Below are 57,671 nucleotides of genomic sequence, written 5' to 3'. Positions count from 1 at the left end.
CTCGCGACCAAAGCCTGATTTCTTGTAGCCACCAAACGGCGCGTGGGCCGGATACTGGTGGTAGCAGTTCACCCACACGCGTCCCGCTTCGATCTGACGGGGGATCTGATACAGTTCGTGCGCGTCCCGCGACCAGAAGCCGGCGCCCAAGCCATATAACGTATCGTTGGCCAGTGAGAGGGCTTCGTTCGCATCCTTGAAGGTCGTTACGGACACGACTGGCCCAAAGATCTCCTCCTGGAACACCCGCATTTTGTTGTTGCCCTTCAGAATCGTAGGCTTGATGTAGTAGCCCGAATCCAGGCTATCGCCAACCAGCCCCGCCGGACCGCCACCCGTCAGCACTTCGGCCCCTTCCTGCTTTCCAATGTCGATGTACGACAGGATTTTTTCGTACTGGTCATTGCTGGCCTGCGCCCCCATCATCGTATCGGGATCTAATGGATGGCCCAGCTTGATGGCTTCGGTCCGTTGGATCACCCGCTCGATAAAGCGATCGTACACGCGTTCATGAATCAGCAGGCGCGATGGGCAGGTGCATACCTCGCCCTGGTTTAGGGCAAACATAACCGCCCCCTCGACGCATTTGTCAAAGAAATCATCATCGGCGTCGGCAATCGACTCCATAAAGATGTTCGGCGATTTGCCGCCCAGTTCCATCGTAACCGGGATCAGGTTTTCCGACGCGTACTGCATGATCAGGCGCCCCGTGGTTGTTTCACCCGTAAACGCCACTTTCGCGACGCGTTTGGACTGCGCCAGCGGTTTGCCAGCTTCTGGGCCAAAGCCATTGACAATGTTGACAACCCCATCCGGAATCAGCCCTTCCAGGATTTCCATCAACACCAGAATGGAGGTTGGCGTCTGCTCGGCGGGTTTCATCACCACGCAACAGCCTGCGGCCAGGGCCGGGGCCAGTTTCCAGGTAGCCATTAGTAGCGGGAAATTCCAGGGAATGATCTGGCCCACTACGCCGATAGGCTCCTTGATGATCATGGATACCGTGTCTTTGTCCAGTTCGGCGACCGAACCCTCTTCGGCACGGATTACCCCGGCGAAGTAGCGGAAGTGGTCAACGCAGAGGGGAAGATCGGCCGCCAGGGTTTCGCGAACCGCTTTTCCATTATCGACGGTTTCGACTCGGGCCAGGAACTCCAGGTTCTGCTCGATCCGATCCGCAATTTTCAGTAAGATGTTGCTCCGTTCGGTCGCCGAGGTTTTCGACCAGGTTTTAAATGCTTTATGAGCGGAATCGAGCGCTAACTCAATATCAGCCGCCTTCGACCGCGGTACCCGAGAAATAACCGAGTTGTCGACGGGGGAGTAGTTCGTGAAATAGTCACCATCAACGGGGGCTACCCATTTACCGCCAATGTAATTCTCGTACTGAGATTTGAATTCGGGCCGGGGTAATACCTTGCTGGGCGCTTCTAACGTTTGCATGTTGAAAAGGGATTTTAGAATGGTCAATTGATTTATTCACAAATTTTGCTGTAATTGTTCAAGTATTGTTGCGTCAGGGTCTCATAAACTTGCGCAAAGGTCTCATGTTGACGTAGCCATGAAAAAGAAGCCAGAAGGGTCAGGACAGGCGGTCAGCGCCTGGGGAAATCAGATTTCAACGCTGGTGGAAAACAAACTCACGCTCCACCATGACGCTGCGGAATTGCACATGTACGAGACATTCCAGATGGCGGACCTGGTGAAGCTACGGTTCAATGCGCCCGTGATGACCACCATGCTGACCGGACGTAAAGTGATGCATTTGCCTGACATGGATCCGTTTAATTACCGGCCGGGAGAATCATTACTGATGCCGTCGGACCGACTCATGGAAATTGATTTTCCAGACGCTACCACCGACGAGCCAACCCGCTGTCTGGCCCTGACCATATCGGACGAATTGATTCGGGAAACTGTGGCGGAGCTGAACGAAGAGGTACCGCGCGTCGAAACTTCGGACCAGTGGTTATTGAACACGGACAACTACCTGATGCAGAACGATCCCGAAATCAGCTCGCTGATCGACCGGCTGATCCGGCTGTTTCGGGAGAACAATCCCTTCAAACGGTTCTTCATCAAGAATACGCTGCGGGAACTGATTATCCGCCTGTCCCAAACCCAGGTACGATTGGGCCTACTGCACCAAACGAATCAGTACGTAACCACGAACCGGCTGGCATACGTCGTGGCCTTCATTCGCGAAAATCTCAGCCGGGACCTGTCGACCAAAGAACTGTGCGATAAAGCCTGCCTGTCCAAGGCGCATTTCTTCCGTTTGTTCAAAAGTGAGCTTGGCGTATCACCGGCGCAGTTCATTCTAACCGAGCGCATCCAGCGGGCTAAGGTTATTTTAAGCGATCCCGCCAAGAGTGTAACCGACGCCTGTTACGAATCAGGATTCAATAGCATTACCCACTTTAGCAGCGCCTTCCGCTCGGTCGAGCAGGTGGGACCCCGTCAGTTCAAACAACAACTTTTTCGGTCAAACTAAGCGAGCGCTACGTCAGGACTGCGCCTGATTACGTATCTTTGATTAGTTATGACAACGAAATCGGGTTCCAAGTCTGCCTTAACCGCAGCTACTCTTGACTTCCTTCGGGATCTTGTTGACAACAATCACCGCGAGTGGTTTCACGCAAACCGAAGCCGTTACGATGCGGCCAAGACAGAATTATATGTGGTGGTAGAACGCGTGCTGGCGGGAGTGAGTACGTTTGAACCGGTGCACAATACCGCCGTAAAAGATTGTATTTTTCGCATTAACCGGGATATTCGTTTTTCGAAGGATAAAGCCCCGTATAAGTCAAATCTGGCCTTCGCCATCGGACCTGGTGGCCGTCACTCCGGCCGCATTGATTACTTTGTTCAGATTCAACCCGGTAACAAGTCATTTCTGGGGGCGGGGATGTGGCAACCAACGCCCGCTCAGCTTGCTAAGTTTCGGCAGGAAGTTGACTATAACGTAACGGAACTCAAAGAGATCATTGAAGCGGAAGACTTTCGTGCGTATTTTCCCGAAGCAGCCGGCGAAACGATGAAAACAACGCCGAAAGGCTATTCCGCCGACCATCCGGAAATTGAGCTGTTACGTCGGAAAGAGCTATTTTTTCTGCATCGATACACCGATAAGGAAGTACTAAAGCCCAATTTTGCCGATGAAATCGTACGGGGATGCCAGATTATTAAGCCGTATTGCGACCTGTTAAACTATCTGTTCTTCGATGAGCAGGACGAACCTGTTACGCTCTAATCTTTCTGTTCTTATGAAATATTGCTTTAGTTTTCTACTCCTGATGGGACTGACGGTTTCGCTGGCGCAGGCACAAACTGCCGAAAAGCCAGCGCCGGGTTACACCTACAAAGTTGATGGTGGATCGGCCGGGAAGACGGTATACGTTTGTGGACAGCGCCCATTTGATGCCGATGGAAATGTCGTCGGTGAAGGTAATCTGCTGGCGCAGACGGAGCAGGCGTTTACGAACATCAAAACGGCACTAGCACAGGTAGGCATGACTCTGGACGATGTCAAACAGGTAACCTACCACCTCCGGGGTGTCACGGGGCAGGTGAGTACGCAGGACGCCCAGCAGGTAAACAGCGTAGGCGGCAAGTACCTAACCCAGAATAGCCCGCGTCTGACGACACTCAAAAACATTCCGAAGATTGTGCAGGACAACGTTCTGGTCGAGGTCGAGGTGATAGCGATCAAATAAAAAATCCCCGCCGAGATCCGGCGGGGATTTTTTATGTCTTGTCAACAGGTAAACAACTTACGCTACTTCCAGCATCGAGATTGCTTTGGCTTCCAGCTGGGTTTCGCCCATCAGGTAACAATCGGCTGCGCGCGCGGCTTCGCGCCCTTCGGAGATTGCCCAAACGACCAGTGATTGGCCCCGACGCAGATCACCGGCGGCAAACACCTTCGGGTTCGTCGTTGTCTGATAATCTTTCGTTTTTACGTTACCCCGCTCGTCGTATTCCAGATTAAGGTCGTCCAACAGTCCGTTATGCTGCGGATGAAGGAAACCAGCGGCCAGCAGCGCCAGGTCGCAGGGGACGTCGCGTTCCGAGCCCGGAATTTCAACCATCTGCATCCGACCGTTTTCGGATTTCCAATCCAGGTTTACTAGCCGCAACGCTTTCAGATTTCCGTTCTCGTCGCCAATAAAGGCTTTCGTATTGATGGACCACTCCCGTTCGCAACCTTCCTCGTGAGAGGAGCTGGTCCGGAGCATCATCGGCCAGCTTGGCCAGGGGGTATTTGACGCCCGTTCGGTTGGTGGCATTGGCATCAGTTCAATCTGGGTGATGCTGGCCGCACCATGCCGGTTCGACGTACCCACGCAGTCGGAGCCCGTATCGCCACCACCGATGACAAAAACGTGCTTGTCCGTTGCAAGTAGCTCGCCGTCAGCATAAGGCATTCCCTGATGGTCAGCCTCAACGGGACGGTTGGCGTTCCGCTTGTTCTGCTGGCTCAGAAACTCCATAGCTGGGTAGATACCTTTCAGATCACGACCCGGAATCGGTAGGTCGCGGGGCACGGTTGATCCACCCGTCAGCATAACGAGGTCAAACTGTTCGAGCAGGTGTTTTGCTTTAAGGTCAACGCCAACGTTAACGCCTGTCTTGAACGTAATACCTTCGGCTTCCATAACGGCAAGACGCCGGTCAATGGTCCATTTTTCCAGTTTAAAGTCGGGGATACCATACCGAAGTAAGCCGCCAATCTGATCGGCCCGCTCGAATACCGTTACGCTGTGACCCGCTTTGTTCAACTGCGAGGCAGCCGCGAGTCCGGCTGGTCCTGAGCCAACAACCGCCACACGTTTACCCGTCCGGGTTTTGGGCGGCTTAGGAACCACATAGCCTTTCTCGAAAGCGGCTTCAATGATTGATTTTTCGATGAACTCAATCGCTACCGGCGGTTTGTTGATACCCAGTACGCAGGACGCTTCGCAGGGAGCCGGACAAATGCGACCCGTAAACTCCGGGAAGTTATTAGTCGAGCTCAGAATTTCGTACGCATACGCCCAGTTCTGTTCGTAGACCGCATCGTTGAACTCGGGAATAATGTTTCCCAGTGGGCAGCCGCTGTGACAGAACGGTGTACCGCAGTCCATGCAACGAGAAGCCTGCCGCTGCGAGTCCTGTTCCGAGAACGGCATTTCAATCTCTTTGTAATCATGAATCCGCTCCTGCGGATCGCGCTTTTTGGGTAGCTCGCGCGTGAATTCTAAAAATCCGGTAGGTTTTCCCATTGTAAGCTAATAGTCTGCTTCCAGTGTTCTTTTACTCAATAGTGGTTCCAGGTTCACTGGCTACCCCTGTGTCACATCAACCGTAATATCCTGATAGACAATATTCTTGTCGCGGATCTGGTCGGCCAGTGAAATACCGCGACCCGCCAGCGCCTGCTTGAAATCGGCCGGCATGACCTTCACGAATTTGCCAAGCTGCTCCTTCCAGTTCTGGATCAGTGCTAGTGCCACGTTACTGGTCGTGTACTGAAAATGCTTGTCGACGTATTCCCGGACGATGAGCTGATCTTCGTCGGTCAATGTTTCCAGCGTCACCATTTCAGGATTGACTTTCGAGGCAAATGTGCCGTCCTGGTCGTAGACGTAGGCAACTCCACCCGACATGCCGGCCGCGAAATTACGGCCCGTAGCGCCCAGAATGATGGCGAGACCACCCGTCATGTATTCGAGACCGTGATCGCCGATACCTTCGACAACAACCTTGGCTCCGGAATTCCGAACGCAGAACCGCTCGCCGGCCATACCGCGAATGAACGCTTCGCCCGACGTAGCGCCGTAGAACGACACGTTACCGACGATGCTGTTTTCTTCCGGCTTGAACGTAGCGACCCGGTCAGGGTACACGATCAGCTGCGATCCACACAAACCTTTGCCGAAGTAATCATTGGCGTCACCTTCGAGTTCGAGTTTGATACCGCTCGTGCTGAACGCACCAAAGCTCTGACCGGCTGTTCCGCGCAGTTTGATATGAATCGTGCTGTCGGGCAGACCTGGACCACCATACCGCTTCGAAATCTCGTTCGACAGCATCGTGCCAATGCTGCGGTCAATATTCTGCACCCGGAATTCGGCATAAACCGACTCGGCTGAATTCAGTGCGGGTTGCGCTACGTCGATCAGCTTGCGATCCAGTACGTCGTCCAGGTAGTGATTTTGTTCTTCCTGTTTGAACAGGGCGACATCCAGGTTGGTTGGACCTTTGTAGAGCAGCGCATCCAGGTTGAGGTTCTTATGTTTCCAGTGCGTCAGGTTCGAACGGAGTTCGAGCATCTGCGCCTGCCCAACCATTTCGTTAATCGTGCGGAACCCGAGTTCGGCCATGATCTCACGGAGTTCCATGGCGATGAACGTGAACATGTTCACAACGTGCTCCGGCTTACCGGTAAACAGTGCCCGCAGTTCTTTATTCTGCGTGGCTACTCCAACCGGACAGGTATTCAGGTGACACTTCCGCATCATGATACAGCCCGCAGCAACTAGCGCTGCCGTAGCCACGCCGAATTCTTCGGCACCCAGCAGGGCGGCAATCGCCAGGTCGCGCCCGGTACGCATCTGACCATCGGCCTGCACCGTTACGCGGCCTCGTAGTTTGTTACGGACCAACGTCTGGTGGGCTTCGGCGAGACCCAGCTCCCAGGGCAGACCCGCGTGGCGGATCGACGACAGGGGAGAAGCTCCCGTACCGCCGTCATGTCCCGAGATCAGGATGTGGTCAGCGTGAGCTTTCGCTACCCCGGCCGCAATCGTACCCACGCCTGCTTCTGATACCAGCTTCACGCTGATACGGGCATCGCGGTTAGCGTTCTTCAGATCAGAGATCAGCTGCGCTAGATCTTCGATCGAATAAATGTCGTGGTGGGGCGGGGGCGAAATCAGACCCACGCCTGGGGTCGAGTGCCGCGTCCGACCAATCCAATCGTCGACTTTAAAGCCTGGAAGCTGACCTCCCTCACCGGGCTTAGCGCCCTGTGCCATTTTGATCTGTAACTCCTGCGCGTTGGTCAGATAATAGCTCGTTACGCCGAAACGACCCGAAGCTACCTGTTTGATGGCTGAATTCAGGCTGTCGCCGTTTTCCAGCGGCTTGTACCGCAGTTCATCTTCGCCACCTTCACCCGAGTTGCTTTTGCCGCCGATGCGGTTCATGGCAATGGCCAGGGTCGTGTGCGCTTCCCACGAGATCGAACCGAAGGACATTGCGCCCGTCGCGAACCGTTTGAAGATACTTTCAATAGGCTCAACTTCGTCGATCGGAACGGGTGTGGCCGTTTTAAACTTCAGAAGTCCCCGTAACGTAATCGCTTTCTGATCCTGGTTGTTGATCAGCTGCGAATACTTTTTGAAGATGTTGTAATCGTTCCGCTGGGTAGCCTGTTGCAGCAGGTGGATGGTGTCGGGATTGAAAATGTGTTTTTCGCCCCGTTGCTTCCACTGATAAATACCGCCAACTTCCAGGCGAGGTGCTGCCGCCGGCGAATCCGGGAAGGCAACGCTGTGGCGGATCAGGATTTCCCGCGCGATTTCGTCCAGCCCCATGCCGCCGATGCGTGATACCGTACCGGTAAAGTACCGGCTTACCACATCTTCGTTAAGACCCAGACACTCAAAAATCATAGCGCCCTGGTACGACTGTAGGGTCGAGATACCCATCTTCGAGAAGATCTTGAGCAACTCGCCGTTAACCGCTTTGATATAGTTCTTGTACAGCTTGTCGAGATCGTAATCAACCTGCAGCAAGCCTTTTTCTTTCATGTTGGCGATCGTCTCGAACGCCATGTAAGGGTTTACTCCCGATGCGCCGTAACCGATCAGCGTCGCTACGTGGTGGGTTTCCCAAACATCGCCCGCTTCAACGACGATACCAATTTTGCCGCGCAGCCCCTGCCGAATCAGGTAGTGGTGAATGGCTGACGTGGCCAGCAGCGACGGGATTGGTGCGTGGTTCGAGTCAATCGCCCGATCCGACAGCACCAGAATCGAATAGCCGTCCTGGATCGCGTCTTCGGCGTACCGGCAAATCCGGGCCAGGGCGCGTTCCAGCGATTTACCATCACCATCAGCCGTGAACAGGCAGTTAATGGTTTTGGCCTGGAATCTCGGCTTGTCGATAAACCGCAGCTTATCAAACTCCTGCGTTGTCAGCACGGGTTGCTCTAGCTCGACCTGACGGCAGTGTTCCGGCGATTCGCTGAGGAGGTTGTACGTTGCTCCGACAAACGAAATCAGCGACATGATTGACCGCTCCCGAATCGAGTCGATCGGGGGGTTGGTTACCTGCGCGAATAGCTGCTTGAAGTAATGGCTCATGTGCTGAGCCTGTTCCGACAAAACCGCCAGCGGTACGTCGGTGCCCATCGAGCCAAGGGCTTCTTTCCCTGTTTCGACCATCGGCCCAATGATCATGCGCAGGTCTTCGGACGTAAAGCCGAACGCCTGTTGCATCCGGAGCAACTTGGCCGGTTCGTATTTGTGGTAGGCCCGGACGGGCGCTTCCAGGTCCGAAATCCGAATTTTATTCTCGTCCAGCCACTGCTGATACGGTTTTCGGGTGCTGATGCTGGCTTTGATTTCCTCGTCCGAAACGATGCGCCCCTGCTCCATATCGACCAGAAACATCTTGCCGGGCTGCAGACGACCTTTCGAGACAACCTTAGCCGGATCGATATCGAGGACGCCTACTTCAGAGGCCATAATGACAATGTCATCATTAGTTACCCAGAAGCGCGATGGACGCAGGCCGTTCCGGTCAAGGGTAGCGCCGACTATACGACCGTCAGTGAACGAGATCGACGCCGGGCCGTCCCAGGGCTCGATTAGACCCGCGTGGAATTCGTAGAACGCTCTCCGGATAGGGTCCATGTGCTCGTTGCCATCCCAGGCTTCGGGAATGAGCATCATCATGACGTGCGGCAGCGAACGGCCGCTCATCACCAGCAACTCAATGGCGTTGTCGAGGTTGGCCGAGTCAGACTGACGGGGGTCGCAGATGGGCAACAGCATGTCCATCTCCTCCTTGGTAAACTTGCTGGATTCGAGTAGACCTTCGGCCGCCTTCATCCAGTTGACGTTACCCCGCACCGTATTGATCTCACCGTTGTGGGCGATATACCGGAACGGCTGGGCCAGTTTCCAGGATGGGAACGTATTGGTTGAAAAGCGCGAGTGAACAACACCTAGTGCCGACACAACGTCTTCCTGCTGGAGATCCGGAAAATAAGGCTCCAACTGCAACGTTGTCAGTTGTCCTTTATACGTAATGGTCCGGCAAGACAGTGATGAGAAGTAAAAGTGATCAACGCCGTTAACCGTCTCGTTAATGATACGGGTACTATAGTTGCGCAGAATGTACAGCTTGCGTTCAAAATCATCGGCATTCGTAACCGTGGCTGGGCGTTTGATGAACACTTGCTCCATCTGTGGTTCGGCCGAGCGCGATCCGTTGCCCAGATCACTGTTATTGACCGGAACGACGCGGTAGCAGAGCAGTTCAAGCCCCAGCTTCTTCATGTTCCGGTTCAGTATGGCCCGGCATTCTTCGCGCAGCCAAACGTCTTTTGGGAAGTAAACCATACCCACGCCATACTCCAGCGCTGGAGGCAGGTGAACGCCAAGTTTACGGGTTTCGTCAACAAAAAACTCGTGCGGAAGCTGAATCAGTAATCCGGCCCCATCGCCCGAATTAGGTTCTGAACCAACAGCGCCACGGTGCTCCATGCGACGGAGCATCTGTAGAGCATCCGAGACAATCTGGTGCGATTTGCGCCCCTTGATGTGGGCAACAAAGCCAATGCCGCAGTTGTCATGTTCAAACTCGGGCCGGTAAAGACCCAATTGACTCGTGTCCTGCTGGGGAAAGCCCTGAAGATGCTGGTTTGTTGTACCGGTTACTTGATCAACCTGATCAGACATAGTCGTAACAGTGTTGGGTGAGGCTCTTGCTTTAAGCGATCTATTGACAGATTCGCAAAAAACAATAGCGTTTTTTGATAAAAGCTAAATTAATGAACAGCCCTGGCGGATACTCAGATCAGAAGATGATGGCCAGTTAACGAGCGTTTGTGATAAAGTCATGCAATATACTACTAAAAAAATTTGGTAAATGCAGGCATTATTAGAATTTAATAGCAAGTAGCACGAATTGTGAATTTGATTATATTTGTTCTTGGAAATGTAACAAAGAATAAATTGGCTTTATATAGCCTGAGTACGGAAATACCTGAGAATGCTCTTCTTGACGGGGGAGGAGAAATACCTAAATGCAGAAAAGGCCAAAAGCCGCTCTCAAGAGCGGCTTTTGGCCTTTTTGTGATCCGGCTGGGATTCGAACCCAGGACCCATACATTAAAAGTGTATTGCTCTACCAGCTGAGCTACCAGATCTTTTTCCGTCGCGAAAACGAGTCGTTGTCGTTTGGGATTGCAAAACTAGGAGTTCGTTTTTGTAAACGCAAGCGTTGATCTAAAAAAAAGTTAGTTGCTGCGTTAATTTGACTGCTTCTGCGGCTTCGAGGACATCGTGAACGCGCAGAATTGCTGCCCCTTTCAGCAGAGCTGCTGTGTTGAGAACGGTCGTGCCATTCAGGGCCTGATCAGCGGTGATTCCCAGTGTTTTCCAGATGGTTGCTTTGCGGGAAAGACCTACCAGGAGTGGCTCGTCAAATACCTGAAATTCGTCGAGGTGACTGAGTAGTTCAAAATTTTGTGCCGGTGTCTTGGCAAAACCGAATCCTGGGTCCAGAATGATATCTTTCTGGCCCATCGCCCGCAGTTCAGCGAGCCGGATCGCCAGTTCATCAATAACGTCGAGCGTTACGTTCTGGTAGGTCGTCATCGTCTGCATGGTCTGGGGGGTGCCGCGCATGTGCATGAGTACGTACGGAACGCCCAGTCCTGCGACGGTTTCGAACATCGCCGGGTCGAGCGTACCACCGGCGACATCGTTGACCAGGCAGGCGCCCGCCTTCACGGCCTGCCGGGCCACATCAGCCCGGAACGTATCGATGGACAGGAGCGCGTCCGGAAATTCGGCGAGAATGGCTTCGATGACGGGAAGAACCCGATCGGCTTCTTCGCCCGCTTCGACCGGTGCTGCCCCCGGTCGGGTTGAATACCCGCCAATGTCCAGAAACGTAGCGCCGTCGGCCAGCATCCGGGCGGCTGTTTCCAGACTAGTTTCGGTGGCGACCCGGCTCGTGGCAAAAAAAGAATCGGGCGTTACGTTCAGAATGCCCATGACGGCCGGCGCGGTATCCCCGTTCGCTAATTCGATGAGTCGCCCCCGGCAGTTCAGGGTTTTCTTCGTAGTTTTGTTCATCCATTTAATTTTATTATCCGTCAGCGGTGGTCATGCGAGACCGGTTATCCTGGTTGGAACAATCCGTGATACGCCATGACAATTTGGGTCAATCAATGACAGTAGCAAAAACGGAAACCGAATATCGGGACATCGTCCAGCGTTGCAAAAGTTTATTCCTTAAAAAAAATCAGGACTACGGCACGGCCTGGCGTATTCTTCGTCTGCCCAGCATTACCGATCAGCTGTTCATTAAAGCCCAGCGAATCCGGACGCTTCAGGAAACCGGAGTTAGCAAGGTTGGCGAGGGCGTAGAGCCTGAATTCGTGGGTATCGTTAATTACTGCGTAATGGCCCTGATTCAGCTTCAACTGCGGGAGGATACACGGACAGATATACCTACGAATGAGCTGGAAGCGCTCTACGACCAGCAGGTAGAACAGGTGATGAATTTGTTATTCGCTAAGAACCACGATTATGGCGAAGCCTGGCGATCGATGCGAATCAGCTCCATGACGGATATTATCCTGATGAAGCTGTTACGGACGAAGCAGATTGAAGACAACCAGGGGAACACGCTGGTGTCAGAAGGTGTTGACGCTAATTATATGGATATGATCAACTACGCCGTTTTCTGCTTAATTAAGATGCAGGCGGAGTCGTAGCGGTTGAGTGAACCGGCCCGTTGTTTGCCGCCCGCTGACCAGCCACCATAACAGTTCCTTTCGTCTGTTTCTTCGTACCCTTATTCATGCAAACTGCTGCTCCTGCTCCTAAAATCAAGACCGGTACCCAGCCGATGCTTATTGCCGCCCAGATCGCCCGAGTGCTGGTTGGCGTTGTGTTTATTTTCTCGGGTTTGATCAAACTGAACGATCCCGTTGGAACGCAGATCAAATTCGAAGAATACTTCGAAGTATTTGCGCAGGACCTGCCATTACTGCATGATTTTTTCATGGGGCTGGTGCCGTTCACGCTGGCGATGTCGGTCCTGTTCTGCGCGGCCGAAGTTATTCTGGGCGTAGCTTTGTTGGTGGGGTATAAACCTAAATTGACCGTCTGGCTGCTGTTCTTTCTGATCGCCTTTTTTACGTTCCTGACGTTTTATTCGGCCTATTTCAACCGGGTGACCGACTGCGGCTGTTTCGGGGACGCCATCAAGCTCAAGCCCTGGACGTCGTTTTATAAGGACGTGGTCCTGTCAGTGCTGATTCTGTTTATCATTGGCCACCGCAATCGACTTAAACCCCGGAAGACGGGTTGGGTCGTGGCGATTACCACCTTGCTAACGCTCGGGCTAGGTGTTTATGCCATTATGTTCCTGCCACCGGTTGACATGCTCCCTTATGCTGTTGGCAAAAGCATTCCGGCGGAGATGCAACCCTCTGAACCACTGCGGTACGAGTACATCATGGAGAAAGACGGCAAGACAGTAACGATGGATAAATACCCGACGGAGGCTGGCTATACGTTTAAAGAAATGGTGCTGGTTAATGAAAACGCCCGGCCTAAAATCACGGATTACCGAATCTGGACCGACGGGAGCGATCAGGAAAGTGACTTTACTCAGTCGTCTTTCCAGGGTAACAAGCTGTTCATTATCGTCAAAAACACCAATGATATTGATGCGGGGAGCATTCCCGCGATCCGGTCGCTGGTGGAAGGCCTCAAAGGGTATAGGGTGGCTACGTACATCCTGACGTCGACTAGTGACGCTGAGATACAGTCCTTCCGGAAGGAGTTTCAACTGGAGAACGTTCCCTATTACAAAGCTGACGCGACCGTGCTAAAAACGATAATGCGTTCGAACCCCGGTACCTGGCTGCTGAGTGACGGCGTCGTTCGCGGTAAATGGCATTACAACACAACCCCCGACGCGGAGGAGGTCAAGAAAATTGTGAATGAGTGAATGAGCGAATGACCGGGCCGCCGGTGCGGTGAATAGCTGGCGCAAGCTTATTATGCCGAATGGCTATTCACCGCACCGGCGGCCCGGTCATTCGCTCAATCGCTCATTCACTCATTGTGAATGAAAAACATCTTTCTGATTGGAATGCCGTCATCCGGCAAGAGTACGCTGGGGAAACGGATTGCGGATAGTCTACAGTGCCGATTTGTGGATACCGACAAGCTCATTGTGCGGGAGGAAGGTCGGTCCATTGCCGATATTTTTGCGCAATCCGGCGAAGCGTATTTCCGGGAGGCCGAACGTACTATACTGCGCACCATCCAGGCGGGCAACAGTCTGGTTATATCGACGGGTGGGGGAATGCCCTGCTTTCACGATAATATGACCTATATCAATGCCACAGGCGTTTCCGTCTTTCTGGATGTGCCGGTGGAGGTGCTGGCGCAGCGAATCGTTGATCACGCGCAGGGCGACCGGCCACACTATAATCATGCTGATCCCGAGCTGATAGACAGTCTCCGGAAGCGGTACGTCGATCGGCTTCCGTTCTACAGTCAGGCCAATGTAATTATAACGGGTGAAATCCAGGAAGACGAAATTTTACGTCGGATCGGGGAGTGGCTATAGTGGCTGATTTTCGGGAAGGAATTCGACATGACTTACTGCCTAGTAAAACAGACAAGGCCACCCAGTCAGGTGGCCTTGTCTGTTTTGACGTATAAACGCTACTAAAAGAATGTACCAACTGACAGACTTACGTTGGTGTTGCGATTGTTGGTCAACACCGTTGGGGTGTCACTATCAGCAGGAAGCGAGTAGGGCGTAAAGCCTGATTTGTAGGTCAGGTAGGCCCCCGACAGATCGGCGAAGAAGCGCTCGTTCCGAATACCAAGACCGGCGGTGATCAGCAGCTTGGCGCGGTCTGATGCCGGTACCCGGTCCAGGTTGAATTTATAGGCAGTGGGCAGGTAACCAACTCCGGCACGTAACCGCAGAATGCCTGCTCTGACTTCGGCACCGGCCCGCAGGTTGACAACGCTCTGGTACGTATCCTGCACCGCCTGACGAACGTCGTTCCGGAAAGCGGTGTTGTCGCCGGCCGACGAGAAGACCGACGTACGGACCCGCATGCCACCATACCCTACGTATTCGGCCGTGGCCGTAATGAAGCCGGATTTACCCAGAAAGAACGTAGCGCCCCCCGAAGCCCGCAGGGGTGTTTGCAACGTATAATCAAAGTTATCAGAAGGTGTTACCACATCGACGCTGCTGGGGGGCCTTCTGTTTATAAGGTTCGGATCGGAAGGCTGGGCAAAAATGGTTTGCGCGAAGGTTTCCCGCACACTGGTGAAGCTTGGCGTCGTTAACGCTGCGCCCAGTTGCAGCTCCGGCGCTACTTTATAAATCAGGCCCAGCGTAGCGTTGATACCCGTACCCGTGACCGTAAAGCGGTTGTTCTGGCCGTAGTTAAAGAATGTGTTGCCGCCAATCGGTAACTCCGTGAAAACGTATTCGGACGAGTAGCGCAGCCGCGTAATACCGATCGATCCACCGATGTAGAGTTTATCGTCCAGATTGCCCGCGTAGGCCAGTGTCCACTGCGAGTGAGCTCCTGACCGATTAAGGGTGGCCCGCTGCTCTTTTTGCGTGTTCGCATCACCCCGGGCGAAAGGGGCTGCGTAGATATCGTTTCCTTGGTTGTCTTTGCCAACGAATCGGGTTGGATCGATTATATAAAGCTGGTAGGCCGCAGCGGCAGCGGACCCTGCCTGGTTCAGATCAAAGTTATATAAATTGTCGATGCCCGGCCCCGTGTAGCCATTGGGGTAATCTGCATCGCCCGCGTTAGCAGCATTAACATACGTTTGAGCAATGGACGAGTTTGGGTTATTATTAACTCCCCGAGCACTCGTGTAGTCGTTAAAATTGAGCGATTGGGAATACGTAATGCCGAACGTTGATCGACGCCATCGTTGACCGCCATTGTCGCGCCCGGCCAGGATTAGGCCAAACTGACCAACGCTGAATTTGTCTTTTTGCCCGATCGTTTGCGTACCCAGAAAATTGCTCTGGTTGTTGATGCTATTCAACGTAGGAGTAATACTGAACTCCGACCGGTTGTAGAAACCCAGACCAGCGGGGTTACCCGCTACGTTACTGGCATCAGCGCCCAGGGCCGCGTGGTTCCCTCCAAGGGCCCGAAAACGAGCTGTACCGCTCAAAGTGAAGTCAGAATACCGGAACGCGTCATCGGCGTAATCCGTAGCGACCCCCTGCCCAAATGTTGCCTGGGCCATTAACAGCAAAAATGCTGTCGATAGAAAATGGTTTTTCATAAAGTTTGCCTAGTTCAGGGACGTATGTGTACTGCTTAGAGTAGTAGAAGGCTCATTCGTTTAATCGTGAGTCATCCCTTCGTTTTAGAAAACGAAAAACCCCGTCAATTGTAAGACATTGACGGGGTTTTTTTGTTTAAATCAGTTTAGGACTAGCGTGGACCACGGCCACCACCACCGCCCCCGCCAACTGAACCACCTCCACCACCGCGGCTACCGCCCCCGCTGAAGCCACCCGATGAGGGGGCACTGAAGCTAGGTTGGCTGTAGCTACGACTCTGGTTTTGATACGATGGCTGCTGGTACGTCTGCTGAGGAGACTGGTACGTGCGCTGGGGCTGTTGATACGTTTGCTGACTCTGGCTATATCCTGAACGAGCACCGCTACCGCTGTAGCCGCTGTTGTTCGACCGGCCACCGCGTGGTGATGAGTAGTAGGTATTGCCTGTTGCATTAGCGCCACTGCTATAAGCCGGTGCGCTGCTACCCGCCGTGTTATTGTCGTAGTAGTAATTACCACCCCGACTGCCTCCGCGTGGCGACGAATAGTTGCCGTTGGCACCCCGAACAACCGTCGCGCCTGAACCATTGGTGTACGTTGAGTTGCCCGCGGCACGACGCGCGCCTGAATTGTAGGTCCGGTTCGAGTTGTCGAAATCGTTGTTGTATCGACCCGAGCTCCGATTTGCCGTACCGTTGTACGTACGCGCATTCCGATAGGGATCGGCACCTACGATGGTTGGGTTGTTTACGTAAACGGGATTGCCGTAGTAGCCACCTCCATAATAACCGCCGTAGCCGAAGGGTGAGTAGAATGGGCTATACAGACCGCCGAGCGCATAGGAGCTGTAGAATGGATCATACAGACCGCCGTAGCCATAACCGAAGGGCGAGTTAAACGGACTGTACGCGTACGCACCATAACCAAATGGCGAGTAAAAAGAATTGTAGAACGGATTGCCGAAGCCAACGTTGAATCCGGTATAGCCTAGGCCAAGTCCCAGTCCTAGACTTGGGCCAAATCCGTTGTAGAAATTCCCCCAACGGTTCCAGCTAGACGCCGATGCAAGGCCCGAGTTATAGCCATTGCTGTACCCTGAGTTGTAATAGTCAGCGTCGTTCCAGCCTGGATCCGGCGATAACCCCCGTTTTAGTTTCCGGGTGCTCAAGTCTGAGTAATACTCATCCGTATTGCGGTCGTAACCCTGCTGATCTTCAATGTAGTCAGGGTTGGCGTTGCGATACGAGCGATTCTGGCGTTCGTACCGGTTGGCACGTGGCGCTACCGAGGCCACATCGGATGAGTTGCTGGCGTACACTTCAGCCGTGGCTGACGTGCCGTACAGGTCATCCGTTTCACCCGCGCTCTGCGCCGTCTTGAGACTGGAACTACAGCTCCAGAAACTCAAAAGGGCCGCCAGCGTCAGATAACGATATAGGGGCTGTTTATTCATCTGGTAAAGGATTTACACTATGTAAACGGTAGAGTATGTGCTCTTTGTCGGTTTCCTACTTATAAACACAGATTGGGAGCGATTGATTACAAAAATAAGAGAAAAACCTATCTTTGCAAGTCCTTATTCATTAGATTCCAATTAAGCCCGGAAGGTTTAAACGCAAGCAGGAAAAAAGTTAATATCTCTTAAAAAAAGCAGCCCGGTTTGCTGCTATAGTCCCGTTGCGTTTCCGCTGGCTCGCTTCTTTCTCTCTGTACCCATGGCCAAAGCAATTCCATCCCGTAGCGAAAACTACTCCGAATGGTATAACGAACTCATCAAACGCGCCGATCTGGCCGAAAACTCTGCCGTACGCGGTTGTATGGTAATCAAGCCGTATGGCTTCTCTATCTGGGAAAAAATGCAGCGCGCCCTGGACGATATGTTCAAGGAAACAGGCCACTCCAACGCCTATTTCCCGCTGTTTATCCCCAAATCATACCTCAGCAAAGAAGCGTCGCATGTGGAAGGCTTTGCGAAAGAATGCGCCGTGGTAACTCACTACCGGCTGAAGAATGCCGAGGATGGCTCCGGCGTCATTGTGGATCCGGAAGCCAAGCTCGAAGAGGAATTAATTGTCCGCCCCACATCGGAAACAGTCATCTGGAGTACGTATAAAAACTGGATTCAGTCGTACCGTGATCTGCCCCTGTTAATTAATCAGTGGGCCAACGTTGTGCGCTGGGAAATGCGCACGCGGATATTCCTGCGCACATCGGAATTCCTGTGGCAGGAAGGCCATACTGCCCACGCTACTTCGGAAGAAGCGCAGGCCGAAACCCGCCAGATGCTGGACATTTACGCCCGTTTTGCCGAAGAATGGATGGCCGTTCCGGTAGTAAGGGGCACGAAAACGGCGAATGAGCGCTTTGCCGGTGCCGATGATACGTTGTGCATTGAAGCCATGATGCAGGACGGGAAAGCACTCCAGGCAGGGACCTCGCACTTCCTGGGGCAGAACTTTGCCAAAGCGTTTGATGTGCAGTTCCTCAACAAACAGAATCAACTGGATTACGTCTGGGGAACTTCCTGGGGCGTTAGCACCCGGTTGATGGGCGCGCTGATTATGGCGCACTCGGACGACGACGGGCTGGTACTGCCGCCAAAACTGGCTCCAATCCAAGTGGTCATCGTACCCATCTACCGGACCGACGAACAACTGGACGCTATTTCGGCGAAAGTGAAACCGCTGATTCAGGAATTGCGGAAATCGGGCATTTCGGTGAAATATGACGATTCGGATGCGAACAAGCCCGGCTGGAAGTTTGCCGAGTATGAATTACGCGGTGTACCCGTTCGATTGGCAATGGGAGCTCGTGATCTGGAAAACGGTACGGTTGAAATTGCCCGGCGCGACCTGAAAACGAAGGAAACAGTTGCGTTCGACGGCCTGACGGAACGTATTCTGGCGCTGCTCGACGATATTCAACGGACGATCTACGAAAAAGCCTTTGCCTTTCGGCAGGAGAACACCTTCAAGGTCGACACGCGGGAACAGTTCGAGGAGCAGATCGAAAAAGGCGGCTTTCTGCTGGCGCACTGGGATGGTACGTCCGAAACAGAAGAGGCCATCAAAGAAGCGACCAAAGCGACCATCCGCTGTATTCCTTTCGATCAGGAACCCGAAGAAGGCATTGACTTCTTCTCGGGGAAACCATCGAAGGGTCGGGTTGTCTTTGCCCGCGCTTACTAACGCGCGGCTACTAAATAATTAGGAAACGGAGTCAGTCGGGGGAGTGGTGCTTGCTGGTGCCATTCCCCCGACTGGTTTAGGACGAACGGGCTTTCCCTCAGCAGGCCTCACGAGCGTTTGAAGACTGTTGAGGGAAAGTCCGGTTTACGTCTTACGTCGTTGGGCCGGTTTTCTGGCTATCGACGCGAACAAAAGACCGGCCGCATCCTGTTGTCGTGATGAATACAAACGCATCCTCATGACAGTACCTTCTCCGCTCATTACGTCCGATCTCATTACGTCGGCGCTTACCTACGAACAGTACGTCGCCCTGTCGACCGAGCGGTTGGCGCAGGGCCGGACAACCTCCGACGAAGCGAATTATAATACGCCCGATATCCTGGGGTACGCGAAGTTAAATCTGGCGCGTATGAGTCGGCTTGACCGGCAGGTAACCCTGCTGCCCGAGGTGACGGCTGCGCTGGCGCAGGTTCCAGAATCGTGGATCTGGCTGGTGCTGACCGAATCGTGGTGTGGGGATGCCGCCCAGAGCGTACCCGTGCTCCACCAGATGGCTTTGGCCTCGTCCCAGATTGAGATTCGGTTCCTACTGCGGGACAAAAACCCGGCGGTGATGAACGCCTACCTAACGAACGGCGGAAAATCGATTCCCAAACTGATCTGCTTACGTAAGGCGAACCTGTCGCGGGAACTGGGAACCTGGGGGCCACGTCCGGCCGAGTTGCAGTCGCTGATGAATGACTGGAAGGTCGAACAGGTTCCGTTTCAGGAGGTTGTTGAACGGGCGCAACGCTGGTACAATACCGATCGGACGATGTCCATTCAGCGTGAACTTTTGACCCTTGTTACAAGTTGGTCAGAAGTTAGCGTGTAGTCTGGTTTTAGCCGGAGTTTCCGGTACTTTTGAGCCACGCTAACCAAACCAACGAACTTATGGCACAAGCAAAATCCGGTGACACCGTTCAGGTGCACTACACCGGTACCCTAACCGATGGGACTATCTTCGATTCGTCCGTGGGACGTACTCCGCTGGAATTTACGGTAGGTAGCGGACAAGTCATCAAAGGCTTCGACGATGGTGTGGCCGGTATGAACCAGGGGGAGAAAAAAACGATAAACATTCCCGTTGAGGATGCATATGGTCCGGCTAATGAAGAGATGATCTTTACGCTAAACCGCTCGGACATTCCGGCCGATATTCCGCTGGAAGTAGGGGGTACGCTGAATATGCACGAAGATGGAAATCCCCGTCCCATTCCGGTCATCGTCCGGGATCTGACGGAGACAACCGTAACCCTCGACGCAAACCACCCGCTGGCGGGCCAGGAGCTTATCTTTGAGGTAGAACTGGTTGGCGTTAAATAGTCCGTTTACTGAAGGGCGAAAGCTAGAAAGAGCGAACGTGCGTTTTGCAGTGATCACTGTCAAGTTCGCACGTTCACTCTTTCTAGCTTTCGCTTTTTAGTTTTCATCCTGTCCCGCCAGCAGGTCGTTCAGCTCGCGGAGCACGGTTTCGATACCGCGCAGGTTGGCGCGCGCCACGTAGGAGGCCAACGCTACCGTAATAGCACCGATGTTGAGCGCCGTGTTGATTGTCTGAAGATGTTTCAGGCTGGTCTGCGCCTGCTCCATCGCTTGCTGAAGCCGGGCGATGATGTCAGCGGCATCCTTAAACGCCGGGCGAACGGCGGATGTATGTAAGTCCTGCGCCCGGTTCAGCAGACTACTCTGGTAGGCATTAAGATCGAGGTGCTGCTCGACCGAAAGATCGGGCCAGTGGCTAACCTGAAACTCGTTTAGCGCCCGGGCAATGCTCAGGTAACCATTGGCTAACACCACCAGCTGTTCAGGGGTAAAGTCTTCCATAAACCGGTTTAAGTTGTTCCAGATCGGCCTGGAGTTGATTCAGGTTAGCTACGTAGGTAGTTAAGGCAAGTAGGACATCCCGACGTTTTAGCTCGCGACGCTGGCGGTATAACTCGTCGTACCCCATCTGCAGCGTACGTAAACCCTTCACGTACGTGAGCACAGATTGCTGAGTCTGGTTGATGGTCGTCAAGGTGCGAAGCCATTGCTGGGCCAGCTCATACTTTTCGGAATAACCCAGTTTCGGATCGCGAATCAGCCGATTCTTGTACGAATTGTATTGCTGCTCCCGACTGATCGCAACTACGTCGGCCAGTCGGTTGTAGGCAAAGAGTTCAACCGCCAGCAGGCGCTGCATATCAGGGTAGCTGTTTTCCAGGAAGGCCACTAGTTTCTGCCGTCGGTACGTGCTGGTGGCTGCTGCCGCGATCTGATTGACAATCCGATTAAACGCCAGCACCTCATCGGCGGTGAGTTGGACCCGTGAGTTTTTGAGGTAACTCTCGAAACTCGGTGACCGAAGCTGAATGGGGACAAAATCCTTACCGGTCGTTGACAGATTATGCAATGTCTGAAAATACGCCTGCATCAGTTCGCGGCCGCTCTGGGTGAGACTATCGGCCAGCCGGTAGGAGCGAAGCGAATCCTGCCGGACCCGGTCCACAAAATCGATCCCAATAACCGGGGTTTTCGCGAAGGGGTGACGATCAAGGGAGTCGGTCTGCGTTCGGTTGCGATACACGGACGAGAACGTCGCGGGGAGGGAAGATCCCTGCTGAACGGTCTTGACGGCCGAGGAACTGAACGTATCAACTGATCTGAGATTGACGCAGCCAGTCAGCCAACTACTGCCGAGGGTAATAAACAACAGGACGTAGTTTCGCATAAGTCAGCAGGGAATCGTCGGAAGTTAAGCGACGGTTGGGTCAAATCGTGCTTCTGGTTGGGATATTGACCCAACGGTTATTTACCAAACCGCAAGCCAGGGTTTATGGTTAACCAACCATGATACTGACGCCAAGTAACGTAGGGTATGCCTGCATCAATCTAAGCCTGCAGGCGCAAAAAATCACGACCAGCCGGGGAATGATCAAAAAGACATTCGCCGAGAAGGGAGTGGGGTATGCGTCAGAGCTGGCGCTGAAAAACGTGCAGGATCTGCTAAAAATCATCGACTGGAACCTGGAGCACGGCATTGGGTTATTCCGGATTTCGTCGGAATTATTTCCGTGGGCGTCAGAGTACCGGATTTCGGACATGCCTGATTTTACGGAAATTCGGGCAACGCTGGAGGAGGTTGGAAGCCGCCCCATTCGCCTGACGACGCATCCCGGTCCGTTCAATCACTTGGCGGGACAGGGTAACGTGCTGAACAATACCATCAAGGACCTGGAGTACCAATCCGAGCTGTTTGACCTGATGGGGCTAAAGCCGTCGCACTGGAATAAGATTAATATCCACGCGGGGGGGACCTACGGCGACAAATCGGCAACGCTGGCCCGTTTTGCCAAAAACTTTGGTTTACTATCCGAGAATTTGCGCGCCCGGCTGACCGTCGAGAACGATGATCGACCTAGTCTCTATACCGTTACCGATCTGCTATCGCTGCATGAGGTCATTGGGATTCCCATTGTGTTCGATTACTTTCATCACTCGCTGAATCCCGGCTTCCAGACTGAAGAAGAAGCATTTTTAACGGCTTACAACACGTGGGACGTCCGGCCGGTATTTCACTATTCCGATTCGCGGCAGGAACGGGAAGACCCCCGCGCCCGTCGCGAAGCCCATGCCGATTGGCTGTACTCGCCCGTCAATACGTACGGCAAGGAAGTCGACATTGTGTTTGAATCCAAGATGAAGGAATTATCGCTGTTGCGGTTGCGCGGGGATAACCCCGATATCCCACCTGCCGTGCAGAAGCTACTCAAATCATCCCCGGCGGAATCAGTACATGGTACAAGCGAGTAGCAGTTGGTGGCGCTAGCGCAACGTCCTGATCCATCAGGACAAAAAAAAACGCCTGCTACGTTTGGGAACGCAGCAGGCGGGAATGGGGGATTAAGTTGGGTGTCGGTGACCGACGCAACTATATCTTCAGTTGGATAATACGGAATCAGCCCGAAGGCTTAATGCAGAGAAGCGGTTATTCCGCAACCGTTACGCGTGATGAGAAGTGCTTCTGCTCGAGGCCAACTACGAACGTGTACGTACCCGTTGGCAGCGTCGAAAGATCAAACCGTTGTGCTCCACCCTTATAGGCTTCGCTGAATACCAGCTCATTTTTAGCGTCGTAGATCGACACGCTGGCGTCGTCCAGATTTTTACCGGGAACCGTTACCTCGATTTTGTTTTTCGCGTAGGTCGTCAGCGTAGGCTGAGCCATTTGCTGTAAATTACGCTCATCGATTGTAACCACGTTACCACGGATCGTGATGCCCTGCGACATCCACCATTCATTGTTACCGGCGGTGATAAAGTAACGTCCGTCGGGTAGGTTGTTTAGGTTGAAAACCTGTTCGCCTGTTTGGTTACCCGCCGAAGTCAGACCCTGGTACAAAACGTAGCCATCAACATCGACCAGCGTAAGGTCAACGGGCGAGCCTGGTTTTGTATAGATGCGAACTTTCTTGCTATCTGACTTCTCGATTTTGACGCTGCTAACTCCCAAACCAGTGTCGGCTTTGGCCTCTCCCAGACCTGCCAGACTCCATACTGACAACAGTACGGCGATTGATAAACGGAATTTTTTCATTGGCTTGAAATTTTGTTTTTCCGTGACAAAGGTGGGGGATAGGTACGGTTTGATGCAAGAGGACAGGGTCTGATGATCAGCGTTTTACGTAATGTTCATCTAAAATTTATATTCGATATCGGCAAATTCGCGCGATTATTAGAAAAGTACAACAAGTCCCTATTTATTGCGTATAGTTTGTATTTTTCTAATAATTCTAATTTTTAGGACTTTAATTTTTTTGGTACCTACTTTTCAATCTAAAAGTACAATTTTAAAAAATTTTAAAATGTAGAGGGGGTTTCCTTGCCTGGAAATACCAGTGGCAAATCGGCTATGAATAGCGGTTTGGTCGTGGATGAGTAAGGCAAATTCAGAGCTGGTTCAAGAACGATTTTTGATTTAAAACTAGGCCCGATAAAGACGGCAACGTAAACCAAAGGCGGCTGAAACCGATTTATCCTAAAAACTCAGACATACGCATGCAAAAGGAATTACAGGGACAAGTTGCCGTGGTTACCGGGGCTAGCAGTGGAATCGGGGCGGGAGTGGCCCAAAGTCTGGCCGACGCGGGTGCGATCGTTGTTGTCAATTACCCGGTGGCAGCTGGTAAGGCGGATGCCGACGCCGTCCTGAAAGAAATCACCGACAAGGGAGGTCAGGGGATAACGTACCAGTGCGATGTTAGCAACGAGGATCAGGTCAACCAGATGTTCGCTGATGTTGTTGCGCAACTGGGAACGGTCGATATTCTGATTAACAATGCGGGTATCCAGCGGGACGCGCCATTTCACGAGATGACGATCGACCAATGGAATGCCGTTATCAGCGTGAATCTGACCGGGCAGTTTCTCTGCGCTCGGGCGGCCATCCGGGAATTTCTGCGCCGGGGCCCGCGGCCGGACGTTTCCAGTGCAACCGGAAAGATTATCTGCATGAGTTCCGTCCACGAGTCGATTCCTTGGGCGGGTCATATCAATTACGCGGCATCGAAAGGGGGCGTAAAATTGCTGATGGAGTCGCTGGCCCAGGAATACGGCGACCGACGGATCCGGGTCAACAGTATCTGTCCGGGGGCCATTCAGACGCCCATCAACCACTCCGCCTGGGGAACGCCGGAAGCCCTGAATAGCCTGATGCGACTCATTCCCTACAACCGGATCGGCCAGCCCGCGGACATTGGTAACCTGGCCGTTTTTCTGGCCTCCGACAAAGCGGATTATATCACCGGTGCCAGCATCTTCATTGATGGCGGCATGACGGTATTGGAGAGTTTTGTTGATAATGGATAAAAAAGGAGTAAAAGGAGGATGGAGGAGAGGGTAGGGATTTATAGAGCGTATAGAGAATCTTATAGTTGATCTACCACTTTTCCGGCTTCCTTAGGCACTCTTCCTCCTTTCCTCCCCCTCCTCCCTTTCCTCTTTATCTTATGCCCCCCGAAAAATCACGTCTAACCGACCCGGCCTGGCGGCAGTGGGGACCGTACGTCTCCGATCGCCAGTGGGGGACTGTACGCGAAGATTACAGCGCCAATGGTGATGCCTGGAACTACACCACGCACGATATGGCACGCAGTTATACGTACCGCTGGGGCGAAGAAGGGATTGCGGGTGTCTGTGACGATCGCCAGCAGCTATGCCTGGCGCTGGCTCTCTGGAACGGGCAGGACCCTATCCTGAAGGAACGTTTTTTCGGACTGACCAACGCCGAAGGCAACCACGGCGAAGACGTAAAAGAACTGTATTTCCACCTGGACAATACGCCCAGTCATGCCTACCAACGGATGCTGTACAAGTATCCGCAGCAGGCATTTCCGTACCAGCAACTGCTGGCCGAAAACCAACGCCGGTCGCGGCTGGACCCGGAGTTCGAGTTGCTGGATACTGGCCTGTTCGACGAGGACCGCTATTTCGACGTAACGGTGGAGTATGCTAAGGCGTCGCCCCAGGATATCGTCATGGTCGTAACGGTAGTCAACCGGGGACCGGACGCGGCACCGTTGCACCTGCTACCAACACTCTGGTTTCGCAATACCTGGGTATGGGGGGACGATTCGGATGGTGTACCGAGTGAGCATCCCAGCCTGGCTTTACAACCCAACGGGACGGTACTGGCTCAGCATGTTCAATTGGGACGTTACGTCTGGCAGGCTGAAAACAGCCCCATCGCTGGTCATCCGACCTGGCTGTTCTGCGACAACGAGACCAACAAAGCCCGGCTGTACGATGTCCACAACGGAGCGTCCTATCCCAAAGATGCCATCAACGATTACGTCGTGCAGGGGAAACCGACGGTCAATCCAGCGCAGACGGGGACTAAAGCTGCTGCGCAATACATTCTGACGATAGAACCCGGCGCCGAAGTCAGCATTCGCCTGCGGTTGACCTGCGTGGACGAGCCGGCTACTGATACCGTAACGTTGGCAGACGTCGATGCCATCGTCGCACAACGTAAAGCCGACGCGGATGATTTCTACAACCATGTTCATCCGGCGGAGGCCACCGAGGACGAAAAGTGGGTGCAGCGGCAGGCGTTCGCTGGCATGCTCTGGAGCAAACAGTACTACTACTACGACATATCACGCTGGTTGGCCGGTGATCCCAACCAGCCCCCCCCGCCCCCCGAGCGCGCACTAGGCCGTAACCACACCTGGTTGCAACTGATCAACGCGGGTATTATCTCGATGCCCGATACCTGGGAGTACCCCTGGTATGCCGCCTGGGACTGGGCCTTCCATTGTGTTACGTTAGCGATGATTGATCCGGGTTTCGCCAAGCAGCAGTTGATGCTGCTCACCAACGAGTGGTACATGCATCCGAATGGGCAACTCCCGGCCTATGAATGGGCGTTCAGCGACGTCAATCCGCCCGTGCAGGCCTGGGCCGCGTGGCGGGTGTACCACATGGATAAAGAGCACAAACCAAAAGGCGAAGAAGATATTGCTTTTCTGCGGGCCGTTTTTCACAAGTTGATGCTCAACTTCACCTGGTGGGTGAACCGGAAGGATAACATGGGCAACAATATTTTCGAGGGCGGATTTCTGGGGCTGGACAACATCGGGGTGTTCGACCGGAATGAGGTGTTGCCCAACGGGAGCCACCTGGAGCAGGCCGATGGCACGAGCTGGATGGCCATGTACGCCCTGAACATGATGCGGATTGCGCTGGAACTGGCCAATCATGATCCGGTATACGACGAACTGGCGACTAAGTTCTTCGATCATTTCCTGTATATCGCGGGGGCGATGACCAGTACCGGCGTTAATCGGGAAGGTCTGTGGGACGAGGAAGATGGGTTCTTCTACGACCAGCTACGCATGTCGGACGGCAGCGTTGAGCGGCTCCGGGTCCGGACGCTCGTGGGCCTGATTCCGATGTTCGCCGTTGAGGTGCTGAGCGATCCTCTGCTGCGGGCGCGACCGGCCTTTCTGGAGCGGATGGTCTGGTTTAAGAGTCACCGGCCGGATCTGTATAACCAGGTGTCGCGCTACAACGAGGTCGGTCAGGACGAAACCCGACTGCTGAGTTTGCTGCGCGGATTCCGGCTAAAGTCGTTGCTGGCGCGGGTATTGGATGAAAACGAATTTCTGAGCCACCACGGCGTACGGGCTGTATCGCAGCTGTACCGGGAACATCCGTACGAATTCACGCTGGATGGCAATACGTTCCGACTGGCTTATACACCGGCCGAGAGCGAGAGCGGTATGTTCGGGGGGAACAGCAATTGGCGCGGGCCGGTCTGGATGCCCGTAAATTACCTGCTCATTAACAGCATCGAGCGGTTTTACGCATACTTCGGCGATGGGTTTCTGGTTGAATATCCGGTTGGCTCGGGCCAGCAGGTGACCCTGCGCGATGTCGCCCGTGAACTGACGGACCGGCTGATTAGTCTGTTTACGGTTGGCCCTGATGGGAATCGGCCTGTTTTTGGTCAACACCCCAAATACCGCGATCCGCATTTCCGGGATCATATTCTGTTTTACGAATACTTCGACGGCGATAACGGGCGGGGCGTGGGAGCCAGTCACCAGACGGGCTGGACGGGACTCGTGGCGGAACTGATTGATCGAAAATACGCCAGCCAACGCTCGCCCGAATCCGGCTACCACACTAATGATCGAGCCGAACCCAGCTGCGGTTAGTCGAATAGGTACCAGTCGACGCCAAACGCAAACGCCCGGCGGAGTTGCAGGAAGCCAGGGGCCGCGTAATAGCCCTGGTTAAACAAGCCCTCGGTGGCGTTGGTGAGCTTAACGAACAGCCGGGTCCGGTTGACCCGGAAGTTCGCGTAGATGTTCGTCAGCAGGTAGCCTTCGGTCCGCTGGCTGTTTTGCAGGTAGTACTGCTGCGTAAGCGGCATGTAGGCATCGCCGTAATACGACGATTTATAGTTCAACTCAACCCCCGCCTGCACGTACAACGCCTTGGCGTACAGAAATTCGTACTGAAACAGCGCGTTAGCGAAGAAAGGCGGGGTACGTAAAATATCCGTGCGGGACTGGATCGTGTAATACGTCTGACCCGATGCCAGAAACTTGCCCGCCTGAACCCGGTACCCCAGCCCCGCCCGCAGGACGCTGAACGAGCCCGTAGCCTGCCGGGCAATGGCGTCGGTGTCGAAATAAATGTAGTTGCTCAACAGGTAGTAGTCCAAACCGGGCTCCAGCCGGATACCCCGGTAGCGCAGGTTCAACTTTCCGTAGGCGTAGTTATAGCCACGTAACCGAAAATTTTCATTCCGCCAGAAAAAGACTTTGCTCTGGTACCGTTCCTGCAACAGGGTTGGATCGACCAGCATCGTCGTGTAGCCGCCCGTCAGGAATTTGCTGTCGAACTGGCCCTGGAGCCGAAAGCCACCGCCTACTTGGTATTCCGCTTCGGCCGTAACCTGCGACAGACTGTCGGGGAAATAATAGCCCAGCCAGCCGCCTACGAACGTTTCGAGCCGGCGGGTTTCGTATTCGTTGTGCTGGGTTCGGCTGGAGTTATAGCGCGTGTACTGGCCGTAAATCCGGTTACGCAGGTAAGCCCGGTAGTTGAACGCGGACCCGTTACGTTGGTAGATACCTTTGATTCCCGCCATGTTCTCGACCAGCCGAAACCGGGCATCCTGCTCAATGCGGGACGTATCGCCCAGGATGGTTGGATAAAAACCAGGATAGACGATTCTATCAATAATTTTAGTGGATTGGTTCTGCCGCAGCGTATCGTCCTGGTAGTAATTCTTATGTCGTCGGTAGTCGAGCCGCTGAAACAGCTGAAAGCCATTGCCCAGCACGTACTGGTGGTAGAGGTGCCAGTCGTTCCGGATTTCGCGTCCGTTCACGCTCGTGAGCCGGGCGTTACCCTCGTAATCGTAGAAATTGACCAGCGTATCCCCCGAGTTGGTACGAACACCGGGCAGAACGCCCCCCTGCTCGGCCAGCGAGTGATTCATATTGATGAAATGAAGGAGGAGGGTATACTTGTCGTTTTTCGACCGGTAGTTGGTATGCCCCACGAAGCCCCAGTTTTGCGCCAGGAGCTTATTGAGGTCATTGCTGCCGCTGGTACCGAACTGTTTTTGCGACGTAAACCGCTGCACGTCGAAGCCAACGTTCCAGCGAGGGTTGATATTCTGGGAGAAATTAAAGCGAAGGATGTTCCGGTTACGTCCCCCCAGCGCCAGGTACATATCCGTGAAGGGGGATCGGGTATTAAAATATTTGACCCCCATCGTCTGGTAGGCAAAGGGATCAAAGACCGAATAGCCCGTCTGCGCACCCAACTGATCGGGTACCTGCACGAAAACGGCGTGCATGGGCGTACCCAGGTTGCCCAGATCCTGGTAGAGAAAATTGCTGCGCTGGACGTAGGTGTATTTGTGCGCGTCGTCCAGGGTGGTATCGACCAAGTACAGCTTCTTGCGGTTGTTGAAAATGTCCTCTTCCAGGACGTAACGAGTGGATTTCGGGCCGTAAATAACTTTGGTTGAATCGTCGATCCCGTTACTGCTGGTAACGCCGGTTGTACTGCCGGGACGGCTCTGCTGCCCACCGAATCCATTCGGGAAACCCGTCGTGGGGACCTGAGCCCGAAGGACGACACTGACCAGACTTAAAAGCGTAAGAACAAGTAAACTCCACTTCATCGGGTCAAAAATACGCCAAAAGCCGGATACCCGAAACGACCGTTCGGTGCTTAACTAATTTTAACGCGTGTCCATGCCATTGCATAGTGGGCCCGATTGGCTAGAACGCACGGTCTACTGCTGCCGTAGAAAAGATTAGACTTGCGTTGACGCGCGCTAGTTGTCGGGAGAAGCCAGCTTGTGACCAGCCTGGATGACAGCCTGGTTGACAGCTCGAATCCGGTCTACATCCATCTTCTCCACGTCGCGATCGTAGGTCAGCAGCCCATTTACTTCGTGTTCAACGTCCGTCGTTTGGGTGTAGATCGCCACGCTTAGCCCCCGGTACCGCATCAGTTGTTCTACCTGGTCCAGTAAAAAAATGTACCGATCGGTCAGGGCAGATTTGGTTGGCTCGTAGGCATAGGCGTTGTTTTCAACCGGCCACATGTGCCCGCGCACGAATAAACCAACGCCCCCAAACTCGCCCAGGGAGGCCGCCCGCTGGCTATCCGGTACCGACGCTTTGTAAGGACCGACGTAAATGTGCGTATCCACAAAGTCGCCGTTTTTGGGGTCACCATACGCTTTCTGGTAGGACGGATTATTGTTGAAGCCCGAGTTTCCGTTGACCAGCCGGGAAGGATCGTACTTTTTTGTCCAGTTGGTGATGTTTTTTACGTCGAACGCTCCCCAGTTTTCATTAAAAGGCACCCAGCAAATAATCGATGGGGAATTGTAATGGGCGTCAATGATTGATTTGAATTCGTTTCGGAAAGCGGCCCGGGTTTTGAGCGTATCTTCGTCGGGGTACCAGATCGCGGGCATATCCTGCCAAACCAGCAGTCCCAGTTTATCCGCCCAGTAATAAAACCGCTGGGGCTCCGTTTTCATGTGCTTGCGGATCAGGTTATAGCCCGCTTTTTTCGTAAACTCAATGTCCGATTTCAGCGCTTCCTCGGTTGGCGCGGTCAGAATACCGTCGGGCCAGTATCCCTGGTCAAGTAAACCAAGCTGCATCATAAACTTACCATTCAGGAGAGGCCGGACAATTCCATTCACGTTGCCCAGCGCGATGTCCCGCATCCCGAAATAACTCGTCACTTCGTCCAACGCGGCACCGCTGCCTGATTTGAGCGTAATTTTCAGATCATAAAGGAAGGGCGAATCCGGCGACCAGGGCTTTGGGTTCGTAATGGGTACGTAAAACGACGTTCCGGCATTCCCGTCAGCGCTGACAATCGTTTTCTTTCCGTCGAGGACGGTGGCGGTTACGTTCGCTCCGGTACTGGCATCTACGTCAATCTTCAGTCGCCGACCGGCCAGGTCTGGCAGCAGACGGACGGTTTTGATGTACGTTTTATTGACGGGTTCAAGCCACACCGTCTGCCAGATACCGGAGGTAAAGGTATAATCACCACGTGGCCCGTTCTTGCCCGACGGCGTACGCCCGTCGTTCGAGTCATAGGCGGCTACAACAATGCTGTTTTCACCTTTTTTGAGCAGGGCGGTGATGTCGAAGGAAAAAGCATCGTAGCCACCGGCGTGGTTTCCTGCTTTCTGGCCGTTTACAAATACGGTCGCGTTGTAATCCACCGCGTCAAAGTGAAGAAGGATCTGTTTGCCGGTCCAGGCGGCAGGAATCGTAACCGTCCGCTGGTACCACATATTCGTTTCCTGTTTTCGCTTGATGCCCGATAGGACTGATTCCGGGCAGTAGGGGACCCGAATCGTTTCAGGCGTATTGGCGAAGGTGACCGCCCTGGCCGGATTCAAGGCTGAAGCGACGGATGGCCCACCCTGGTAATTCCAGGTTCCATTCAGGCAAAGCCACTCGGTTCGCCGAAGCTGGGGACGCGGGTATTCGCTGAGCGGTGTTGGGGCGGCCATCGCTGCTTTGGTCCAGCGGGTTGGTAAGTCTGCTCGCTGAGCCCAGGTGGTTTGTGTCAGAAAAATGGTAAGGCTCGTAACGAGGGCGGCCGGAAAAGAAAAGAAATAGTTTATCATACGTTTAGGAGCCTGCCTACTAGCTGGCAAGTCTCTTGCAGACTATTGATAGCCCGTCTGTTAAAGTGGATTCGAAAAATTACGTTGACAGGACCCAGGTCGAAAAGCGATGTGGCCGGATCCACTACTCACCAAAAATGCGCCCTGGACCAATAATTGCTGCCTTTTTGTGACTTCCGGTCGGAACAGGCTGACTGGCAACGCTGATGGCTACGTTTACCTTTACTAAGTTAACGTTGACAGGAGTACCAGAAGGCGAGAGAAAGGCTCACGGAAACCGCTACCTTATATCATTCTTTTTCGCGCTTAATCCCACTCCATCGGACAAACACCAGCCTTGGTAAGTCAGTTAGTATCGTTAGACAAGCGAAAAACAATAGATACAACGGAGATATGAACACAGTACGTAATTCCACAGAAAGTCCGGTAGAAAAACATTCAGAAGAAACCTTTGCCGAAACTAATGTCCGGCAGCTTCGGGATGCGGTCGAACAGGTCGTTTACGGCGATATCGAGCCCGACAAGTCGAAAGATCCTGACCGGGCGCACACGGTAGAAACGCTGACGATCCTGGGGCAAATGGGCGAACTGACCGAAACGGATCTGGACGAAGCCAAAAAGGATTACCTCTAATTTAGGGGGCCGACGTGCTGCTGCAAAAACTGGTCAAAGGCGGGTGCTGAGCCCGGTAAAAACTGCACGGCTATAGGCAGGTAAAAGAACGGCAGCGTCTTCTGCTCCGTGGGCGTTAGCAACGCGGCCAATTTTACCCAGTCTTTCTCCGTCGTGAGAATCGATTCGTCAGGCTGTAGCCCACTTATCAGGTCTAGTACGTCCGCACGGGTGTACGCGTAGTGGTCGGCAAATGGCCGGTGTTCCACCAGGGTAAACTGTTCCCGGACGTGCTGCTCCAGCGGACCAGCGCTGGCCAGACCGGTAACCAGCCTGACTCGCTCCGGCCGATTGCGGACTTCGTCGCCAAAAGCAACGGGCTGCGCGTAACGCAAACCCGCAAAAAAAACAGGCGTGTTGGGTCGGACGTACCGATTAATTTCTTCAGTAATCCGTTGCTGTTCGGCAACGGACAACGTCAGCGGACTTTTGGTAACAACAATGGCATCGGCCCGTCGAGCACCAACCCGTCGTTCGCGCAACCGGCCAGCCGGAAAGGGGTGATCCCGGTAAAAAGGTCGGTTAAAATCCATGAGTACTATCGTCAGATGAGCGCGGACGGCCCGGTGCTGAAAAGCATCGTCGAGCAGAATGCGCTGCGTTTCCGGGAAACGTTCTTCCAACTGCTGAATGGCTATAACCCGTTTTTCGCTTACGCAAACCCGGACAAAATCACTAAACTTGCGGTAGAGTTGCAAGGGTTCATCGCCAATTGTTGCTGCGGTATCGCCGGGAGTGGCCAGCCGGAAGCCGCGCGTCTGCCGGCCGTACCCCCGACTGACGGTTGCCAGCGCGTATTGCGTATGGACATGGCCGTTTGGCGGAGCTGTCAACCCGGAATTTGCCCGTTGCCATTCGATCAAAAACTCGATCATGGGTGTTTTTCCGGTTCCGCCCACCGTTAAGTTACCAACGCAGAGGGTATAGGTTTTAGGCTGTACGCTTTTAAATAAGTTGTTGTCATATAGCCAGTTTCGTATTGCCAGGATACATCCATATAGAGCACTGAACGGGAGGAGAAGCCAGGAAGTCATACCGCAATCGAGGAATTATTTCGAAATTACATCTTTACTAAGTGGTCAAAAGTAGTACTTTTAGGGTTCCGAAAGCCCGCCATCGTTCACCGGTCCAATGAGCCTGAAAGCCGATTACCTGAAATATACGCTACATTTTCGCTTCGAAGCGGGTACGTCGCGGGGCACCCTCACGGAACGGACAATCTATCTAATTCGGCTTTGTGATACAATGAATCCCCAACTGGTGGGGTATGGCGAGTGTGGACCATTAGCGGGGCTCAGCGTTGATGACCGGCCTGATTTTGAGGCCTGTCTGCAACGAGCCTGCCGGGAGTTCACCGAATTGGACCTGGAGATTTTCAGCTGGAACGTCCCCATTATCCTGGATCAGGTATTTGGTCAGGAGTTTCCGAGTATTCTGTTCGGCTTTGAAACGGCCATGCTCGATTTTCTGGCCGGTGGTCAGCGAATTATCTACCCCTCAGACTTTACGATGGGGGAGCGCGCTCTCCCCATTAATGGGCTGATCTGGATGGGAAACCCGCAGTTCATGCGGGAGCAGATCGACGAAAAGCTAAAGGCTGGGTACACGACCATCAAACTGAAGATTGGCGCTATCGACTTTGAGCAGGAATGCGCCCTGCTGGACATGATCCGGGATCGGTATACGCCCGAAGAAATTACGTTACGGGTGGACGCCAACGGTGCTTTTCGTCCCGAGGAGGCCATGCCGAAACTGGAGCGGCTGGCGGGATATACGCTGCATTCGATCGAGCAACCCATCAAAGCTGGCCAGCATGAGCTGCTGGCCGAACTCTGTCAGCATTCGCCCGTGCCCATTGCACTGGACGAAGAACTAATCGGGCACGTAGAATACGTCAATAAATTCCGGTTGCTGAAGAAAATTCAGCCGCAGTACATTATCCTGAAACCGGCGCTACTCGGTGGCTTTACGCACAGCAACGAGTGGATCGAAATCGCCGGGCGACTGAACATTGGCTGGTGGGTGACGTCGGCGCTGGAGTCAAACATTGGCCTGAACGCAATCGCTCAGTACACGGCTCAGTTTAAGCACCTGATGCCCCAGGGATTGGGTACGGGTCAGTTGTATCACAATAATTTCGAGAGTCCGCTGACCATTCAGCAGGGCTATCTTCGGTTTAATCCCGAACGCCCCTGGCACCTGGGGCCGCTGCTTGCCAGCGACCTGCAGCTTCCCTAACCGGCCCAACCGCTTTAGTGAGCCCAATCGACTCCTTTTCGGAGCAAGCCGAGTGTCTGCTCCTCCCGGCTGCCGGGTTCGGGCTGAAAATCGTACGTCCAGTTAGCCTGCGGGGGCATACTCATCAGAATAGATTCGGTGCGTCCGTTTGTTTCCAGGCCAAATTTGGTGCCCCGGTCCCAGACCAGATTGAACTCAACGTAACGCCCCCGGCGCTGGAACTGCCAGTTCTTTTCGCGCTCCCCGTAAGGAAGAGATTGGTTCTTTCGCATGAAATGCGTGTAGATGGGAGCAAAGGCATTACCAATGTCCTGCACAAAAGCAAACAAATCCGCTTTTTGCGCCGGATTCTCGGGTTTCAGGTAATCAAAGAAGATACCGCCAATACCACGGGTTTCCTGCCGGTGGGGAATGTAAAAATAATCGTCGGCCCAGGGTTTGAACTTCGCGTAATACGCCGGGTCATGTTTGTCGCAGACAGTTTTTAACTGCTGATGAAACCAACGGGCATCTTCGTCGACAACGTAATGGGGCGTCAGGTCAATCCCGCCCCCGAACCAGCTATGACCGGTGCTCATTTCAAAATACCGGACATTCATGTGAATGATCGGCATCAGAGGGCTATGGGGGTGTAAGACAATAGAAACCCCCGTCGCGAAGAACTCGGCGGGCTGGGTCAGATTCAACGACCGTAGCGTCGCTTCGGTAGCCTCACCGTGGACCGCCGAAAAGCCAACGCCCCCTTTCTCGATAACATTACCGCCTGTCATCGTGCGGGAGCGGCCTCCGCCACCGCCCGGTCGTTGCCAGGAATCCTCCCGAAACGATGAACTTTGTAGAGGACCAGCCTCCCGATCGGCTTCGACCAGCGACTGGCAGATACGATCCTGAAGGTCCTGAAAAAATGTGGTAATGGTAGTCTGAGTAATGGTGTGATCCGAAGTCATCATGGCGCAAAGGTCGCAGGAAAATATTATTCTGCCAGTTTCAGGGCGTAGCGCGTTGGACGAGGTTTATCGATCAGCAGGAGCAATCCCTGTTCGGTTAACTGGCGTAACAGCTTACCCGCCCGGTATTCAGAAATGTTAATAAGCTTGCCAAACTTGTCGGCCGTAATGTGGTCGTTTTTGCGTAGGTACTGAATCAAAGTCCGGGCCGTTGGGCTTTTTATAAGCTGGGCGTCAACGGATTCGTTGCCTATAATCAGCTTATTGGTTGGTACCGATTTATCGCGCGATCGAACGTAAATAATACGCTTACCGGCTTCATCGATGGCGTAGTGCGGTTTTTCCGCGCTTGGGGGAACGGTGACTACCAGAATTTTTCTGCCATCGGGGGACAGTGTTTCGTAACTTATAGACAGGGCTGGCTCAACTAATTGATCGGAGGCTTCTTCCAGTTTCCGGAGCTCGCGAATTTCCGACGCTACGCCCAGAATTTTCCCGTCGTCAGACACGCCAATCAACAAGATCCCACCTGAGCCGTTGGCAAAAGCGGCCAGCGTCCGGGCAATGCGGTGGGCTGAGGAGAGGGATCGTTTGAATTCCAGATTGTTACTCTCTCCTTTCGTGATTAAATCGTTGAGTTCGGTACGCGTCATATTCTTTTCAACAGAAAAGATCGGAAAAATATTTCAATTCATCCTGACTCGTCCCGGATTAGCCGCGAAAAAAAACGCTCCGAAAACAGTATGTTTCCGGAGCGTCGCGCATCGATTGGACGCAGGTAGCTGCGTGCTTATTCTTCCGCGGTAACGGCCTTTTTCCGACCACGAGGTTTGCCCGTGTATTCTGGCTTGGTTTCCGGCTCTAATTGTAGCTCATAGCCCGTTATATCGTCTTCGTAGTCAAACGGTTTGATCGTGAAGACGTATTTCGTACCGCTGTAATCAATTTTACCTTTCTGAAGAATAACGGCCAACGGAATGGTGTAGCTTTTGGCTCCTTTTTCCATCTGAAACGTTTCGTTTGTTTCTTCAGCAGCGGGAATTACGTACAGTGATTTGATTTTACGTTTGCCTTCCTGAGCACCAATCTGGAACGAAATTCCATCTGGTTCGAGGCCAAGCTGAGCTACTGATTTTGTTGGAAAAACTAATTTTCCTGTTGATGAGACATAGCCAGTTGCAGGAGCTTCCTTTACTTTAGGGGCGCTTTTTGCCTGAGTTTCGCTGTTGTCTTCCTGTTTGAAGAAATAGATTTTAGGAGCTTTCATTTTTAGAGACTGAGTGATTGATGTTCTTGTCTGCGCAAATATATACATCTGCTAACAGTTTTACTGAATGAGCCTGCTTAGTTAAGTGGAAAGTTAGGGAAAATTGTTCCACCGTTTAGCGAGAAATAGTGAAAGCTGTTCTTTTTAATCATCGAAAAAGAGTTTTTAGAAGACTATTTATTGGGAGAATAAAAGATTATAAATTTTCTTATAAACCGCTGATGAATAGATACTTGATTAGTAGTAACTAGTCTGCTTTGTTGTTGATTAAAAAGCTAAATGTTAAAAAAATAAGTCTATTATTTAATCCTAATAAATATGGGTTTCTCTGCAAATCAGTATGATTAATTTATTTTATCGTTACTAATCGTGCTGTGAGTAAGCGTAGATGTGGTAAGGTAAACTCATCAATTCATCAATAAATTACTGAGTTTTCATGTATGTTACTGGATTCGTTAGTATGGTAATTACTGGAAGTGAACGTAAAAAATAAACCAACTTGCTGCTGGTTGCCAGGCGATGTTGCTCTGCTGCGAACGTATTTTTTGAAAAAATAAGGGTAGATACCAATTAGTTGAGTGCTAGATGGCGATAATTTGACAGTAGTAAAACGAAGGCGTAAATTTCTGCGCGTTTATCGCTTTATCTTAACTCTGTTTTACTCAAAAAGAGATGCTTGTTGCCAAGTGCCATGAATCAGCTTTGGTTGATTATAGTCCATAGAGTAAATTGTTTGTCGTGCCTGGCTATGGAAAGCGGAATACCGTTTGGTCGTTCACTCTGGCGGTGACGAGACGAGGAAAAAATAGAGATTGTCGGCAGCAAATAAGATAGAATATGGGGGTTGGAGCAGGGTAATGAGGCAAAGAAGAGTCAGATTAAACGAGAAAAAAATACGGGCTCGACTTTGTTAGCCGAGCCCGTATTTTGAGTAAGAAATATAGTGACGAATGAAAAATCGGCTTTTACTACTTTAAATGCTGCCGCACAGTTGCCTATTTCTTTACGGCATATTACGGCAGCTAGTGCAACGTGAATCCAATCGGGTCGACTACAGTATTGCTGTCAATGCATGGTGTCTTTCCGAGCACCCGAAGCGTTTCGTCGGGGCTCGTACTGCCGGCCTTTGCCCATTTTAGCGTCTTTGTCCCGTTCCTTCGCCATCCGATAGCTAGGAATGGCATTGTCCTTACTCGTCATTTTTTCGTCGAGTGAGGGTTGAGGAATTGGTTTGTTCGATGCCGTTTTGGATACGGGCTTTTTGGCATTAGAACCAGAAATTGATGTTTGCGAACTTGGTTTAGTTGTTTGGGCCAGGGCTGTTGTTGAGATCAGCAGGGCACCGAGGAGTAATTTAAGCATGGCTATTCACAAGGTTGAGTAAAAGTAAAGCTGGTTCGTTACCAGCTCCACAGCTAGTACTCCGAAAATAACGACTTTGTTTGCCGGTGACCTCGCTTTACGGCGCGTTTACTGGCGCCGAACTTTATTTTTCTTTCAGTAAGCGAAGCAAAACCCCGTTGGTCCAGCCGAACCCATCCTGATTCGGGTACTCGCCCCCCTTGGCGGCTGCTGTGCTGACGACGTCGTATTTCTCCACCATTTTGCCCGACGCTTTGTATACCCGAAGATTTTCGGTTCCCCAATGTTGCTTGATCCGGTTGGCCAGCGCCGTTTGTCGGTAATTCCGCAACCCCCGGATCGTGACCCATTGCAGGGGAGCCCAGCCGTTGGGAGCGTCCCATTGCTGTCCCGTGCGGTTAAGCGTAGTAGTCAGTCCACCGGGTTTCAGAAAATTACGTTCCAGCATTCGGGCTACTGCTACCGACTGAACCATCGTCGCTACGTTGGTAAACAGCGGGTAAGCGGCCGCCAGCGAATAGACCGTCGCTTGTTTGCGAGCGACAAAGTCATAATCGAAAAAGAATTGCCGTTTGGCGTTCCAGCAATATTGGCGAATTGCAGCCTGGCGTTGATTCGCCAACTGAGTGTATTGCTTTTCCTGGTTCGCGTCTCCCTTCAGTCGGTACGCCTGGGCCAGCGTCCGTTCCAGATTGACGAGCAGGCAGTTGAGGTCGACGGGAATAAAATCGGTGGTGTGAATCGTTCGGAGCGACTTTCCGTCGCGAAACCAACGGCTGCTGTAATCCCAACCTGATTCTGCTCCGGCGCGAAGGTGTCGATACAGAGTCTGCGGCTCTTTGTTACGCCGGGCCAACTCAACGTCTTCGCGATAGGATTCGGGTCTGGGGGTGGTTTTATCGTCGTAGTAGCGGTTGAGAAAAACTCCATCGGCCAGCCGGACAACCCGCCGGTAGGCCGGTTGCTGGGCAGTAAGCTGCTCTTTTCCATTCATCCAGAAATCGTACTCTTTCTGCAACTCAGGAAGGTATTGCAATAAGACCCGGCGTCCGCGTACTTCGCTCAGCAGACCAACCATGTACGAAAAGAACGGTGGCTGTGACCGTCCCAGGAAATAGGTCCGGTTTCCGTTCGGGATAAAACCAAAGCGGTCGATCAGAAAGGCAAAGTTGTCGATCATGTCCTGGATTTGCTGCGATCGGCCAGATACCTGCAATCCCAGCATGGTAAAATAACTATCCCAGTAATAGATCTCACCGAAGCGGCCGCCCGGTACGACGTATGGTTTGGGTAATAGAATCAGTGATCCCGTTGGGCCATCCGCTTTTGGGCGCGCATCAGCGGGGCGGGTCAGGACGGGCCATAAGGCCGTAATGTGTTCTTCGGCTGACTGATTCGCTTTGCTGGTATAACCCGTAGCGGGCGTAACGGGGCGGGTAAAATGCTTATCAACAAACGCCTTCAGGTTGAAGCCGGGCTGGTTGCGGGCCTGTTCGTAGTTTGCCAGGATAGTAGCAGTGGCAAACTTGGGCGTGCAATCCGCGAAGGTTTTGGAATCGGGAAAAACGCGGCCCAGCTGCACCGCTTCAAATAAGTTACCAAACTGCTCGTCCGGCCCCTGTAGCGACTCGACGGCTGGTTTGGGAATTGTTACTGACGATTTATCGACGGGTTGGGTTAAGCTGACCAGGAAAAATGTGCAGACAAGAACGGGTACACTAGCGCGGCTGATAGTCAGAATCATAAAATAGAGGGTAACCTAATTCTAACTAGAACGAAACAGCGGGGGGAAAGTATTATACGCGACGGCCGTTTTTCGACTTGTCACCCAATGAAGCAAGCTGCCAGCGACAGGGGTGCCTGAATAATGCTGGACTCTATTCTACTTAGCGAAGAAAATGATCCTGATAATGGTCAGGAGTAATCGGTATTTCACGTCGAACCGACGTAAAATACCGATGTAAAGGATGGTGAAAGTGTAAATACCCAGCGTCGTACAACGTATTATATGGACGAACGCAAACCGCATCAGGGGGCTAGCGTGGGACTTCCAGTTCGTTACGTGATGGTAGTTGGGGGAAGCGGGCGTGGGGTTCACGCTGGTACCAGTAGGCCACGGTTGTGATGTCGGATTGCTGGGGATAGTAGCGGCCGCCACTGCGCCAGCCCAGGTCCTGAATGTTGACCTTCAGTTCTTTTTCGAACCGAATGGGGTCCATGATGTGCCAGCGGTACATGCCAAACGCCTGTTGTGACTTGTACAGGCCATCGGGTTTGACGACCTGGTGCAACCCCGCGTAAGGCGTTGAGAACGCTTCGTACTGATGCGTTTTCTTGTTCTCGAAATTATAGGATCCGCAGAAATAATCTTCCGTACCGGTACCGGCGATGGTTGGGAACTGACGGTCGCCATCCAGAAAGAACTTGATTTCGCCCTCGCCCCACCAGCCATTATTACGTACCCCTACGGCCATGAACGTACCCACGTAATGCCCCTTCCCCTGTACGCCATCCAGAATCGTGTGCAGCGATCCTTTGGTTGGGTTAGACCGGCGGAACTGGGCGTGGAAATACGCTTCGTCGTCGCCAACGGAAGTTAGGGTATAATTAATCTGGTAATAGAGCCGCATGGATTCATCGGGATTCAGATTCTCCAGCGTAACCCGGCATTTTTTACGAAAGGGCATCTTCCAGTAACAATTGAAAGCACTCCCCGGGTTGACCGTAACAGCCAGCGAGTTGAGTGGAGCGTACTCATTCCAGGCCATGCCAAAAAAATCGCCAACGGGTACCTCAACCGAGGGGACTTTTTCGTCGTCCCAGTAAAAGCGCAGGATCGAGTAGCGCCAGTTACCCGTTGGCGTCATCCAGATCTGCTGAATAGCGCCGGGGCCTTCCATCTCGGCAATGGTGATGGTTTCGCCTTTTTCGACAATGATAAATGGGTTGACTTTCCAGCCCTGCCCCAGGTCGCGGGCTTCGTTGGCCGCATTCGCGACATTCCGCTGCCCTTTCTGGTTGATGGGGTCAGCCATCCCCCCTTTACTCCGTTCCCCCGTAAAGTTTTCGGGGCTGATGGACCGGGTCTGCGCGTTGGATAAGCGCGACAGATTCCCGAGGTTCATGTCCAGCCCGTCGAAGGTAGCCTGACGCTGCGCCAAGGCAGTATGGGCGAGATAAAACGTTAGCCAGAAAAGAAGGAAATGTTTCATAGGTCAGTGGCTGGAAAGGATGCCGTGCCAGATTGGGATAACGGTCCGTTGCTGGCACAGTCGGTTAGCTTAAGAACTGAACGTATTCGTTTGTAAAGTCAGCGCCTGAAGCTTCCTACTGACTATCTAAAACGGCGGAGAGGGGCGATCAAATGACCGATGTTGACAAGGGTGTTTACCGCTCTACGTCGGTAGCGTTCGGCCATCAGGTTTTGGCCAGATCCTTGTCTACGACAATTGAGCAACGAAAAAAAACACCGGTCGAGACCTAGTTGTTCTAGGGGTAAAATGAGTTTCTAACACGAAATCAATACCGCGATGCCACAGGGAGATAAATCGGCCTACACCGACAAGCAGATTCGGCAGGCCGAACACATTGAGGAAGGATACGAGAAACGGGGTGTTCCTGAAGAGGAAGCCGAGAGCCGGGCCTGGGCTACCGTAAACAAAATATCGGGCGGTGGTAAGAAGAGCGGCTCAGGACGCGGCCACGCCGAAAATAAGGAGCCTATGCAAAAAGGCGGCAAAAAAGGAGGGACTGCTTCCGCGTCCCGCACGCCCGAGGAACGGTCGGCGTCGGCTAAAAAGGCAGCTGCTACGCGCAAACGCAACGCCGAGAAAGCGTAACGTAGCCGAATCGTTTTATCAGCCCAGTAGCCCCAGGGACGCAGCGGACTGGATACGTCCGAGCCAATGTGCCCTCTGGGGTTTATTTATGGCAAAATTAGCAAGCTAATACATTGCCCTTATTTTATTAAACAGTGAAGAGTAGTTGTAAGCAGGCAGGGGATTTTGTAGGTTACAGGCGCGTGTACGCGTTTCCTTATATATATTCCTATGAATTCATCCCGTCGTCAGTTCCTAAACCAGCTTGGGCTGGTGGCTGCCGGGCTAAGCCTGACGCCTATGGTACCAACCGAAATCTTCGCCGAATCAGCTGCCAAGCCCTTCACCTTTGACATGTCGCTGGCCGAGTTTTCCTTTTTCCCCGAAATCATGTCCGGGAAGATGAGTAACCTGGATTTTCCGGCCCGCGCTAAAAAAGAGTTTGGGGTTAACGTACTGGAGTACGTCTCCATGTTCTTCAACGACAAACATACCGATCAGGCGTACCTGAAGGACCTCAAGCAGCGGGTTGATGATCTGGGGATGAAAAATCACCTGATTATGGTCGACGGGGCCAACCTGGCCGATCTGGATGCCAGCAAGCGGAACCAGGCCGTTGACGCACATCGGCCCTGGCTGGACGCGGCTACCCGGCTGGGCTGTAGCGCTATCCGGGTCAACCTAGGCGATACGACCAAAGCCATGTCGGGGGTGCCCGATGATCCCGCTGAGGAGGCCGCTAAAGCAGCGGCCGACGGCTACCACAAATTACTGGAATACGCAGCCAGTCAGAAGTTGAACGTCATTGTCGAAAACCATTTTGGTAACTCGACTGATATTGACTGGCTGGTTGGCGTCCTCAAAGCGGTCAACATGCCTAATGCGGGACTACTGCCTGATTTTGGTAATTTCTGCCGTCAGCGGAGTAAACCCGAAACCCAGGACATAAAAGGGATTATGGGTACGCACTGTCTGAAAGAATACGACCGGTACGAAGGCGTCCGGAAAATGATGCCCTACGCCAAAGGGATTAGCGCCAAAACGCACAAGTTTGACGCCCAGGGCAACGAAACCGAAACGGATTTTCGGCGGATGTTTAAAATCATCAAAGACGCGGGCTTCACGGGATACGTCGGTATCGAATACGAAGGTGGCCTGATGAATATGTACAATCCGGACGGAGGCTATCTGCCCGCAGCCGAGGGGATTAAGGCGACCAAAACCCTGCTCGAACGAGTGCGGAAGGAGCTGAGCTAACCAACCGAAGCCAGGAAAAACGCCCTAACTGGGCGTTTTTCTTATAAGCTCTCACTGCTTAACGAACTGCGCAATGGCGGTGGCCAGGCCGGGGGTAAGGGGAAGGGTTGGCTTGTTATATGTACCAAAATTATCGGCCTGGCTGGTTCCCGTCACGTTTTTTAGAATGTGATTCATGTCATCGAACAAAAGCAGTCGGGAGCTGGGCTGGCCTAACGTGGCTCGACCGGATGTGGTCCTGGCGGCCTGGAGCCGTTCGGCGTCGGCGACGCTGACCTGCAAGTCTTTCCGGCCCTGAATAATTAGTACCGGATTGGTATACGCCGTTAATTCCGTGGCCGGGTCGTACTTCATCCAGGAGATCAAACCCGGCTGAGCAGCGAGCGATAGCTGACTTTTTAGGATAGGATTCGTAGGGTGCACCAGATGGCCCTGTTTCAGCGAGTCCAGGGCTGAATCGACTTCCCGCTGAGTATCGGCGGGGTTGCCCAGGCGTCGGCCCTGGTCTTTCATGACGTCGGCAATATTACGGCCCGCTCCGGCCAACGAAATAAATCCTTTGGCCTTGGTTTGACGAGCTGCCAGCATGCCCACCAGTGACCCTTCACTATGACCCGCTACATAAACGCCCGAAAAACGCTTGTCGGCCTGCAACTGCCGAATAAAACCAACCGCATCGCTTACGTAAAAGTCGAATCGGTGTTCCTGGGGTTTTAGTTTGCTGGCGCTAAGCCAGAGATTTTTACCCGACCCCCGTTTATCGTAGCGAGCGACCGCAATTCCGAGCCGCGCCAGGCTGTCGGCTAACATCTTGAACGCGTTCGATTGTAGGCCCGTGGCGCTGTTGCAGTCGCGGTCGGTAGGCCCGGAGCCCGCAATGAGGAGTACCACCGGCACTGGTTTTGTCAGTTCCCCGGGGAGTGTCAGCGTGCCTTCCAGCGTCAGGCTGACGGTAGCGGGTTGCGTAATGGTGTACTGAATCGTTTCTTCGGACTGCGCGCGTGCCGACAGACCGGGAAGCAGGCAAAGGCCGCATACGTAGAGGATATGACGAAGCATGATCAGGTAGTTTTAGGAGAGAATATTGAATTGGAATGGACGGGTACGCTTTGGTTTACCGGGCTTTTTCCTGCTGGAAGCACACGTAGGAATACACAACCGGTACCAGCGAGCTAAGCACAGTTATCACCAGAAAGGCCCACAGACGTGATTCTGCGGGTAACAGTAGCGCAAGGGCACCCCCCAGTAACCCACCGGCGACCATCAATCGACCGCCCAGCTGATGGGTTCGGCGCCAGACCGTATCGCTGCTTAATGTCCAGGGCGTCCGGATACCAACAAACCAGTTCGGTTTCACGGTGGTCAGGTAATTGCCTATGCCAGCAATCATCACCCCAACCAGCGCCAGCACGATACCCGCCATCGATTCGCCCGGGTCGGGACTCGCGGCTACGTACCAAAGCCAGCCCGTAATAGCGGCCAGACCGACCGTAACCACCAACCGTAGTTTTTGATAATTGCTGGTCTGCACCTGATTGCGCGGATCAATTTGGGGCAGGAACCGAAGCAGCAGATATAGAAAAAGCGATATACCACCCAGTAGCAGGACCGCATTTGTCTTGTCCATCCAGTCATTCGGACGCCCCTGCAAATCAAAATGCGTGGCGATGGTATCGGGAAGTTGCTGCCAGATCAGAGCCAGGTACACGTAAGGCGCCAGCAAAAAACCAACAATGAGCAATTCGCGGTTCAGGGAGAGTTTCATAATAATTAATGGATAAGTGTTTAGTCAGGAATGAGAAGCCGGGGTGTCAACGGAGGAAGAGGGGACAGGCTCATCCGCATCCGACTGCCGGAAGCTCATGAGCCAGGTCAGTAAGTCGTCCAGCACCGTCGTGTTGAGTGAATACGTAATGAACTGCCCCTGTTTGACGGAGTCGACCAGACCAGCCTGCCGTAGTAGATCAAGGTGGTGAGAAATACTGGGCTTACTCATGTCGAAGTGCTCCGCAATTTCTCCCGCGTTCAGGTCGCGCTCCCGAAGCAAATCTAAAATCTGCCGACGGGTAGGATCATTCAGGGCTTTGAATAGCGTATTCATTACAGAGTATTAATATAATTAGCCAAATGTCTAAATAAATAGATAAACTTCTAAATATACTAATTGGTATTAGTGGATGATAGACGGTTAGTAGTGTTGATGAATGGTTGAGGTAGCAGGTGTGCTGGCGACGTATTGAGAGTTGTTGCGGGCAATAGGGGCGACGATTCTGGTGATCAGTGCCGGTCTGGCCGCGTAGCTAATGGATAGTGTAGCCGTACTTAAATTCGATAAAAGGCTGTGGAAACACGTAATAATGACGATTTTTGCCGCCTAGTTTTTTTATAATGATACCTACCGATACTACCCTGGAACAGCTTGTTCGCCGACGGATCGACCAAAAGACCAAGCCACTTGGTGCACTGGGTCAACTAGAGGAACTGGCTGTTCAGCTTGCCCTAATTCAACAGACCGAAACCCCCGTTTTGCTGAATCCGCACCTGTTGGTTTTTGCGGGTGACCACGGCCTGACCGCCGAGGGAATCAGTGCCTATCCAGCCGCGGTGACCTACGGGATGGTCCGTAATTTTATAGCCGGGGGCGCGGCCATCAACGTATTTTGTCGGCAGAATGGCCTGGCCCTGCTGGTGTGCGACGTGGGGGTCAACGGAACGTTTGCTGAGAATACGCCCGAGTTCGTCAAGTTCAAAATTTGCCCCGGCACCCGGAATATGCGCCATGAACCAGCGATGACAGCCGACGAGTGCGCAGCGGCCCTGGATGCCGGAAAAACGCTGGTTAACGGTGTTAAGTACCGGGATTGCAACGTTGTCGGTTTCGGCGAAATGGGCATTGGGAACACGTCGTCGGCTGCGTTGCTGATGCATCGGTTTACGGATTTTCCCCTCCCCGAATGCATTGGTCGGGGAACTGGTTTGGACGAAACGGGCATGCAGCAGAAGCGAGCTATCCTACAGGCCGTTGCTGATCGGTACGCGTCGTTGACGGAGTCGATGGCTATTCTGGCGGCTATGGGAGGGCTGGAGATTGCGGCTATGGTTGGCGGCATGATTCAGGCGGCTGAGAACGGTATGGCTATCCTGATTGATGGCTTCATTGCTACGGCGGCTTTGTTGGTAGCCCAGGCATTGGACCCGTCGGTACGGGCACATTGTATTTTCTGCCATCAGTCAAACGAAGTGGGTCACCGGCTTATGCTCGACTACCTGGACGCGAAACCCTTGTTGACGCTGGACTTACGCCTGGGCGAGGGTACCGGTTGCGCGCTGGCTTATCCCCTGGTTCAGGCCGCTGTGAACATGCTCAACGAGATGGCTACGATGGACGTGTTATAAATCAACGAGCGAAAGCGGGAAAGGAGGACGCTTTTCGCTTGCGCTCATCCTATTATTGATCTGTCTATGCGGTTATTTTTTACAGCGTTGATGTTTTATACGCGGCTGCCGGTACCGAAAGGTATCGATCATGCGCCGGATGCGTTAAACCGCGCTACGTTGTTTTTGCCGCTGATTGGCTGGCTGGTCGGACTGGTGGGCGTGGGGACGTACTGGCTTGGTATGGTGCTGTTTCCGCCCCAGTTCCTGCCAGTGCTGTTGAGCATGATCGCTACAGTCTGGATTACGGGTGCTTTTCACGAAGATGGTTTCGCCGACGTTTGCGACGGCTTCGGGGGGGGATGGACCAAGGCAACCATACTGACGATTATGAAAGACAGCCGGTTGGGAACTTACGGCCTGGTCGGGTTGGGACTGCTGCTGGCGGTCAAGTTCTTTGCCCTGCAGGCGCTATTATCGGCTGAAGCCTTTGGCTGGGGCGTTGTCCTGAAATACGTGTCGGCACACAGCGTTAGTCGCTTGCTGGCGGTGACGGTTATCCGGGCGCTACCCTACGCCCGCGAAGACGCCGACGACGGTAAAGCAAAACCCGTTGCTCAGGGGCTAACCAATGGCCAGTTGCTGGTCGCTACTGGTCTGGGGTTGGCTCCTCTGGTGATGCTGACCCTATACACCGGCCTCTGGATCTACCTGGCCTTTCTGATTCCGCTGTGGCTGGTACGCTGGCGATTAATCTGGTTTTTCAACAAGTGGATTGGGGGGTATACCGGCGACTGCCTAGGCGCGACCCAGCAACTCACCGAAGTAATCCTGTTCTTATCGTTTGTCTCGCTGGTGTGGGTGTCGATTTAAATTGGGGAACAAGTCTCCCCTTTATCCTTGTCCCATCTTCCTTTCTTATGAATATCTATCTTATTCGCCATACCGAAGTTGCCGTTGGGCGGGGCGTAGCCTACGGGCATACCGACGTAGCGCTGGCTGATACTTACGACGAGCAGCGGGAACAACTGTCGCGCCATTTACCGGAGAGCCCAGCGGTGGTGTTTTCGTCGCCCCTGAGTCGTTGCCGTCGACTCGCCGAGGATCTGGCCCGGACGGTAACGATGAGTAAGTCAATCGAGGTTGCGCCAGGGCAGACTAGGCCCGATGGGGATACAATAAAGGCACAAGCCGATTCGTTGGCGGTACGGTACGACGACCGGCTCAAGGAATATTTTTTTGGCGACTGGGAAATGAAACCTTGGGATGCTATTGATCGCGCTCAATTGGATAGCTGGATGGCGGATTTTGTATCAATAGCGGCTCCTAACGGGGAAAACTTCACCGACTTGTCCACTCGGGTTCGGGCGTTCTGGGAAGAGCAGATACTGCCGTTGGCGAAAACGCAGCCGGGCCAGTCGGTGCTGGTGGTATCGCACGGGGGTGTTATTCGGGCGTTGTTGTGCCGCCTGCTGGAGCTGCCCCTGGCGAATGCGTACCGGCTCAATCTGGATTACGGGGCGGTGACGAAGGTCACGCTGATAAACGGGTATGCTACGGTGCAATACGTCAACCGCTGAACCGAAATATAACCGAATCGCCAAACAAACAAACAATCCAGAAGGTAGCTGGCTTGTATGGGTATGAACCCCCATACCGCCCCATTTCATTCGTCTGATTCTACCGTTCTCCCACCCGAGATCATTTCCCTACAGGGACCTGCGTTCGATGCCTTGCTCCGACGGATTGCTGAACTGGCACCCGAAACGGATGTAGAGGGCGACTTTCCGATTGATGCGTTTGCTGAGTTAGCTAGGGGAGGTTTACTGGCGGTTACGTTGCCCGGTGCCCCGCTGGATTTTGCTAAAGCGCAGACGTCCCAACTCCTGGATTTACTCAAACGGATCGGTGGCGCTAACCTGGCCGTTGGGCGAGTGTACGAAGGGCATATTAACGCGCTTTTTCTGATTCACCTGTACGCTAGTGCCAAACAACGGGATCGTTGGTACGCCGATGTCCGGGACCGGAAGATGCTGTTTAGCGTCTGGAATACCCAGGCGGGCGATGGCGTTCGGATACACCTGGCCGAAGAAGGCCAATACCGGCTGAGTGGCGCGAAAACATTCTGCTCCGGGGCGGGCTGGATCGCACGGCCGTTGATAACGGGGGAGATACAAACCGACAAGCGACGTGGCTGGCAAATGGCTGTTGTACCGACCGAGCGAGTGCAGCCCATTGCGCAGGACGATCAGTTCTGGACCCCATTGGGAATGCGGGCATCGGCGAGCTTCAAGCTGGATTTTTCGGGAGTAGAGTTAGCCGAGGAGGATATGCTGGGGCAGCCGGGTGAGTACTTGCAACAGCCCTACTTCAGTGGGGGCGCCATCCGGTTTGCGGCTGTACAACTAGGGGGGGCTGAAGCCGTGTACGAAGCTACCCGTCAGTTTCTGATGGGTATGGGCCGCACCGACGACGTGCTCCAACGAACGCGGCTGGCTGAAATGGCGTACCTGATCGAATCCGGTAACCAATGGCTGCGGTCGGCCGGGGAAAAAACGGATACGTGGCTGGCCGGGGGGAAAGACTGGTCAACCATCGTGGCATACGCTAACATGACCCGAACGGCCATCGAAGAAATCTGCCTGCGAGTGATGCCCCTGGCCGAACGTTGCGTGGGCGCACGCGGTTTGTTACGTCCCCAGCCCTTCGAGCGTATTCACCGTGACCTGACGATGTACCTGCGGCAACCCGCTCCCGACGCCACGCTCGTCGACATTGGTCAGTACGTACTTAAACAGTCTGCCCCCGCCCATGATCTCTGGCGTTAATAAAGTCCATCTTATTGAAGACCTGGCCCAGCCGCTGACGGACCTGCGTAGTTTGGGGACGACCCTGGTTGTTGCACCCCACCCGGATGACGAGTCGCTGGGATGTGGGGGGACAATTGCTTTACTGCGGCAGTTGAATCTACCCGTGTACGTTCTCTTTGTGAGCGATGGAACATTGTCGCACCCCAATTCGCCGAGTTACCCGTCCGACCGCCTGCGGCAGTTGCGGGAGGCTGAAGCGCTGGAAGCACTGCGTATTCTAAACGTACCCGACACAAACGCTCACTTTATGCGGCAGAAAGACCGGCAGGTACTTACGTCGGATAAGCCCGGTTTCGACCAGACGGTGCAGTACGTCACCGAGCTGCTGGAACGCTGGGCGCCTGATACGGTGCTCGTTCCCTGGCGCCGTGATCCCCATCCTGATCATCGGGCGTCGTGGCAACTCCTGACGGAAGCCATTACGCAGCTTGAGTGTCCGCCCCGTCTGCTGGAATACCTGATCTGGCTCTGGGAACTGGGTAACGAAGCGGATATGCCGCGGGTCGAAGAGATGACTGGCTGGCGGGTGGACATCGGTAGGGTGATGGCGCAGCGGGACCGGGCCATCGCGGCTCACCGCTCGCAGGTAACAAGACTGATTGATGATGACCCCACTGCTTTCTATCTGTCTCCTGCACTACTGACTCATTTCGCCCAACCCCGTGAACTATTCCTGGAAGCTAAAAACGGATAAGTAACGGCTGCCCGACATTATGGAAACAACAAAAATAACCCTGCCCGAACAGTATTTCGACGACGTATACCGGGCCAATGAGGATCCCTGGCAGTTTGCTACCAGTCCCTACGAACGGGAGAAGTATACGGCTACCCTAGCTGCTTTGCCCAACGCCCGTTACCGAAGCGCTTACGAGATCGGCTGTTCCATCGGAGTGCTCAGTGCTTTGCTGGCCGAGCGCTGTGATAAACTCCTGTCGGTGGATGCGAGTGAGTTGCCTCTGAGAGCGGCCCGGGAACGGTTGGCCCGGTACCCCCACGTAACGGTGGAGCGGCAATACGTACCCGCCCAGTTTTCGGCCGGTAGTTTCGATTTGATTCTATTGTCCGAAGTAGGTTACTATCTCTCCCTGGCTGACTTGCACCAGTTGCGGCAGCGCATCCTTGATCAGCTACTGCCGGGGGGGCAGTTACTGCTCGTGCACTGGACCCCGTTCGTGCCGGATTATCCCCTGACGGGTGATGAAGTGCATGACCAGTTTACGGCGTCGGTTGCCGAGGGGCAGTTAACCCATCTGCTGAACCAGAGAACGGATAAATACCGGCTTGATTTGTTTCAAAAGCCTTGACGCAGATTCGTCGGATACGTTTCGGCAGGTATAGATAGGGGAGATGCGTACTGATCGTTTAAAAAAGCACGGAGGCCCTGGATGGTAGCCGTGATAGGGGTAAAGGACCAGGTAGCAGCCCAGTGCCCGGTGGCAAGCCGGGCTTCAACCTGCTCCCAGAGCTGCCCGAAATAGACGCTCTGGCTCATGGTGTTCCAGAGCCATTCCAAAGGAAGCGTCAGTTCGGTAGCAACGGTACGTAGCAGCATTGTCGGATCAATGGCGGGGTCGGCCTGCCAGCAGCGTCGCAGCCGGTGCCGGTTTCGCAGCCGGACCAAGACCGCTTCGGCCGGTTCTGCCAGCTGGCAGTGGCCGTCGCGGTTGAGGGTATCCCAGTAACGTAGCTGCTCCGAGAAACCAACCGTAGCCCGGCCCTGCATCCGCATCGACGTAACGACCCGCACCAGCGGGCTTTTTCGGATCTTGGCGTCCAGTCGCAGGAGCGCCCGGTAAAAGGCTTCATCTTCCAGATGGGGCACCAGCGGGAGCCGTCCTGCTTTTTCGTACATGGTACAGGTTACGGCCAGATTGGCGCCAAAGTGCTGAAAATGCCGGGGCCAGGGATCGTGCGCCAGTGGATCGAGAATGGCTTCAACCTGCGCCACCAGCGTTCGGTACGTAACGTCCCGCAGGTAATTTAACCGTACGGGGCTGTCGCTGGTCTGGGTCAGAATCCGTCCACCAACGGCATCGTTTCCCCGATCGATCTCCCGAATAATCTGATTCACCCAATGCCGGTCCACGATTGTATCGCCGTCCGTGGAGGCAATAATCCCATTACTATGTCCCGTGCTCGTCAGCCGCCGGTACGCTTCGTTCATGAGAAGCCGCCGGACGGTACCAATATTGGCGTGGGGAGCAGGTAGGCAGATATCAGCCAGCAGTAACCGAAAGCCCGGAAACTGTCGCTGGTAGCGAAGGGCTAGTTCAGGGGAGGTATCGGTACAGTTGTTGGTTAGCAATAGGACCTCGTAACGGGTGGGCGAAAGGGCAGACCCTTGTTCATCCTGTTGTTGACGGAGCGCATCCAATACCTGAATCAGGTGGGTTGCTTCGTTTCGTACGGGAACAACGACCGAAATACGTAAATCCGGAGCGGGAGAGAATTCGTCAAAGACAAGGGAGGGAAGCGGTGGGGAGGGAGTGACTAGATCGGGGGTAGGCGGTAGCATAACGTCAAAAAGCTGGCGTCCGGTGATGGTAAGCAGATAACCTTTGGTTTACCTAATTGTTGAGGAAAGTAAGAAAAGGGTTCCTGGCTATCAGTAACGCTGGCCGTCTGGGACAACCTATGAAACGATCAGACAATTTTCTTGGTTTGATAGACAAATGGCCTTTTCTTTGCTGATCAATCGATTCGCTACGTATCATGACTATGCTTGACCGAACCGCGCTGGTTTTTTCGGCGCTAAATGGGGTGCCCGCTACGCGCTTCTTTGAAACGGCAGATCTGACGGGGTACAAGCGGGAACAACTCGCCGAAGTATTTGATACGTCCCTCAAAACGTTTCAACGGTACGAGCGGGAGCATAAAAAGCTGAACCCACAGGACAGTGAGAAAGTGCTGAAGATTATTCATCTGTTTCAGGCGGGGGAAGCAGTCTTTGGCTCGGGTGATTCTTTCCGGCGGTGGATGGATAAACCGGCTTATGGCTTAGGGAATCAGGTCCCGTTTACGTTACTGCACACCTCTGGGGGCATCGATCTCGTACTGGACGAGGTGGTGCGGATTGAATACGGGGATCTGGCGTAGGGGATGCAGGTGTACCGAATTACCAAAGCCCAGTATGCTGATCGGCTCGTGGCATCCGGAGGTGCCGCTCGCTGGAACAGTCGGGGACAATTTGTTATTTACACGGCGGCCACGCGCGCGCTGGCCTGTCTGGAGAATGTGGTTCACCGGAGTGGGGAAGGGCTAGCCGATGACTTTCGGGTGATGGTCATTGATATACCAGATGAGCTGACCGTTGCAACCATACGTCTATCGGATCTGCCCGCTGACTGGTTTGATTTTCAGCAGTACGGCTCCTGTCAGATGTTGGGGAATGCCTGGCTACAGCAGGGTGAATCGCCAATACTCCGGGTGCCGTCAGCCATCATTGTCGACGAGTGGAATTACCTGCTGAATCCAGCCCATCCGGATTTTCCGAGAATTCAACTGACGCGAACGGATCCATTCACTTTTGACCCACGAATTAAGTCCTGACTAGAGTCGGCGTGATTTCGGGGGACTGGTTCTTTCGGTAACAGCCGTAAGCGCGCTGGTGGCTTACGGGCTGCTACAGGTGCAACTAGGCTTTCAGCCTCTTTCTCCAGCCCGATTAGCCAGCGCTTACCTGCTAATTGCCTGCGGGGCAGCGATGATTGGTTTATTACTGGTGGTAGCTGGTTTATGGAGTCATTAGTGCTGGGTGTGTGACTACCTGTATGGTCAGCGTTTATTTATTCGCTCCCGGTAACTTATCGCAAAAAGTAGGAAAAATATCGATGGGTTTTAGATGAAATAGAATTGTATTCCATATAGATTATAGTGCACATCAGCAGAGGAGGATGAAACCACGTTAAAAATTGGCGCTGAAGCCCGATAGCCGGTATTCTGGCCGATTTCTTCCATTTTTCCGGAAAAATTTGTATATTTGTCTATACAGCGGTTAGCACAGACTGTGTGAGCCGGAATAGTAATTTTCTGCGAAACTCCTATTGCACATGGCGGAAGAAAATCCCGACCTCGAATCGCCCAGTAACATTATTCCCATCAACATTGAGGACGAAATGCGCGGTGCCTACATTGACTATTCAATGTCGGTTATCATTTCCCGCGCGTTGCCTGACGTCCGTGACGGGCTGAAGCCTGTTCACCGGCGGGTGTTGTTCGGAATGGCCGAACTGGGAGTGAATTACAACAAACCACACAAGAAATCAGCGCGTATCGTTGGGGAAGTACTGGGTAAGTACCACCCGCACGGCGATGCGTCGGTGTATGATACCATGGTGCGGATGGCGCAGGACTGGTCGCTGCGGTACCCACTCGTGGATGGACAGGGAAATTTCGGTTCCATCGACGGCGATTCTCCGGCGGCAATGCGCTATACGGAGGCCCGGTTACGTCGGATTGCCGAAGAGATGCTGATGGATATCTACAAAGAAACGGTTGACTTCCAGCCCAACTTTGATGATTCCCTCGAAGAGCCGAGCGTAATGCCCGCCAAACTGCCAAACCTGCTGCTGAACGGCTCGTCGGGGATTGCCGTTGGTATGGCCACGAATATGGCGCCCCATAACCTAACCGAAGTGGTTGACGGTATCCTGGCTTACCTGGATAATGCCAATATTACGGTTGAGGAACTGATGCAGTACGTCAAAGCCCCAGATTTTCCGACGGGCGCTACGATCTACGGGATGGAAGGGGTGAAGTCGGCGTTCAAAACCGGTCGCGGCCGGGTTGTAATGCGGGCGCATGCTACCATCGAAGAGAACAAAGGCAAAACCCAGATCATCGTGACGGATGTGCCGTATATGGTGAACAAAGCGGTGATGCTGGAGAAAACGGCCGAGCTCATCAACGATAAAAAGATTGAAGGGATTACGGCGTTCCGGGATGAATCGGACCGGGATGGGCTGCGCGTAGTCTATGATTTGCGTAAGGATGCTATCCCCAACGTAGTTCTGAATAACCTGTATAAGCATACGGCCCTTCAGTCGTCGTTCAGCATCAACAACGTCGCGCTTGTGAAAGGGCGTCCGGTATTGTTGAACCTGAAGGACATGATGCGGTATTACGTCGAACACCGGTTTGATGTAATTACCCGCCGGACGCAGTACGAACTGCGCGAAGCGGAGAAGCGGGCCCATATCCTGGAGGGACTCCTGATCGCCCTTGATAACATCGATGCGGTGATTGAGCTGATCCGCTCGTCGCGTGATCCGGAAGTAGCCCGTCTGGGCCTGATCGAGCGCTTTAGTCTAAGCGACGTGCAGGCGAAGGCGATTCTGGAGATGCGTCTGCAGCGGCTTACGGGTCTGGAACGGGATAAATTACAGGCTGAGTTCGACGAGCTGATGCGGGAAATCGCTGACTACAAAGCGATCCTGGCCAGTGAAGAACGGAAACGGCAGGTAATTCGTGACGAGCTTACCGACGTTCGTGCCCGGTATGGTGATCCCCGCCGAACGGAGATCAATCCGCTGGGTGACGGTAATATCAGCGACCTCTCACTGATCGCGGATGAGGACATGGTCATTACTATCTCGCACGAAGGTTACATTAAACGGACACCAACGACAGAATACCGGGCGCAGAGCCGGGGTGGGGTAGGTGCCAAGGCAGCTGCGACGAAAGAAGAGGATTTCACGGAGCATCTGTTTACGGCGACTATGCACAATACCCTGCTGGCCTTTACCCAGAAGGGACGGTTGTACTGGCTGCCGGTTTATGAGTTGCCCGAAGGATCCCGTACGTCGAAGGGTCGCCCACTGGCTAACTTCATCAATATCGAATCGGATGATAAAGTCCGGGCGGTGATCAACGTATCAGACCTGAAGAACGAAGACTACATCAACAATAACTATATTGTGATGTGTACCCGTCAGGGCACGATCAAGAAAACCATGCTGGAAGCCTACTCACGGCCCCGGCAAAATGGGATCATTGCGATTACCATCGATGAGGACGACCAACTGATTGGTGTCTGCATGACCAATGGCGATAACGACATTGTGATTGCATCCAGCGCCGGTAAGGCGGTTCGCTTCCACGAAAGCCGGGTGCGGCCGATGGGTCGTACAGCCGCCGGGGTGCGGGGTATCTCGCTTGATGATGAAGATACGACCGACCATGTTATTGGTATGGTGTGTATCGCTTCGTCGGAGGCTCAGCTGCTGGTTGTTTCGGAAAAAGGGTACGGAAAACGGTCGGAGATTGACGAATACCGGATTACCAACCGGGGCGCTAAAGGTGTAGGTACGCTGAAAGTGACGGATAAGGTTGGTAAGCTGGTGGCGATCCTGGACGTAACGGATACTGACGATTTGATGATCATTAACAAATCGGGTATTGCGATCCGGACTCCAGTAAAGGATGTCAGTGTTATTGGTCGGAACACGCAGGGGGTACGGCTGATCAGCCTGCGCGACGGTGATTCGATTTCGTCGGTGACCAAGATTAAAGCCGAGGAGGTAGAGGATACGGAGCAGGAGGGAGCAGACTCCTCCGTTAGCGAAACGACAGAAGAGTAGTTATTGGCCTGATCAATATAAACTTGAGCCGGTTATTCTGGAATTTATCTAGAATAACCGGCTCAAACATTTCGGGTAACGTCATGCTTATATAGATTGATTCCGTACTTTCGTTCTTAAATTAAACACCCAACACAAACGTTAACATGAGATCTGTTGCCTTAGTAATGCTTGGATGTGCCTTGACCACTGGGATAGCGTACAGTCAGGATCAACCAGCCGCGGGCGGTGCCATGGATGCGGCTCTGGCTGAGTCGATGAAAAAAGACAAGGAAAAAAGCGACAAAGATATCGCTGACGAAAAAGCCGCCAGTAAGGCTGCTACCTGGATGAACCGGGCCAAAACGTATCAGAACATTGCGCTCCAGAGCATCAAGCTGGATTCGAACGCGGCTATGGTCTCGTACGATGCGTACAAAAAAGTAATTGAACTGGACAAAGATAAAAAAGGCGGACCTGGTCGGCAGGCAAAAGAAGCGGAGGAAGCACTGAAAAGCCGTGACTTCTACAACGCACTGATGCAGCAGGGGGTAGCCCGATTCCAGTCGAAGAACTATAAGGAAGCCGTGAAAACGATGTCGATGGCGAGCACTGTGCTGCCAAGCGATACACTGGCTCCGTTATATACCGCTATTGGTGCGCAGCAAATCCAGGATAACAAAACGGCTGAAGAGCAACTGGAGAAATATATCGCGAATGGTGGCAAGGATGCCTCGATCTACGGATCGCTGGCTATGCTGTACCGGAACGACAAAGAAGTAGACAAAGCTTTGGCCGCTTTGGACAAGGGCCTGGCGCTGGACCCAGCCAACAAAGATTTGTCGAACGAGCGGATTAACCTGATGCTATCGTCAAACCGTATGGATGATGCCATTGCGGGAATGAAGAAGATGGTTGAGAAAGATCCGAATAACGTTCAGAATCTGGTAAACTTATCCATTATCTACAACAACAGTGCGGGTAAGTTAAGTGACGAGATTCGTCAGTTGAGCGAGCAAACGAAAAAATCCGGTGGTAGCGGTAAAGCGTTGGCTGATGCAAAAGGCTTGCTGGAAACGTACAACGGAGAAGTCAAACGGTTAACGGCGAAGAAGCCGAAGACGCCGGACGTTACCCGTCAGTTAGCTGATGTGAAGAAGAAAGCAACCGAGCAGGCGACTACGGTAGCTAAATTGGAAGCGGATGCGAAAGCGGCAGCGGCTAATCCATCCGCAAGTGCAGGTGCCGAAGCCAAACTGGCTGAACTGAAAAAGCAGTACGATGAGCAAAAGGGTATGGAGAAAGATTATCTCCAGAAAGCAATTGCCGTTGATGGTAACAACTACGATGCGAACTACAACATGGGCGTGTATTATTTCAACGACGCCGTAGAGATGAAACGGTCGGTTGATAATATGGACATGGCCGAGTACAACAAACGTGGTAAAGAGATTGATGGTCAGGTTTGCGGCAAGTTCAAACTGGCTCTGCCATATTTCACGAAAGCAAAATCGATTAAAGCAGATGATGCTGAACTGAATGGTAATCTAGAGAACCTACAGAACGTACTGAAGCAGTACGAGGAACGTAAGATTGTCTGCGTGGAGGCAGCGAAATAAGCAAAGAGGGAAGGCCAGCTATCTTAGCTGGCCTTTTCATTTACTACTCTACTTAACATAATATAAATTATACAACAAAATGCAGGTCTGGATTAAAGCCGTTTACGTAAAGAGTAGTCTAACGAAAAGAGGATTATAATACATTGACTCGGAATCAAACTCTTAGCACTCATGAAAACAGAATGTTTATTTACGGGAATTCTT

At 53.1% G+C, this 57,671-nt stretch carries 50 protein-coding genes and 1 tRNA gene (2 of these 51 cut by a window edge); 28 read left to right on the top strand and 23 right to left on the bottom strand.

The window, feature by feature from the left end:
- Positions 1–1,443, bottom strand: partial view of an aldehyde dehydrogenase family protein gene (locus ACYVAD_RS12100; protein ID WP_461139753.1) — the 5' portion only. 84 nt of this gene lie to the left of the window's left edge; 1,443 of the gene's 1,527 nt are visible here — the first part of the coding sequence; its start codon is at positions 1,441–1,443; its stop codon lies beyond the left edge, outside the window.
- A 118-nt stretch (positions 1,444–1,561) separates the two neighbouring features.
- On the opposite strand from ACYVAD_RS12100, the gene ACYVAD_RS12095 reads away from it, so the two are divergent.
- The 3 genes from ACYVAD_RS12095 to ACYVAD_RS12085 are packed head-to-tail and all read left to right on the top strand — an operon-like array spanning position 1,562 to position 3,716.
- The gene (locus ACYVAD_RS12095) at positions 1,562–2,494 is read left to right on the top strand and encodes a helix-turn-helix domain-containing protein (RefSeq protein WP_461139752.1); all 933 of its coding nucleotides are present in this window, start codon (positions 1,562–1,564) and stop codon (positions 2,492–2,494) included.
- A gap of 48 nt (positions 2,495–2,542) precedes the next feature.
- On the top strand, positions 2,543–3,253 hold the full coding sequence (locus ACYVAD_RS12090) for a DUF2461 domain-containing protein (RefSeq protein WP_461139751.1): 711 nt from the start codon (positions 2,543–2,545) through the stop codon (positions 3,251–3,253).
- Positions 3,254–3,266: 13 nt separating this feature from the next.
- A complete protein-coding gene (locus tag ACYVAD_RS12085) occupies positions 3,267–3,716 on the top strand; it encodes a RidA family protein (protein WP_461139750.1) in 450 nt (149 codons plus the stop codon).
- Positions 3,717–3,773: 57 nt separating this feature from the next.
- On the opposite strand, the gene ACYVAD_RS12080 is transcribed toward ACYVAD_RS12085, so the two are convergent.
- The 4 genes from ACYVAD_RS12080 to folP form a co-directional block, all read right to left on the bottom strand.
- On the bottom strand, positions 3,774–5,264 hold the full coding sequence (locus ACYVAD_RS12080) for a glutamate synthase subunit beta (RefSeq protein ID WP_461139749.1): 1,491 nt from the start codon (positions 5,262–5,264) through the stop codon (positions 3,774–3,776).
- Positions 5,265–5,324: 60 nt separating this feature from the next.
- Positions 5,325–9,953 carry a glutamate synthase large subunit gene (gltB, locus tag ACYVAD_RS12075; RefSeq protein WP_461139748.1) on the bottom strand — a complete coding sequence of 1,543 codons (4,629 nt, stop codon included), beginning with the start codon at positions 9,951–9,953 and terminating at the stop codon, positions 5,325–5,327.
- Positions 9,954–10,350: 397 nt separating this feature from the next.
- Positions 10,351–10,423 (bottom strand) — tRNA-Lys (locus tag ACYVAD_RS12070).
- Positions 10,424–10,502: 79 nt separating this feature from the next.
- Positions 10,503–11,357, bottom strand: a complete 855-nt coding sequence (gene folP, locus ACYVAD_RS12065) for a dihydropteroate synthase (protein WP_461139747.1) — start codon at positions 11,355–11,357, stop codon at positions 10,503–10,505.
- A gap of 95 nt (positions 11,358–11,452) precedes the next feature.
- Here folP and ACYVAD_RS12060 point away from each other — a divergent pair, with 95 nt between their 5' ends.
- From ACYVAD_RS12060 to ACYVAD_RS12050, 3 genes are all read left to right on the top strand, one after another.
- Complete coding sequence (locus ACYVAD_RS12060) at positions 11,453–12,001, top strand: DUF1599 domain-containing protein (protein ID WP_461139746.1); 549 nt, start codon at positions 11,453–11,455, stop codon at positions 11,999–12,001.
- Between the two features lie 86 nt (positions 12,002–12,087).
- On the top strand, positions 12,088–13,245 hold the full coding sequence (locus tag ACYVAD_RS12055; protein ID WP_461139745.1) for a BT_3928 family protein: 1,158 nt from the start codon (positions 12,088–12,090) through the stop codon (positions 13,243–13,245).
- A 120-nt stretch (positions 13,246–13,365) separates the two neighbouring features.
- Positions 13,366–13,872 (top strand): shikimate kinase, encoded by a 507-nt coding sequence (locus ACYVAD_RS12050; protein WP_461139744.1) that lies wholly within the window; start codon positions 13,366–13,368, stop codon positions 13,870–13,872.
- Positions 13,873–13,973: 101 nt separating this feature from the next.
- Here ACYVAD_RS12050 and ACYVAD_RS12045 read toward each other — a convergent pair whose 3' ends face one another.
- Together ACYVAD_RS12045 and ACYVAD_RS12040 are read right to left on the bottom strand one after the other, a co-directional pair.
- The gene (locus tag ACYVAD_RS12045; protein WP_461139743.1) at positions 13,974–15,581 is read right to left on the bottom strand and encodes a hypothetical protein; all 1,608 of its coding nucleotides are present in this window, start codon (positions 15,579–15,581) and stop codon (positions 13,974–13,976) included.
- Between the two features lie 152 nt (positions 15,582–15,733).
- On the bottom strand, positions 15,734–17,035 hold the full coding sequence (locus tag ACYVAD_RS12040) for a hypothetical protein (RefSeq protein WP_461139742.1): 1,302 nt from the start codon (positions 17,033–17,035) through the stop codon (positions 15,734–15,736).
- Between the two features lie 262 nt (positions 17,036–17,297).
- Between ACYVAD_RS12040 and proS the strand changes: the two genes are divergently transcribed.
- From proS to ACYVAD_RS12025, 3 genes are all read left to right on the top strand, one after another.
- Complete coding sequence (gene proS / locus ACYVAD_RS12035) at positions 17,298–18,770, top strand: proline--tRNA ligase (protein WP_461139741.1); 1,473 nt, start codon at positions 17,298–17,300, stop codon at positions 18,768–18,770.
- Between the two features lie 238 nt (positions 18,771–19,008).
- The gene (locus tag ACYVAD_RS12030) at positions 19,009–19,644 is read left to right on the top strand and encodes a thioredoxin family protein (RefSeq protein ID WP_461139740.1); all 636 of its coding nucleotides are present in this window, start codon (positions 19,009–19,011) and stop codon (positions 19,642–19,644) included.
- A gap of 59 nt (positions 19,645–19,703) precedes the next feature.
- Positions 19,704–20,135 (top strand): FKBP-type peptidyl-prolyl cis-trans isomerase, encoded by a 432-nt coding sequence (locus ACYVAD_RS12025; protein ID WP_461139739.1) that lies wholly within the window; start codon positions 19,704–19,706, stop codon positions 20,133–20,135.
- Positions 20,136–20,231: 96 nt separating this feature from the next.
- Here the strand turns inward: ACYVAD_RS12025 and ACYVAD_RS12020 are convergent, their stop codons facing one another.
- The gene (locus tag ACYVAD_RS12020) at positions 20,232–20,636 is read right to left on the bottom strand and encodes a hypothetical protein (RefSeq protein ID WP_461139738.1); all 405 of its coding nucleotides are present in this window, start codon (positions 20,634–20,636) and stop codon (positions 20,232–20,234) included.
- Positions 20,617–21,522 (bottom strand): hypothetical protein, encoded by a 906-nt coding sequence (locus tag ACYVAD_RS12015; protein ID WP_461139737.1) that lies wholly within the window; start codon positions 21,520–21,522, stop codon positions 20,617–20,619. Before ACYVAD_RS12015 ends, ACYVAD_RS12020 begins: the two co-directional genes overlap by 20 nt.
- 119 nt (positions 21,523–21,641) lie before the next feature.
- On the opposite strand from ACYVAD_RS12015, the gene uvsE reads away from it, so the two are divergent.
- Positions 21,642–22,604, top strand: a complete 963-nt coding sequence (gene uvsE, locus ACYVAD_RS12010; RefSeq protein ID WP_461139736.1) for a UV DNA damage repair endonuclease UvsE — start codon at positions 21,642–21,644, stop codon at positions 22,602–22,604.
- A gap of 175 nt (positions 22,605–22,779) precedes the next feature.
- Here the strand turns inward: uvsE and ACYVAD_RS12005 are convergent, their stop codons facing one another.
- Positions 22,780–23,388: a T9SS C-terminal target domain-containing protein gene (locus ACYVAD_RS12005; RefSeq protein ID WP_461139735.1), complete on the bottom strand. Its 609-nt coding sequence runs from the start codon at positions 23,386–23,388 to the stop codon at positions 22,780–22,782.
- Between the two features lie 461 nt (positions 23,389–23,849).
- Here ACYVAD_RS12005 and fabG point away from each other — a divergent pair, with 461 nt between their 5' ends.
- Together fabG and ACYVAD_RS11995 are read left to right on the top strand one after the other, a co-directional pair.
- Positions 23,850–24,659 carry a 3-oxoacyl-ACP reductase FabG gene (fabG, locus tag ACYVAD_RS12000; RefSeq protein WP_461139734.1) on the top strand — a complete coding sequence of 270 codons (810 nt, stop codon included), beginning with the start codon at positions 23,850–23,852 and terminating at the stop codon, positions 24,657–24,659.
- 140 nt (positions 24,660–24,799) lie between these two features.
- Complete coding sequence (locus ACYVAD_RS11995; RefSeq protein WP_461139733.1) at positions 24,800–27,511, top strand: MGH1-like glycoside hydrolase domain-containing protein; 2,712 nt, start codon at positions 24,800–24,802, stop codon at positions 27,509–27,511.
- Here ACYVAD_RS11995 and ACYVAD_RS11990 read toward each other — a convergent pair.
- Positions 27,508–29,499 (bottom strand): putative porin, encoded by a 1,992-nt coding sequence (locus ACYVAD_RS11990; protein WP_461139732.1) that lies wholly within the window; start codon positions 29,497–29,499, stop codon positions 27,508–27,510. The genes ACYVAD_RS11995 and ACYVAD_RS11990 overlap by 4 nt on opposite strands.
- 156 nt (positions 29,500–29,655) lie before the next feature.
- Positions 29,656–31,485: a glycoside hydrolase family 2 protein gene (locus ACYVAD_RS11985; RefSeq protein ID WP_461139731.1), complete on the bottom strand. Its 1,830-nt coding sequence runs from the start codon at positions 31,483–31,485 to the stop codon at positions 29,656–29,658.
- A gap of 393 nt (positions 31,486–31,878) precedes the next feature.
- On the opposite strand from ACYVAD_RS11985, the gene ACYVAD_RS11980 reads away from it, so the two are divergent.
- Entirely contained in the window at positions 31,879–32,118 is a 240-nt protein-coding gene (locus tag ACYVAD_RS11980) for a hypothetical protein (protein WP_461139730.1), read from the top strand.
- On the opposite strand, the gene lpxK is transcribed toward ACYVAD_RS11980, so the two are convergent.
- Complete coding sequence (gene lpxK, locus ACYVAD_RS11975) at positions 32,115–33,191, bottom strand: tetraacyldisaccharide 4'-kinase (RefSeq protein WP_461139729.1); 1,077 nt, start codon at positions 33,189–33,191, stop codon at positions 32,115–32,117. The two genes, ACYVAD_RS11980 and lpxK, sit on opposite strands and share 4 nt — an antisense overlap.
- A 97-nt stretch (positions 33,192–33,288) precedes the next feature.
- Between lpxK and ACYVAD_RS11970 the strand changes: the two genes are divergently transcribed.
- Positions 33,289–34,395, top strand: coding sequence for an o-succinylbenzoate synthase (locus ACYVAD_RS11970; RefSeq protein WP_461139728.1), 1,107 nt, complete (start codon positions 33,289–33,291; stop codon positions 34,393–34,395).
- A 14-nt stretch (positions 34,396–34,409) separates the two neighbouring features.
- Here ACYVAD_RS11970 and hemF read toward each other — a convergent pair whose 3' ends face one another.
- The 6 genes from hemF to ACYVAD_RS11940 form a co-directional block, all read right to left on the bottom strand.
- Positions 34,410–35,342 carry an oxygen-dependent coproporphyrinogen oxidase gene (gene hemF / locus ACYVAD_RS11965; protein ID WP_461139848.1) on the bottom strand — a complete coding sequence of 311 codons (933 nt, stop codon included), beginning with the start codon at positions 35,340–35,342 and terminating at the stop codon, positions 34,410–34,412.
- Between the two features lie 26 nt (positions 35,343–35,368).
- The gene (locus tag ACYVAD_RS11960; protein ID WP_461139727.1) at positions 35,369–35,995 is read right to left on the bottom strand and encodes an AlbA family DNA-binding domain-containing protein; all 627 of its coding nucleotides are present in this window, start codon (positions 35,993–35,995) and stop codon (positions 35,369–35,371) included.
- A gap of 137 nt (positions 35,996–36,132) precedes the next feature.
- Positions 36,133–36,609 (bottom strand): hypothetical protein, encoded by a 477-nt coding sequence (locus ACYVAD_RS11955; protein WP_461139726.1) that lies wholly within the window; start codon positions 36,607–36,609, stop codon positions 36,133–36,135.
- A 1,065-nt stretch (positions 36,610–37,674) separates the two neighbouring features.
- Positions 37,675–37,971: a hypothetical protein gene (locus tag ACYVAD_RS11950; protein WP_461139725.1), complete on the bottom strand. Its 297-nt coding sequence runs from the start codon at positions 37,969–37,971 to the stop codon at positions 37,675–37,677.
- 124 nt (positions 37,972–38,095) lie between these two features.
- Entirely contained in the window at positions 38,096–39,715 is a 1,620-nt protein-coding gene (gene treF, locus ACYVAD_RS11945) for an alpha,alpha-trehalase TreF (protein WP_461139724.1), read from the bottom strand.
- A gap of 292 nt (positions 39,716–40,007) precedes the next feature.
- A complete protein-coding gene (locus tag ACYVAD_RS11940) occupies positions 40,008–41,183 on the bottom strand; it encodes a glycoside hydrolase family 172 protein (protein ID WP_461139723.1) in 1,176 nt (391 codons plus the stop codon).
- A 318-nt stretch (positions 41,184–41,501) separates the two neighbouring features.
- Here ACYVAD_RS11940 and ACYVAD_RS11935 point away from each other — a divergent pair, with 318 nt between their 5' ends.
- Together ACYVAD_RS11935 and ACYVAD_RS11930 are read left to right on the top strand one after the other, a co-directional pair.
- Entirely contained in the window at positions 41,502–41,810 is a 309-nt protein-coding gene (locus ACYVAD_RS11935) for a plasmid stabilization protein (RefSeq protein WP_461139722.1), read from the top strand.
- Between the two features lie 210 nt (positions 41,811–42,020).
- Positions 42,021–43,046 carry a sugar phosphate isomerase/epimerase family protein gene (locus ACYVAD_RS11930; protein ID WP_461139721.1) on the top strand — a complete coding sequence of 342 codons (1,026 nt, stop codon included), beginning with the start codon at positions 42,021–42,023 and terminating at the stop codon, positions 43,044–43,046.
- Positions 43,047–43,097: 51 nt separating this feature from the next.
- On the opposite strand, the gene ACYVAD_RS11925 is transcribed toward ACYVAD_RS11930, so the two are convergent.
- From ACYVAD_RS11925 to ACYVAD_RS11915, 3 genes are read right to left on the bottom strand one after another with little or no spacing between them, the layout of a single operon-like run.
- On the bottom strand, positions 43,098–44,105 hold the full coding sequence (locus ACYVAD_RS11925) for an alpha/beta hydrolase family protein (RefSeq protein WP_461139720.1): 1,008 nt from the start codon (positions 44,103–44,105) through the stop codon (positions 43,098–43,100).
- A gap of 55 nt (positions 44,106–44,160) precedes the next feature.
- The gene (locus ACYVAD_RS11920; protein ID WP_461139719.1) at positions 44,161–44,811 is read right to left on the bottom strand and encodes an SdpI family protein; all 651 of its coding nucleotides are present in this window, start codon (positions 44,809–44,811) and stop codon (positions 44,161–44,163) included.
- A 24-nt stretch (positions 44,812–44,835) separates the two neighbouring features.
- Positions 44,836–45,147, bottom strand: a complete 312-nt coding sequence (locus ACYVAD_RS11915; RefSeq protein WP_461139718.1) for an autorepressor SdpR family transcription factor — start codon at positions 45,145–45,147, stop codon at positions 44,836–44,838.
- 287 nt (positions 45,148–45,434) lie between these two features.
- Between ACYVAD_RS11915 and cobT the strand changes: the two genes are divergently transcribed.
- The 6 genes from cobT (at position 45,435) to ACYVAD_RS11885 (ending at position 50,595) form a co-directional block, all read left to right on the top strand.
- A complete protein-coding gene (gene cobT / locus ACYVAD_RS11910) occupies positions 45,435–46,442 on the top strand; it encodes a nicotinate-nucleotide--dimethylbenzimidazole phosphoribosyltransferase (protein ID WP_461139717.1) in 1,008 nt (335 codons plus the stop codon).
- 66 nt (positions 46,443–46,508) lie between these two features.
- Positions 46,509–47,294 (top strand): adenosylcobinamide-GDP ribazoletransferase, encoded by a 786-nt coding sequence (locus ACYVAD_RS11905; RefSeq protein WP_461139716.1) that lies wholly within the window; start codon positions 46,509–46,511, stop codon positions 47,292–47,294.
- 47 nt (positions 47,295–47,341) lie between these two features.
- The gene (cobC, locus tag ACYVAD_RS11900; RefSeq protein WP_461139715.1) at positions 47,342–48,001 is read left to right on the top strand and encodes an alpha-ribazole phosphatase; all 660 of its coding nucleotides are present in this window, start codon (positions 47,342–47,344) and stop codon (positions 47,999–48,001) included.
- Between the two features lie 63 nt (positions 48,002–48,064).
- Complete coding sequence (locus tag ACYVAD_RS11895) at positions 48,065–49,249, top strand: acyl-CoA dehydrogenase family protein (protein ID WP_461139714.1); 1,185 nt, start codon at positions 48,065–48,067, stop codon at positions 49,247–49,249.
- The gene (locus ACYVAD_RS11890) at positions 49,233–49,985 is read left to right on the top strand and encodes a PIG-L deacetylase family protein (protein ID WP_461139713.1); all 753 of its coding nucleotides are present in this window, start codon (positions 49,233–49,235) and stop codon (positions 49,983–49,985) included. The genes ACYVAD_RS11895 and ACYVAD_RS11890 overlap by 17 nt, the downstream gene beginning before the upstream one ends.
- A 19-nt stretch (positions 49,986–50,004) precedes the next feature.
- On the top strand, positions 50,005–50,595 hold the full coding sequence (locus ACYVAD_RS11885; protein ID WP_461139712.1) for an SAM-dependent methyltransferase: 591 nt from the start codon (positions 50,005–50,007) through the stop codon (positions 50,593–50,595).
- Here the strand turns inward: ACYVAD_RS11885 and ACYVAD_RS11880 are convergent.
- Positions 50,583–51,806, bottom strand: coding sequence for a glycosyltransferase family 2 protein (locus tag ACYVAD_RS11880; protein ID WP_461139711.1), 1,224 nt, complete (start codon positions 51,804–51,806; stop codon positions 50,583–50,585). The two genes, ACYVAD_RS11885 and ACYVAD_RS11880, sit on opposite strands and share 13 nt — an antisense overlap.
- 197 nt (positions 51,807–52,003) lie before the next feature.
- On the opposite strand from ACYVAD_RS11880, the gene parS reads away from it, so the two are divergent.
- The 6 genes from parS to ACYVAD_RS11850 all read left to right on the top strand — a co-directional run.
- Entirely contained in the window at positions 52,004–52,387 is a 384-nt protein-coding gene (gene parS / locus ACYVAD_RS11875; protein WP_461139710.1) for a type II RES/Xre toxin-antitoxin system antitoxin, read from the top strand.
- Between the two features lie 3 nt (positions 52,388–52,390).
- Positions 52,391–52,840, top strand: coding sequence for an RES family NAD+ phosphorylase (locus tag ACYVAD_RS11870; RefSeq protein ID WP_461139709.1), 450 nt, complete (start codon positions 52,391–52,393; stop codon positions 52,838–52,840).
- 58 nt (positions 52,841–52,898) lie between these two features.
- Positions 52,899–53,039, top strand: a complete 141-nt coding sequence (locus ACYVAD_RS11865; RefSeq protein ID WP_461139708.1) for a hypothetical protein — start codon at positions 52,899–52,901, stop codon at positions 53,037–53,039.
- Between the two features lie 301 nt (positions 53,040–53,340).
- Entirely contained in the window at positions 53,341–55,869 is a 2,529-nt protein-coding gene (gene gyrA, locus ACYVAD_RS11860; protein ID WP_461139707.1) for a DNA gyrase subunit A, read from the top strand.
- A 146-nt stretch (positions 55,870–56,015) separates the two neighbouring features.
- Entirely contained in the window at positions 56,016–57,467 is a 1,452-nt protein-coding gene (locus ACYVAD_RS11855) for a tetratricopeptide repeat protein (protein WP_461139706.1), read from the top strand.
- Between the two features lie 171 nt (positions 57,468–57,638).
- Positions 57,639–57,671 carry the start of a hypothetical protein gene (locus ACYVAD_RS11850; protein WP_461139705.1) on the top strand. It continues 435 nt past the right edge of the window, so 33 of the gene's 468 nt are visible here — the first part of the coding sequence; the start codon lies at positions 57,639–57,641; its stop codon lies beyond the right edge, outside the window.

This window comes from Spirosoma pomorum (genome assembly GCF_054776615.1).
Note: the sequence above shows the minus strand (reverse complement) of the source record. Positions and strands in the feature narration are given on the sequence as shown.

Coding starts and splice junctions, on each gene's coding strand:
- ACYVAD_RS11985 (WP_461139731.1), bottom strand. CDS start 31,485: ATGATAAACTATTTCTTTTCTTTTCCGGCCGCCCTCGTTACGAGCCTT.
- ACYVAD_RS11895 (WP_461139714.1), top strand. CDS start 48,065: ATGAACCCCCATACCGCCCCATTTCATTCGTCTGATTCTACCGTTCTC.
- ACYVAD_RS11995 (WP_461139733.1), top strand. CDS start 24,800: ATGCCCCCCGAAAAATCACGTCTAACCGACCCGGCCTGGCGGCAGTGG.
- parS (WP_461139710.1), top strand. CDS start 52,004: ATGACTATGCTTGACCGAACCGCGCTGGTTTTTTCGGCGCTAAATGGG.
- hemF (WP_461139848.1), bottom strand. CDS start 35,342: ATGACTTCGGATCACACCATTACTCAGACTACCATTACCACATTTTTT.
- ACYVAD_RS12095 (WP_461139752.1), top strand. CDS start 1,562: ATGAAAAAGAAGCCAGAAGGGTCAGGACAGGCGGTCAGCGCCTGGGGA.
- ACYVAD_RS12060 (WP_461139746.1), top strand. CDS start 11,453: ATGACAGTAGCAAAAACGGAAACCGAATATCGGGACATCGTCCAGCGT.
- ACYVAD_RS11960 (WP_461139727.1), bottom strand. CDS start 35,995: ATGACGCGTACCGAACTCAACGATTTAATCACGAAAGGAGAGAGTAAC.
- cobT (WP_461139717.1), top strand. CDS start 45,435: ATGATACCTACCGATACTACCCTGGAACAGCTTGTTCGCCGACGGATC.
- ACYVAD_RS11925 (WP_461139720.1), bottom strand. CDS start 44,105: ATGCTTCGTCATATCCTCTACGTATGCGGCCTTTGCCTGCTTCCCGGT.
- ACYVAD_RS12045 (WP_461139743.1), bottom strand. CDS start 15,581: ATGAAAAACCATTTTCTATCGACAGCATTTTTGCTGTTAATGGCCCAG.
- ACYVAD_RS12020 (WP_461139738.1), bottom strand. CDS start 20,636: ATGGAAGACTTTACCCCTGAACAGCTGGTGGTGTTAGCCAATGGTTAC.
- gyrA (WP_461139707.1), top strand. CDS start 53,341: ATGGCGGAAGAAAATCCCGACCTCGAATCGCCCAGTAACATTATTCCC.
- ACYVAD_RS11990 (WP_461139732.1), bottom strand. CDS start 29,499: ATGAAGTGGAGTTTACTTGTTCTTACGCTTTTAAGTCTGGTCAGTGTC.
- ACYVAD_RS11880 (WP_461139711.1), bottom strand. CDS start 51,806: ATGCTACCGCCTACCCCCGATCTAGTCACTCCCTCCCCACCGCTTCCC.
- ACYVAD_RS12080 (WP_461139749.1), bottom strand. CDS start 5,264: ATGGGAAAACCTACCGGATTTTTAGAATTCACGCGCGAGCTACCCAAA.
- ACYVAD_RS11890 (WP_461139713.1), top strand. CDS start 49,233: ATGATCTCTGGCGTTAATAAAGTCCATCTTATTGAAGACCTGGCCCAG.
- ACYVAD_RS12055 (WP_461139745.1), top strand. CDS start 12,088: ATGCAAACTGCTGCTCCTGCTCCTAAAATCAAGACCGGTACCCAGCCG.
- ACYVAD_RS11950 (WP_461139725.1), bottom strand. CDS start 37,971: ATGCTTAAATTACTCCTCGGTGCCCTGCTGATCTCAACAACAGCCCTG.
- ACYVAD_RS11980 (WP_461139730.1), top strand. CDS start 31,879: ATGAACACAGTACGTAATTCCACAGAAAGTCCGGTAGAAAAACATTCA.
- ACYVAD_RS12015 (WP_461139737.1), bottom strand. CDS start 21,522: ATGCGAAACTACGTCCTGTTGTTTATTACCCTCGGCAGTAGTTGGCTG.
- ACYVAD_RS12090 (WP_461139751.1), top strand. CDS start 2,543: ATGACAACGAAATCGGGTTCCAAGTCTGCCTTAACCGCAGCTACTCTT.
- ACYVAD_RS12005 (WP_461139735.1), bottom strand. CDS start 23,388: ATGAAAAAATTCCGTTTATCAATCGCCGTACTGTTGTCAGTATGGAGT.
- ACYVAD_RS11955 (WP_461139726.1), bottom strand. CDS start 36,609: ATGAAAGCTCCTAAAATCTATTTCTTCAAACAGGAAGACAACAGCGAA.
- fabG (WP_461139734.1), top strand. CDS start 23,850: ATGCAAAAGGAATTACAGGGACAAGTTGCCGTGGTTACCGGGGCTAGC.
- cobC (WP_461139715.1), top strand. CDS start 47,342: ATGAATATCTATCTTATTCGCCATACCGAAGTTGCCGTTGGGCGGGGC.
- ACYVAD_RS11970 (WP_461139728.1), top strand. CDS start 33,289: ATGAGCCTGAAAGCCGATTACCTGAAATATACGCTACATTTTCGCTTC.
- ACYVAD_RS11855 (WP_461139706.1), top strand. CDS start 56,016: ATGAGATCTGTTGCCTTAGTAATGCTTGGATGTGCCTTGACCACTGGG.
- folP (WP_461139747.1), bottom strand. CDS start 11,357: ATGAACAAAACTACGAAGAAAACCCTGAACTGCCGGGGGCGACTCATC.
- ACYVAD_RS11935 (WP_461139722.1), top strand. CDS start 41,502: ATGCCACAGGGAGATAAATCGGCCTACACCGACAAGCAGATTCGGCAG.
- ACYVAD_RS12040 (WP_461139742.1), bottom strand. CDS start 17,035: ATGAATAAACAGCCCCTATATCGTTATCTGACGCTGGCGGCCCTTTTG.
- ACYVAD_RS12085 (WP_461139750.1), top strand. CDS start 3,267: ATGAAATATTGCTTTAGTTTTCTACTCCTGATGGGACTGACGGTTTCG.
- lpxK (WP_461139729.1), bottom strand. CDS start 33,191: ATGACTTCCTGGCTTCTCCTCCCGTTCAGTGCTCTATATGGATGTATC.
- ACYVAD_RS11940 (WP_461139723.1), bottom strand. CDS start 41,183: ATGAAACATTTCCTTCTTTTCTGGCTAACGTTTTATCTCGCCCATACT.
- gltB (WP_461139748.1), bottom strand. CDS start 9,953: ATGTCTGATCAGGTTGATCAAGTAACCGGTACAACAAACCAGCATCTT.
- proS (WP_461139741.1), top strand. CDS start 17,298: ATGGCCAAAGCAATTCCATCCCGTAGCGAAAACTACTCCGAATGGTAT.
- ACYVAD_RS11885 (WP_461139712.1), top strand. CDS start 50,005: ATGGAAACAACAAAAATAACCCTGCCCGAACAGTATTTCGACGACGTA.
- uvsE (WP_461139736.1), top strand. CDS start 21,642: ATGATACTGACGCCAAGTAACGTAGGGTATGCCTGCATCAATCTAAGC.
- ACYVAD_RS12025 (WP_461139739.1), top strand. CDS start 19,704: ATGGCACAAGCAAAATCCGGTGACACCGTTCAGGTGCACTACACCGGT.
- ACYVAD_RS11930 (WP_461139721.1), top strand. CDS start 42,021: ATGAATTCATCCCGTCGTCAGTTCCTAAACCAGCTTGGGCTGGTGGCT.
- ACYVAD_RS11915 (WP_461139718.1), bottom strand. CDS start 45,147: ATGAATACGCTATTCAAAGCCCTGAATGATCCTACCCGTCGGCAGATT.
- ACYVAD_RS11920 (WP_461139719.1), bottom strand. CDS start 44,811: ATGAAACTCTCCCTGAACCGCGAATTGCTCATTGTTGGTTTTTTGCTG.
- ACYVAD_RS11905 (WP_461139716.1), top strand. CDS start 46,509: ATGCGGTTATTTTTTACAGCGTTGATGTTTTATACGCGGCTGCCGGTA.
- ACYVAD_RS11870 (WP_461139709.1), top strand. CDS start 52,391: ATGCAGGTGTACCGAATTACCAAAGCCCAGTATGCTGATCGGCTCGTG.
- ACYVAD_RS12030 (WP_461139740.1), top strand. CDS start 19,009: ATGACAGTACCTTCTCCGCTCATTACGTCCGATCTCATTACGTCGGCG.
- ACYVAD_RS12050 (WP_461139744.1), top strand. CDS start 13,366: ATGAAAAACATCTTTCTGATTGGAATGCCGTCATCCGGCAAGAGTACG.
- treF (WP_461139724.1), bottom strand. CDS start 39,715: ATGATTCTGACTATCAGCCGCGCTAGTGTACCCGTTCTTGTCTGCACA.